Annotated in this window: 49 protein-coding genes (1 of these 49 only partly in view); 20 read left to right on the top strand and 29 right to left on the bottom strand. The window is 64.1% G+C overall.

Annotated features, from left to right (window positions below; genetic code table 11):
* The 3 genes from AC1D0O_RS13560 to AC1D0O_RS13550 all read left to right on the top strand — a co-directional run.
* Positions 1–592: the 3' portion of an MFS transporter gene (locus tag AC1D0O_RS13560; protein ID WP_477654037.1), read on the top strand. The gene continues 560 nt to the left of window position 1, outside the view; only the last 592 of its 1,152 coding nucleotides appear in the window; its start codon lies beyond the left edge, outside the window; it ends in the stop codon at positions 590–592.
* A gap of 187 nt (positions 593–779) precedes the next feature.
* Positions 780–1,694, top strand: coding sequence for a hypothetical protein (locus tag AC1D0O_RS13555; protein ID WP_477654036.1), 915 nt, complete (start codon positions 780–782; stop codon positions 1,692–1,694).
* 391 nt (positions 1,695–2,085) lie between these two features.
* Entirely contained in the window at positions 2,086–2,976 is an 891-nt protein-coding gene (locus AC1D0O_RS13550) for a hypothetical protein (protein ID WP_477654035.1), read from the top strand.
* Between the two features lie 159 nt (positions 2,977–3,135).
* On the opposite strand, the gene AC1D0O_RS13545 is transcribed toward AC1D0O_RS13550, so the two are convergent.
* From AC1D0O_RS13545 to AC1D0O_RS13535, 3 genes are all read right to left on the bottom strand, one after another.
* Positions 3,136–4,170 (bottom strand): Vgb family protein, encoded by a 1,035-nt coding sequence (locus AC1D0O_RS13545; RefSeq protein WP_477654034.1) that lies wholly within the window; start codon positions 4,168–4,170, stop codon positions 3,136–3,138.
* 92 nt (positions 4,171–4,262) lie between these two features.
* Positions 4,263–4,523 (bottom strand): DUF3606 domain-containing protein, encoded by a 261-nt coding sequence (locus AC1D0O_RS13540; protein ID WP_477654033.1) that lies wholly within the window; start codon positions 4,521–4,523, stop codon positions 4,263–4,265.
* A 20-nt stretch (positions 4,524–4,543) separates the two neighbouring features.
* Complete coding sequence (locus AC1D0O_RS13535) at positions 4,544–4,789, bottom strand: DUF3606 domain-containing protein (RefSeq protein WP_477654032.1); 246 nt, start codon at positions 4,787–4,789, stop codon at positions 4,544–4,546.
* A gap of 220 nt (positions 4,790–5,009) precedes the next feature.
* On the opposite strand from AC1D0O_RS13535, the gene AC1D0O_RS13530 reads away from it, so the two are divergent.
* On the top strand, positions 5,010–7,448 hold the full coding sequence (locus tag AC1D0O_RS13530) for a penicillin-binding protein 1A (RefSeq protein WP_477654031.1): 2,439 nt from the start codon (positions 5,010–5,012) through the stop codon (positions 7,446–7,448).
* 346 nt (positions 7,449–7,794) lie between these two features.
* Here AC1D0O_RS13530 and AC1D0O_RS13525 read toward each other — a convergent pair whose 3' ends face one another.
* Positions 7,795–8,922, bottom strand: a complete 1,128-nt coding sequence (locus AC1D0O_RS13525) for an ROK family protein (protein WP_477654030.1) — start codon at positions 8,920–8,922, stop codon at positions 7,795–7,797.
* 174 nt (positions 8,923–9,096) lie between these two features.
* Entirely contained in the window at positions 9,097–9,315 is a 219-nt protein-coding gene (locus AC1D0O_RS13520) for a CsbD family protein (RefSeq protein ID WP_477654029.1), read from the bottom strand.
* A 345-nt stretch (positions 9,316–9,660) separates the two neighbouring features.
* Between AC1D0O_RS13520 and AC1D0O_RS13515 the strand changes: the two genes are divergently transcribed.
* Both AC1D0O_RS13515 and AC1D0O_RS13510 read left to right on the top strand, forming a co-directional pair.
* On the top strand, positions 9,661–10,113 hold the full coding sequence (locus AC1D0O_RS13515) for a surface-adhesin E family protein (protein WP_477654028.1): 453 nt from the start codon (positions 9,661–9,663) through the stop codon (positions 10,111–10,113).
* A 92-nt stretch (positions 10,114–10,205) separates the two neighbouring features.
* Positions 10,206–10,847 carry an FHA domain-containing protein gene (locus tag AC1D0O_RS13510; protein WP_477654027.1) on the top strand — a complete coding sequence of 214 codons (642 nt, stop codon included), beginning with the start codon at positions 10,206–10,208 and terminating at the stop codon, positions 10,845–10,847.
* An 8-nt stretch (positions 10,848–10,855) separates the two neighbouring features.
* On the opposite strand, the gene AC1D0O_RS13505 is transcribed toward AC1D0O_RS13510, so the two are convergent.
* Entirely contained in the window at positions 10,856–11,605 is a 750-nt protein-coding gene (locus tag AC1D0O_RS13505) for a DUF2726 domain-containing protein (protein ID WP_477654026.1), read from the bottom strand.
* A gap of 200 nt (positions 11,606–11,805) precedes the next feature.
* Between AC1D0O_RS13505 and AC1D0O_RS13500 the strand changes: the two genes are divergently transcribed.
* The 3 genes from AC1D0O_RS13500 to AC1D0O_RS13490 all read left to right on the top strand — a co-directional run bounded on the left by AC1D0O_RS13500 (position 11,806) and on the right by AC1D0O_RS13490 (position 12,919).
* Complete coding sequence (locus AC1D0O_RS13500) at positions 11,806–12,159, top strand: translation initiation factor Sui1 (RefSeq protein ID WP_477654025.1); 354 nt, start codon at positions 11,806–11,808, stop codon at positions 12,157–12,159.
* 11 nt (positions 12,160–12,170) lie between these two features.
* Positions 12,171–12,383 carry a DUF3820 family protein gene (locus AC1D0O_RS13495; protein ID WP_436154996.1) on the top strand — a complete coding sequence of 71 codons (213 nt, stop codon included), beginning with the start codon at positions 12,171–12,173 and terminating at the stop codon, positions 12,381–12,383.
* 122 nt (positions 12,384–12,505) lie between these two features.
* Positions 12,506–12,919, top strand: a complete 414-nt coding sequence (locus tag AC1D0O_RS13490) for a hypothetical protein (protein ID WP_477654024.1) — start codon at positions 12,506–12,508, stop codon at positions 12,917–12,919.
* Between the two features lie 123 nt (positions 12,920–13,042).
* Here the strand turns inward: AC1D0O_RS13490 and AC1D0O_RS13485 are convergent, their stop codons facing one another.
* Positions 13,043–15,178 carry an oxidoreductase gene (locus AC1D0O_RS13485; protein ID WP_477654023.1) on the bottom strand — a complete coding sequence of 712 codons (2,136 nt, stop codon included), beginning with the start codon at positions 15,176–15,178 and terminating at the stop codon, positions 13,043–13,045.
* Positions 15,179–15,499: 321 nt separating this feature from the next.
* On the opposite strand from AC1D0O_RS13485, the gene AC1D0O_RS13480 reads away from it, so the two are divergent.
* The gene (locus tag AC1D0O_RS13480; RefSeq protein ID WP_477654022.1) at positions 15,500–15,757 is read left to right on the top strand and encodes a hypothetical protein; all 258 of its coding nucleotides are present in this window, start codon (positions 15,500–15,502) and stop codon (positions 15,755–15,757) included.
* 21 nt (positions 15,758–15,778) lie between these two features.
* The gene (gene xth / locus AC1D0O_RS13475) at positions 15,779–16,621 is read left to right on the top strand and encodes an exodeoxyribonuclease III (protein ID WP_477654021.1); all 843 of its coding nucleotides are present in this window, start codon (positions 15,779–15,781) and stop codon (positions 16,619–16,621) included.
* Here xth and AC1D0O_RS13470 read toward each other — a convergent pair.
* A complete protein-coding gene (locus AC1D0O_RS13470) occupies positions 16,618–17,670 on the bottom strand; it encodes a quinone-dependent dihydroorotate dehydrogenase (protein ID WP_477654020.1) in 1,053 nt (350 codons plus the stop codon). The two genes, xth and AC1D0O_RS13470, sit on opposite strands and share 4 nt — an antisense overlap.
* A gap of 87 nt (positions 17,671–17,757) precedes the next feature.
* Between AC1D0O_RS13470 and rpiA the strand changes: the two genes are divergently transcribed.
* The gene (gene rpiA / locus AC1D0O_RS13465) at positions 17,758–18,429 is read left to right on the top strand and encodes a ribose-5-phosphate isomerase RpiA (protein WP_477654019.1); all 672 of its coding nucleotides are present in this window, start codon (positions 17,758–17,760) and stop codon (positions 18,427–18,429) included.
* Positions 18,430–18,504: 75 nt separating this feature from the next.
* On the opposite strand, the gene AC1D0O_RS13460 is transcribed toward rpiA, so the two are convergent.
* The 3 genes from AC1D0O_RS13460 to AC1D0O_RS13450 all read right to left on the bottom strand — a co-directional run bounded on the left by AC1D0O_RS13460 (position 18,505) and on the right by AC1D0O_RS13450 (position 21,906).
* The gene (locus tag AC1D0O_RS13460; RefSeq protein WP_477654018.1) at positions 18,505–19,164 is read right to left on the bottom strand and encodes a glutaredoxin family protein; all 660 of its coding nucleotides are present in this window, start codon (positions 19,162–19,164) and stop codon (positions 18,505–18,507) included.
* A gap of 102 nt (positions 19,165–19,266) precedes the next feature.
* Entirely contained in the window at positions 19,267–21,327 is a 2,061-nt protein-coding gene (locus AC1D0O_RS13455; protein WP_477654017.1) for a M3 family metallopeptidase, read from the bottom strand.
* Positions 21,328–21,429: 102 nt separating this feature from the next.
* A complete protein-coding gene (locus tag AC1D0O_RS13450; protein WP_477654016.1) occupies positions 21,430–21,906 on the bottom strand; it encodes a YhbY family RNA-binding protein in 477 nt (158 codons plus the stop codon).
* A gap of 42 nt (positions 21,907–21,948) precedes the next feature.
* On the opposite strand from AC1D0O_RS13450, the gene AC1D0O_RS13445 reads away from it, so the two are divergent.
* The 5 genes from AC1D0O_RS13445 to AC1D0O_RS13425 all read left to right on the top strand — a co-directional run bounded on the left by AC1D0O_RS13445 (position 21,949) and on the right by AC1D0O_RS13425 (position 29,049).
* On the top strand, positions 21,949–22,701 hold the full coding sequence (locus AC1D0O_RS13445) for an RlmE family RNA methyltransferase (RefSeq protein WP_477654015.1): 753 nt from the start codon (positions 21,949–21,951) through the stop codon (positions 22,699–22,701).
* Between the two features lie 434 nt (positions 22,702–23,135).
* Positions 23,136–25,058 (top strand): ATP-dependent zinc metalloprotease FtsH, encoded by a 1,923-nt coding sequence (ftsH, locus tag AC1D0O_RS13440; protein ID WP_477654014.1) that lies wholly within the window; start codon positions 23,136–23,138, stop codon positions 25,056–25,058.
* A gap of 83 nt (positions 25,059–25,141) precedes the next feature.
* Positions 25,142–25,999 carry a dihydropteroate synthase gene (folP, locus tag AC1D0O_RS13435; protein WP_477654013.1) on the top strand — a complete coding sequence of 286 codons (858 nt, stop codon included), beginning with the start codon at positions 25,142–25,144 and terminating at the stop codon, positions 25,997–25,999.
* Between the two features lie 98 nt (positions 26,000–26,097).
* Complete coding sequence (gene glmM, locus AC1D0O_RS13430) at positions 26,098–27,429, top strand: phosphoglucosamine mutase (protein WP_477654012.1); 1,332 nt, start codon at positions 26,098–26,100, stop codon at positions 27,427–27,429.
* A gap of 318 nt (positions 27,430–27,747) precedes the next feature.
* On the top strand, positions 27,748–29,049 hold the full coding sequence (locus AC1D0O_RS13425) for a glycosyltransferase (RefSeq protein ID WP_477654011.1): 1,302 nt from the start codon (positions 27,748–27,750) through the stop codon (positions 29,047–29,049).
* Here the strand turns inward: AC1D0O_RS13425 and AC1D0O_RS13420 are convergent.
* The 14 genes from AC1D0O_RS13420 to AC1D0O_RS13355 form a co-directional block, all read right to left on the bottom strand.
* On the bottom strand, positions 29,046–29,642 hold the full coding sequence (locus AC1D0O_RS13420; RefSeq protein ID WP_477654010.1) for a DUF6151 family protein: 597 nt from the start codon (positions 29,640–29,642) through the stop codon (positions 29,046–29,048). The genes AC1D0O_RS13425 and AC1D0O_RS13420 overlap by 4 nt on opposite strands.
* A 672-nt stretch (positions 29,643–30,314) precedes the next feature.
* A complete protein-coding gene (locus tag AC1D0O_RS13415) occupies positions 30,315–30,779 on the bottom strand; it encodes an ankyrin repeat domain-containing protein (RefSeq protein WP_477654009.1) in 465 nt (154 codons plus the stop codon).
* Positions 30,780–30,813: 34 nt separating this feature from the next.
* Positions 30,814–31,302, bottom strand: a complete 489-nt coding sequence (locus tag AC1D0O_RS13410) for a hypothetical protein (RefSeq protein WP_477654008.1) — start codon at positions 31,300–31,302, stop codon at positions 30,814–30,816.
* Between the two features lie 28 nt (positions 31,303–31,330).
* Positions 31,331–31,630 (bottom strand): hydrolase, encoded by a 300-nt coding sequence (locus AC1D0O_RS13405; protein ID WP_477654007.1) that lies wholly within the window; start codon positions 31,628–31,630, stop codon positions 31,331–31,333.
* Positions 31,627–32,058, bottom strand: a complete 432-nt coding sequence (locus AC1D0O_RS13400; protein ID WP_477654006.1) for a hypothetical protein — start codon at positions 32,056–32,058, stop codon at positions 31,627–31,629. Before AC1D0O_RS13400 ends, AC1D0O_RS13405 begins: the two co-directional genes overlap by 4 nt.
* A gap of 3 nt (positions 32,059–32,061) precedes the next feature.
* Positions 32,062–32,733, bottom strand: a complete 672-nt coding sequence (locus AC1D0O_RS13395) for a hypothetical protein (RefSeq protein ID WP_477654005.1) — start codon at positions 32,731–32,733, stop codon at positions 32,062–32,064.
* 44 nt (positions 32,734–32,777) lie between these two features.
* On the bottom strand, positions 32,778–33,152 hold the full coding sequence (locus tag AC1D0O_RS13390) for a hypothetical protein (RefSeq protein WP_477654004.1): 375 nt from the start codon (positions 33,150–33,152) through the stop codon (positions 32,778–32,780).
* Positions 33,153–33,318: 166 nt separating this feature from the next.
* A complete protein-coding gene (locus tag AC1D0O_RS13385; protein ID WP_477654003.1) occupies positions 33,319–34,770 on the bottom strand; it encodes an aldehyde dehydrogenase family protein in 1,452 nt (483 codons plus the stop codon).
* A 67-nt stretch (positions 34,771–34,837) separates the two neighbouring features.
* The gene (locus AC1D0O_RS13380) at positions 34,838–35,761 is read right to left on the bottom strand and encodes an amidohydrolase family protein (protein WP_477654002.1); all 924 of its coding nucleotides are present in this window, start codon (positions 35,759–35,761) and stop codon (positions 34,838–34,840) included.
* Positions 35,762–35,765: 4 nt separating this feature from the next.
* On the bottom strand, positions 35,766–36,710 hold the full coding sequence (locus AC1D0O_RS13375) for a YncE family protein (RefSeq protein ID WP_477654001.1): 945 nt from the start codon (positions 36,708–36,710) through the stop codon (positions 35,766–35,768).
* A 74-nt stretch (positions 36,711–36,784) separates the two neighbouring features.
* Positions 36,785–37,702 carry a dihydrodipicolinate synthase family protein gene (locus AC1D0O_RS13370; protein ID WP_477654271.1) on the bottom strand — a complete coding sequence of 306 codons (918 nt, stop codon included), beginning with the start codon at positions 37,700–37,702 and terminating at the stop codon, positions 36,785–36,787.
* A 5-nt stretch (positions 37,703–37,707) separates the two neighbouring features.
* A complete protein-coding gene (locus AC1D0O_RS13365; RefSeq protein WP_477654000.1) occupies positions 37,708–38,880 on the bottom strand; it encodes an L-rhamnonate dehydratase in 1,173 nt (390 codons plus the stop codon).
* 72 nt (positions 38,881–38,952) lie between these two features.
* On the bottom strand, positions 38,953–39,993 hold the full coding sequence (locus AC1D0O_RS13360; RefSeq protein WP_477653999.1) for a 4-hydroxythreonine-4-phosphate dehydrogenase PdxA: 1,041 nt from the start codon (positions 39,991–39,993) through the stop codon (positions 38,953–38,955).
* 27 nt (positions 39,994–40,020) lie between these two features.
* Positions 40,021–41,001 (bottom strand): Bug family tripartite tricarboxylate transporter substrate binding protein, encoded by a 981-nt coding sequence (locus AC1D0O_RS13355; RefSeq protein WP_477653998.1) that lies wholly within the window; start codon positions 40,999–41,001, stop codon positions 40,021–40,023.
* A gap of 169 nt (positions 41,002–41,170) precedes the next feature.
* On the opposite strand from AC1D0O_RS13355, the gene AC1D0O_RS13350 reads away from it, so the two are divergent.
* Entirely contained in the window at positions 41,171–42,121 is a 951-nt protein-coding gene (locus tag AC1D0O_RS13350; RefSeq protein WP_477653997.1) for a LysR family transcriptional regulator, read from the top strand.
* A gap of 413 nt (positions 42,122–42,534) precedes the next feature.
* Here AC1D0O_RS13350 and AC1D0O_RS13345 read toward each other — a convergent pair whose 3' ends face one another.
* On the bottom strand, positions 42,535–42,777 hold the full coding sequence (locus AC1D0O_RS13345; RefSeq protein ID WP_477653996.1) for a hypothetical protein: 243 nt from the start codon (positions 42,775–42,777) through the stop codon (positions 42,535–42,537).
* A 48-nt stretch (positions 42,778–42,825) separates the two neighbouring features.
* Between AC1D0O_RS13345 and AC1D0O_RS13340 the strand changes: the two genes are divergently transcribed.
* A complete protein-coding gene (locus AC1D0O_RS13340; protein ID WP_477653995.1) occupies positions 42,826–46,158 on the top strand; it encodes a hypothetical protein in 3,333 nt (1,110 codons plus the stop codon).
* 456 nt (positions 46,159–46,614) lie between these two features.
* On the top strand, positions 46,615–50,109 hold the full coding sequence (locus AC1D0O_RS13335) for a hypothetical protein (RefSeq protein ID WP_477653994.1): 3,495 nt from the start codon (positions 46,615–46,617) through the stop codon (positions 50,107–50,109).
* 69 nt (positions 50,110–50,178) lie between these two features.
* Here AC1D0O_RS13335 and AC1D0O_RS13330 read toward each other — a convergent pair whose 3' ends face one another.
* The 3 genes from AC1D0O_RS13330 to AC1D0O_RS13320 form a co-directional block, all read right to left on the bottom strand.
* Positions 50,179–51,597 carry an efflux transporter outer membrane subunit gene (locus AC1D0O_RS13330; RefSeq protein ID WP_477653993.1) on the bottom strand — a complete coding sequence of 473 codons (1,419 nt, stop codon included), beginning with the start codon at positions 51,595–51,597 and terminating at the stop codon, positions 50,179–50,181.
* Between the two features lie 349 nt (positions 51,598–51,946).
* Positions 51,947–52,354 (bottom strand): endonuclease domain-containing protein, encoded by a 408-nt coding sequence (locus AC1D0O_RS13325; protein WP_477653992.1) that lies wholly within the window; start codon positions 52,352–52,354, stop codon positions 51,947–51,949.
* Positions 52,355–52,521: 167 nt separating this feature from the next.
* Positions 52,522–55,851 (bottom strand): efflux RND transporter permease subunit, encoded by a 3,330-nt coding sequence (locus AC1D0O_RS13320; RefSeq protein WP_477653991.1) that lies wholly within the window; start codon positions 55,849–55,851, stop codon positions 52,522–52,524.
* Positions 55,852–56,289: the final 438 nt, after the last annotated feature.

The raw sequence follows: 56,289 nt of genomic DNA, 5'->3' as shown, positions 1-56,289 counted from the left end.
GCTGCTGTTTGGCACCGTGGGCTCGCTGCTGTGGGGCGATTTGCGCCGGCAGCAAAAAGCGCAGCCCGTTGTAGAGACCGCGCCAACACCGCAAGCCGCCATGGCACGCCCGCATTTCATCAAGCAGGCCTTGCTGATCGCCAGCCGCCCGTGGTCGCGCACCATCCTGCTGCTGGCCGTGATCGAAGGCGCCATGGGTTTTGGGGTGCTGGCCATGTGGGCTTCGCACCTGCACCATGCCTTGGGTTTGTCGCTCTCGGTTTCAGGTGCCATCGTCGCGCTCTTCGGCCTGGGCGGCGTCGGCTACATGGCCGCGGGCCGCGCGCTGATCCCCCGCCTGGGCCAGCACGGCCTGGTGTTATTGGGCGGTGCGCTGCTCGGCATCAGCGCGCTGGCGATTGCCTACATCCCGCACTGGGCCCCGCCATCCCCGCCAGCCTGGTCGGCGGTTTTGGTTTTTTTATGTTCCACAACGTCATGCAGGCCAACGCCACCCAGATGGCGCCCGAGGCGCGCGGCACGGCCGTTTCGCTGTTCGCGTCTTTCCTGTTCCTGGGCCAGTCTTTGGGCGTGGTGCTGGCCGCGGCCTTGATTGACCGTATAGGCACCAGCGACGTGGTGGCTCTGGGGGGTGGGGTGATGGCGGTGGAGGGGGCTTATTTTGCTTGGGCGTTGAGGCGGCGTTCGCCCAGCCCGCTCTAAAATGCCTGGGCCCTGCCACGAGGCAAGCCTTGCAGTAGTTCATTGCCTGCAAAACTTCAACCAGGAAAGCATCTTAGATGAGCGTACTCGGCAAACTCTTTGGCAAAAAGAAACTACCGCATTCATCGCCACAGGCGAGAAGCCCCAGGCGTATCAGCGGGCATCAAATCGTCTACGACGACAGCACGCGCGGGGAAAGGGATCCGGGATTTTCTCCGCTGGAGAACGCCAATAGCGAAGAGCCCGATTGGTATGAGTATTGGCCGATCCGTACTTACCTGCACAGCACGCCGCTGGATGAATCCACCTGGTACGGCTTTGTCTCGCCCCGCTTTTATGAAAAAACCGGGCTGTCGGCCGCCGAGGTCTACCGCTTTATCAATCAGTCGCCGGAAGATGCCGACGTGTATGCGTTTTCTCCCTTCCCTTGCCACGGCACTTCATTTTTGAATGTCTTCGAGCACATGGACTTTTTTTTCCAGGGTTTTGCGGAACATGCGGAAAACTTTTTCGCCCAATTTGATCCCGCCCTTGATACGCGCACATTGGTGAATCATTCGGACAGCGCCATCTTCAGCAATTTTTTCTTCGCCAAATCCAAATTCTGGAGCGAATGGCTGCGGATTTGCGATCAGCTTTATGAAGATACCCGGGACGGTCGGCATGTCCTGAATTCGAAGTGCAGCTATGCGAAAGCGGACGGCTCCCAAAAAATCCTTCCAGCCAAGGTCTTCGCCATGGAGTGTGTCGCCTCCTACCTGCTGGCGAGTTCGAGCCGGTTTTCCTGCATCAGTTATCCGCTGGGGCTTATGCCGCTGTCGCGTGCGCATGAAAACTTGCGATCTGAGGGCGTGCGATTGGATGAACTGAAACGCCAATGGCTTGCCACGGGACAGCCGAAATTCCTGGAGCAATACCGGATCGAACAAAAGCATGTCATCGCCGCAGCCTGGCCGGGCCAGGAATTGTTAAACCTCAGTCCGTCCTCGTAAGCGCGCGTGGCGCCGCGCCGACTGCGGGCTGAAGTTCACAGGGCGGATGATTGCCCGGCCAGTTTGGCGGGCAAGCTGTTTTGATTTTTATTTTCAGCAATGCCATGTAGGCCAACGCCACCCAGATAGCGCCCGAGGCGCGCGGCACCGCCGTCTCGTTGTTCGCGTCTTTCCTGTTCCTGGGCCAATCCCTGGGCGTGGTGCTGGCCGCGGCCTTGATTGACCGCATAGGGACCAGCGCCGCGGTGGCGCTGGGGGGCGGGGTGATGGCGGTGGAGGGGGCTTATTTTGCTTGGCTGTTGAGGCGGTGTTCGCGGGCCGCACCCTAAAATGCCTGAGACACTGGCCAAGGCCAATCCCAGCCGCGAAATTTCCACAAAAAGGGGTCCATGTGAGCGTACTAGGCAAACTCTTCAGCAAAAAGACAGCACTGGACCAGGCGCCGCCGGCGCAAAGCCTCCGGCGTATCAGCGCGCATCAAATCGTCTATGACGACGCCACACGCGCAAGCAGAGACCCAGGATTCGAACCACTGGAAAACGCCAACAGCAAACAGCCCGGCTGGTTTGAGTATTGGCCTATCCGCACGTACCTGCACACCACACCGCTGGATGAATCCACCCTGTACGGGTTTGTCTCGCCCGGATTCTTCGAGAAGACTAGGCTGTCGGCGGCCGAGGTGCATCGGTTCATCCGGTCATCCGAAGATGTCGACGTGTACTCGTTTTCTCCGTACCCCTGTAACCGCGCGACATTCCTGAATATCTTCGAGCACATGGAGTTCTATTTCGGTGGCATTCGGGGTCATGCGGCAGATTTTTTTGCCCAGTTCGACCCGCCCGTTGATTTGGTCCGGATGGTGAACCATTCGGGAAATCTCATCTTCTGTAACTACTTCTTCGCGAAGCCAAAATTCTGGCGCGAATGGCTTCGAATCTGCGACCAGCTTCATGAGGACACCAAGGATGGTCAGCATTACCTGAATTCGGAATGCACCTACGGCAGGGGGGACGGGCTTGTCAAAATTGTTGAGGCCAAAGTTTTTGTCATGGAGTGCGTCGCATCCTATTTGCTGGGAAGTTCAAGCCGGTTTTCCAGTACCAGTTATCCCCCCCGTCTCTTGCCGGTGGGGCGTGGATTCCCCCCGCTGCGCTTTGAAATTGGTTTGCTGGACGAGCTGAAATGCCAATACCTGCAAACCGGCGATCCGAAGTTTCTGGAGCAATACCGGCTTGAGCAGCGGCGTGTCATCGCCACGGTCTGGCCGGGCCATGAATTCTGAAATCTGCCGCCCCCCAGTTTCTCCTCTGCTTTCAAAACAAGCAGGGTCGCGATTGCGCTGGTCAGATTTGAAGGGAATGACTGCGGTAAGTGGGTTGGATTTCGACGGAACTCAACAACGAGTTGTCCTCGAATCTTCTCCCGTCGAAGCCTCAGCCCCTCACGCCGTCCGGATCACTGTCACAGACTCCGTCCCGCTCTCCGGCAACCAGACTTCCCCAGGCCGGCCCAGAATCTGCCGCACCGCGGCATTGGCGCGGGGCAGGGGGGTGGCTTCAAACTTCTCGCTGCCCGGGTCAAAGCGCAGCATCGCGTTGTTGCTCCACTCCGAAGCCCAGACCATGTCTTTGTGGTCAACGTAGACCGCGTACACATGCGGGTCGGCGCCTGGGGCTTTGTACGTCTTCCAGCTGTTGGCGCCTGTGCCGAGTGCCGGGTCGTGCATCGACAGGTTGCGGCTGCTCCATTCCGAGACCCAGATGCGGCCCTTGCTGTCTGACCAGACCCTGCGTGCGCCCTGGCGCGGTGTCGGTGGTTCGACGATGCGGGACTCGCCGGTCTTGTGGTCCAGGTGAGCGATGAAGGAGCCGGCCAATGAACACCACCAGATCTCGCCCTTGGGTGTGGCGCAGATGCCGTAGGGGCCGCGGCCGCGGGGGGAGTCTTTGACCGTCACGGTGCCGCTGCGCACATCGACCTTGCCGACGTAACCACTCTGGCCGGTGAACCATAAATTTCCGTCGCCGTCGAAGGCGCAGGTGTTGAGGTTTGCATAGGGCGTGCCGGCGGGCAGGGGGAAGACTTTCACCTGGCGTGAGGGCCAGGCCACGCGGGCAATCGCGTTTTGCCCGCCGTCGGTGAGCCAGGCCGCGCCGTCGGGGCCGGCGATCACGCCGTGAGGGGATGAGCCACCGCCCAAAGCAATGAGTTCAGTTTTGCCGCTGCGTGGGTCGAACCAGCCGAGGTGGCCGCTGCGCTGGGCGGAGAACCAGACGCCGCCGTCAGGTGCGGGTGCAATGTCATGGATGCCGGTGGCGGCGCGGGTGTTGAGCGGCCAGGATTGCAGGCGCGCTGCGGCAGCGGTGGATGTTGGTGTTTGTGCGCGCGCCAGGCCGGGAAGCAGCAGGGCGGCGGTGGCGGGCAGGGCCGCGAGGGCGGTGCGGCGGGTGGGGTGGTGGTCTTGCTGCACAAGCATGGGAATGCCTCCTGCGCATAGCTTTCTTGTGCATGCGCCGCACCCGGCGAGGGGTCACCGCCCAGGCATTGTGGCGTTTATGGCCAGTGCCATCAACGGGGCTTTTCCCCGTTCATCCCGCTCTCCCCGCCCACTTTCTTGACGCGGTCGGCGTTGGTGGTGCTGCGGCTGCCTTTGAGGTGCATCTCGACGTCGGCCGCCCTGTCGCCGACGGCTTCAATCGCTTCGCGCAACTGCTCGGGGCTGACGTTGAATTTTTTGGCCCAGACCTGGGCGGCGAAGGGGTCTTTGAGTTCGATGAGCTCGGGCTCTGTGCCGGGCATAGGGCGGGGTGCTGCAAAGCGGGGTGCCATGGCGCTCTCCTGGGCTGGGCTCAGCGAGGCCTGTCTGACGCCGTGCCCGATGCCGAGGGCCTTGCGCGGCCTGGCGCGCTGTCAGCGCGGCTGCTGCCCCTGAGGTAGCGTTCGACATTGCTGGCGGTGTCGCCGACGGCGGCGATGGCGCGGCGTAGCTGTTCGGGGCTGACGCCCAGGCGCTCGGTCCAGGTGCCGGTGTCGGAGCGGTCGTTGAGGTTGATGCGGTCCGGCTGGACATGGGGGTAATAGGGGATGAAGCTCATGCGGTCGTCTCCTGTCTTCTTTTATCAAATCCAGCTTAGGGCGGCGCCGGCGCGGCTGTTGTAGGCGTTTGCCGTGTTTTGGGATGGGCGGCGGCCTGGGCCGGGGCGGCGAATTTGGGCTTCCGGTGGGCGGTTTTGGCTGCGCCGCCGTCCTACAAAAGGGGTTTACAGCGCCGAATTAGACTTGCGGGTAATGAAGAACCCCTTCCAGACCCCATTCATGAGCTCTTTAGCCACCCGCTTCCGCGCATTCGCGGCCACCATTCCCGGCCGGCTGGCCGCCTTGCGCCACCCCACCTGGCGCGGTGTGGGCCTGGGGCTGGCGGCGATTCCGGTCACCTTGCTGCTGTACATCGTGATCCTGATCCCTTTCACGCCCAGCATCAGCGACCTGCTCAAGGCCAAGACGGCCAAGCCCTCGGTGCTGATGTCGGTGGACGGCAAGGAGCTGGCGAGCTTCCAGCGCGCCAACCGCGACTGGGTCAAGCTGGACGCGATTTCACCGAACGTGGTGGCGGCGCTGATCGCGACGGAGGACCACCGCTTTTACGACCACCACGGCATGGACTTCCGGCGCACGGTGTCTTCGGTGCTGCTGACGCTCACCGGCCGCAAGCAGGGCGGCTCGACGCTCACGCAGCAGCTGGCGCGCAATATGTACCCCGAAGAGATTGGCCGTTCGGCCACGCTGACGCGCAAGCTCAAGGAGGCGATCACGGCCTTCAAGATCGAGGCGGTCTACAGCAAGGACGAGATCCTCGAGAGCTACCTCAACACCGTGCCATTCCTGTACAACGCCTACGGCATCGAGATGGCGGCGCGCACCTATTTCGACAAGTCGGCGAGCGAGCTGGACGTGCTGCAAAGCGCCACGCTGGTGGGCATGCTCAAGGGCGCGAGTTATTACAACCCGGTATCCAGCCCGGAGCGCGCGCTGCAGCGCCGCAACACCGTGCTGATGCAGATGGTCAAGCACCACAAGCTGCCGGAGGACAAGGTCGCGGCGCTCAAGAAGAAGCCGCTGAAGATCGACTTCGAGCGGCTGGACCCGGAGTTCGGCGAGATGCCGCACCTGGCGCAGCAGCTGCGGCGCTGGCTGATCGAGTGGGCGGATCGTAACGACTACAACATCTATGCCGACGGCCTGGTGGTGCACACCACCATCGACTCTCGCCTGCAGGCCATGGCCAACAAGGCGCTGGTGGCACAGGGCGACCGGCTGCAGAAAATCGTCGCGGGCGACTGGCGCTTCAATTCAGGCTGGAAGGCCAAAAGCGGCGCGCAGCGCGAGCTGGCCCTGGCCTTTGTGCGTGACACGCAAGAGTACAAGGCCGCGCGCGCGGCGGGGCAGACGGACGAACTGGCGATCAAGGTTTTGCTGGCGAATGCCGACTTCATGCAGGCGCTGAAGGACGACAAGACGCGGCTGCAGGCCGGCTTCATGGCGATGGACCCGAGCAACGGCCAGGTGCGGGCCTGGGTCGGGAGCCGGGATTTTGCGGACGACCAGTTCGACCACGTGCAGCAGGCGCGCCGCCAGCCGGGCTCGACCTTCAAGCCCTTTGTGTACGGCGCGGCCTTTGAGGACGGCGCCCGGCAGACCGACGGGTTTATCGACGGCGTGGTGGAAATCCCGCTGGGCAACGGCGCCTTCTGGCGGCCCACCGACGGCGGCGGGCCCAGCGGCGAGTTCATGAGCCTGCGCCAGGGTTTGATGTTCTCCAAGAACACCATCACCGCGCAGGTGATGCAGGTGGTGGGCCCGGCCCACGTGGCCAAGCTGGCGAAGGCCATGGGCGTGCGGCAAAGCAAGCTCGAAGAAGTGCCGTCGCTGGCGCTGGGCACCAGCCCGGTGACGCTGAAGGAAATGGTCTCGGCCTACGGCACGCTGGCCAATGACGGCCGCTACATCGAGCCCATCATCGTCATGCGCGTGGAAGACCGCAACGGCAAGGTGCTGGAAGAGTTCCAGCCCAAGCTGCCGGAGACGGTGATGGCGGCCACGGTGGCGCAGACGCTGCTGGACGTGATGCGCGGCGTGATCGACCAGGGCACGGGCGCGGCGATACGCAGCCGCTACGGCCTGCGCGCCGATTTCGCCGGCAAGACCGGCACGACGCAGGGCAACACCGACGGCTGGTTCGTGATGATGCACCCGCAGCTGGTGGCCGGCGCCTGGGTGGGCTTTAACGACAACCGCGTGACCATGGGCGACAGCTGGGGGCAGGGGGCGCGCAGCGCGCTGCCCATCGTGGGCGAGTTTTTCCAGCAGGCGATCAAGGCCAAGGTGGTGGATGCGGAGATGCGCTTTCCCGCACCGCAGGGCGGCGGCGTGACGGACGTGGAGCAGCAGCGCATCGAAGCCCTGCTCAACGGCGCCGAGCCGCCGCAGGAAGGCCAGCCGGGCGTACTGCCGGCGGGTGTGGGCATGGCGGGTGCGGCCCCAACCGCGGAAGGCGGTGCGCCGCGCTGGCAGCCGGCGCCGGTGATCAAGTACGTGACGATTCAGGTGCCGGCTGAAAGCACGCCGCCGGCCGTGCAGGGAGGGGATTCGGGTGGCACGCCGGGTGTGGTGCTGCAGCCGCCTACGCCTGTGCCTGTGGAGAAGCTGCAGGTGTTTCCGGGTGTGGTGGTGGGCGCGCCCATCGCGCCACGTTAAGCCATTCTTTTCCCCACTCCCAGACTCTGCGGCTGCTTCTTGCGCCCTCTCCCCCTGGGAGAGGGCGGGGGTGAGGGCCAGGGGCCTAAGCATGAAGCGGGGGCTATTGATCCGCCGCCGGCCCTCACCCCAACCCWCTCCCAGGGGGAGAGGGGGTAATACCGGCCTCGGGCTCCTTCTTTCTCCCTCTCCCTCTGGGAGAGGGCAGGGGTGAGGGCTCGCGGCCTGTGCATAAAGCCGTAGGCTATTGATCCGCCGCTGGCCCTCACCCCAACCCTCTCCCAGGGGGAAAGGGGGTAATACCGACCGCGGCCTATGCACACAGCGGCAGACTGTTTAGCCAGCCTCAGCGCTTTCTGGTTACGCGCCGCTTCCCACTCACAGCCGGTGCTCCCACATTCACAAAACTCGCATTCCCCAGCCCCGTGCCCACGGTCAGCACGGCCCAGCGTTTGACGCCCTGCATAAACGGCAGCTCCGACAAACCCTGCACCACCGCGTCGTTGTGCAGCCGCACCTGCATGTCGTGGCCGCCGAGTTTCGGCAGGCTTTCGCAGAGGTGCTGCGCGAGGTTGAAGCGTGGGCTTTCCCAGTTGCCGGGGAGGTTTTGCGCGCCGGAGGAGATGGAGCCGTCTTCGGCGATCATGCCGGGGCAGGCCACGCCGACAAAGGGCGCGAGCTTCAGGCCCTTGCTCTCGGCCTGCTTGATGAGTTTTTTGAGCATGGCGGCGATGCCCTGCACCAGGTCCTCGCGGCGGGTCGCGTCGGCATCGCCGGCGTGGCCCCATTTGCGCAGGCCGCTGACCCTGACGTCGGTGAGGTCGGGCGTCTTGTTTGCGCGGGGCCGCACGATGCCGCAACGCACGTTGGTGCCGCCGATGTCGACAGCCAGGAAGCCGTCGTAACCTGACAGCACCTCGGGCGGCGCCAGGTGGACCCAGCCCATGAGGCCGCCCTCGTCGGGGTGGTGGCGCAAGGTCATCAGGTGCACACGGCTGCCGCGCTGGTAGAGCAGCTCGGCCGTGCGGTCTATGGCGAGCTCGCCGACCAGGCTTTGCCGGAAACCGCCGCCGACCACGATGCGCCGCACGCCCTGCCATGAAGCATGGGTGAGGAAGCGCCGCACCACGCGGGCCAGTTGCCAGGCGTAGTCTTCCGAGGCGGCGGAGATGATGGCCGCGGCCTTGCCGTTGCGCCTGAGCAGCTCGTCGAGCCGTTTCTTGCCGATCCCCGCCGTGGGTTTGCGGCCCAGCGGGTCCAGCCCGCTGATGCGGCGGTAAAGCTTGCGCCAGGCGTCAAGCATCTCGCTATAGGCGGTGCGGCTGACGCTGTCGCCAAGAAAGCCTTCGCCGTCGTGCAACTGCAGGCTGTAGCCCTGGATGGTGACGGCGGGCCGGCGCAGGCCGCCATGCGTGAGTTCGTCGGGCAGGGATGCCGTGGACCTTGCGGTTTTGCGGATGGGTTTGCGGGCCATGGCTTCATGATGGGCGCCGGCCTGAAGGCGTGCCAGCGGCGAAGGCGCTACGGCCCCGTCAGCCAACGCCTTGCGGCGCGCACGGCAAATCGGCCGGTGGAAACCGGCCGATCTGGGATTGCGCGAAGGCGCGTAAGTCGCGAAAGTTGAAGGTCCCTGGAGGACCTGTCTTCATCAAGGCTTCAGAGGATCGCGCTCCAGGTCTTTTTTCACTTCCTTGTTCAGGTCCTTGATGTTTTCCTTCACGTCGCCAGCGGCTTTCTGGGCCTTGCCTTCGAATTCACGGGCATGGCCCTTGGCCTGCTGCTCGGTGCTGCCGACCATCTTGCCGGTGTGCTCCTGCACTTCACCGGCGACTTCCTTGATCTTGCCTTTGACCTGGTCCTTGTTCATGGGAATACCTTTCAGGGGTTGGAGGGATATGGACTTTCCATGGGACTTTCCATGCCTTCACTGGTGATGAAAGGGTCATGAAAAATTCCATGGCTTCACCTTAGGCCCCACCCAAATCGGTGYGCGCAGGGAGGGGGCGCGCATGGATGTGGGTTGCCGCCTACAACTTGCCGCCGCAGCTTCAATTTGGTGTGTAGGAAGATGTCTTTTGATGTGACAAGCCGTGCCGCCGAGGGGTAGACTGGTCTGAATGCGACATTGTGCAAGTGCTGCAAGCGGCGGAAACAACCGTGCGCTGTTCATCGCTATTGCGCTCGGAGTGAACAACATCGAAGACTTGTCATCATGAAACAGAACCTTTTTTTCTGGGGCTTGCTGGGAGGCGCCTCCCTGCTGCACGCGCAGTCCGCGTGGTTTACGGTGCTGGGCGACCCGCAGGACCCCCTGGTCAACACCATCGAGGTGGATCCCATCCCGGTGTCGGTGCAGGGCGAGGTGCGCACGATGAAGATACGCGTGAGCCGCTCCAAGCCGCGCACCAGCTGGGACGGCGTGCCCTACCGCTCCTACACCTCGACCGTGCAGTTCGACTGCGCGCAAAAAAACGCGCGCTACCTCTCGCTGGATTTTTACCAGCAGCCGCTGTGGCAGGGCGAGTCGCACAAGACCTCGACCTATCCAGAGGGCGTGGTCAGGTACATGGCGTTTCGCGACGTGACACCCAACCCGACGCAGCGGCTGGTCCGTGCAGCCTGCCGGAACACGGATACACCCAAGGCGGATACGCCCAGGACATAGCGGCCCTTGTGCCTTCGCGGGGGCGGCGCTACGATGAAGAGACCCGCCGCGTTGGGAGTGGCGGCAACCCTCAAGAAGAAAGGCTTCTCCTCATGCCGCAACTCATCGCATCGGTCGAAGGCGTCGAAATCAAGCATGTCTACCTGAAGAGCGACCGCACGACGCTGGGCCGCAGGCCGTACAACGACATCGTGTTCGACAACCTGGTGGTCAGCGGCGAGCACTGCGTGTTTGAGCTCAAGGGCATCGCCGACGTCTACCTGCGCGACCTGGGCAGCACCAACGGCACCTACCTGAACGGGCATATGGTCAAGGCGCGCGAGCTGCTGCACGACAACGACATCATCAACATCGGCAACTTCAGGATCCAGTACCTGGCGACCTCCGAGCATGAGGCGCAGGCCGAAAGCCAGGAAACCACCGCGATGTCGCTCGATGCGATAGGGCTGCCGGGCACCACAGGCGCGCTGCAGGCCAGCCTCAAGGTGCTGTCGGGCTCATCGGCGGGCCTGGAAATGGCGGTGGTCAAGGCGGTCACCACCTTCGGCCAGCCGGGCGTGGCGGTGGTGTCGATCTCGCACCGGCGCGACGGCTACTACGTGGCCCACATGGACGGCGAGACGCCGTCGACGCTCAATGGCAAGCCTATAAGTGCCAAGGCGACGCCGCTGGCGCACAACGACGTGCTGAACCTGGCGGGGACCGAGATGGAGTTCCTGCTTAAAGGGGCTTAGCCGAAGCCCTAAACAATCGAACTGCTGGGATTGGTGCTCGAGTAGCGGATGCGGTCGCGCCGCGGCTCTTCACCGGCCAGGCGCAGGGCGAAGGCGCGGGCCAGTGACTGCAGCTTGAGGGTGGACTTCAGGTGCAGCGGCGTCATGCCGGTTTTGGTGAGGTCCGAGGCATTGCTGGACACGCGCGAGAGCTGGGGCTGCTCGAGCCTGGCGGGGGCGGCGCGGCGGGCGCGTTCGGCGGTCGCCAGCTTGCCGGCTTCACTGATGGCGGCGCCCAGGAATTTCTCGCGCAGCAGCGCGGCGCTGGGCCGGCGCTGGCTTTCGATGATCCAGTAGGGGATGCCGGCGCGGGCCAGCAACTCGCGCTTGAAGGAATGGTTGCGGCCGGTCACCTCGCCGCGGCCCAGCACGTCGATGCAGCCCAGCACCGTGCCTTTCTGGTCGGCCAGCGCGCAGGAAAAATTCACGGTGCCCAGCAGCGCCTGCCAGTGGGCGTCGCCGCCGCGCTGGTTGGGTTCGATAAAACCGGTGAAGGGGATTTTGGGCAGGATGCGGTGCTCGGGAAAGACTTCTTCGAGCCAGCGCCAGACCTGGAGTTCGTCGCGGCTGGTCAGGGGTTTGGCGCGCAGGGCATGGTTGCGCGCGACCTTTTTGCGGTTGGCCACCACATGGGACAGCCAGCGTTCATAACCGAGGGCGCCTAGGGCCACACTGCCGACAAAGATGAAAAATCCGATCAGAAAACTGCTGCCTGTCATTGTTCGCGTCCCGAGTCGCCCGAAGTTGTTATCGTCCTGAGAGGGGGCGTAGCTGCTGATCCCTGCCCGTGTTTATAAGGTACATTCTGCGGTTTTCGTGAACTAGTTCACAAATTTTTGCGAACGGTCGTTCTAAAACTACAGCGATGCCGGCCGGCCGGATACGTCCTTGGTTCTCATTTCCTGGTTCTCCCTTCCCAATGAAACAAACTCCCACAGGCGGCCTGGTCTATTCCACCGAGGCCGGAAGAATGTGCCCCGGCTGCCGCCGGCCGTTGGCGGCCTGCGCCTGCAAGCAGGCGGTGGCCGCGGCGGGCGGCCCGGTGCGCGTAAGCCGCGAAAGCAAGGGCCGGGGCGGCAAGACCGTGACGGTGGTCAAGGGCCTGCCGCTGGACGCCATGGCGCTGGCGCTGTTGGGCAAGCAGCTGCGCGCCGCCTGCGGCTCGGGCGGCACGGCCAAGGACGGCGTGATCGAAGTGCAAGGCGACCATTGCGAGCGCGTGATGGCGGAACTGCAGAAACAGGGCTACGCGCCCAAACGGGCCGGCGGCTAGGCTCCATATATATGAACCCCGACGACCTGCTCCTGCTGGTGACCCGCGAAATGCCTTTCGGCAAACACAAGGGCACGCTGATCGCCGACCTGCCGGGCAATTACCTGAACTGGTTTGCCCGCGAGGGTTTCCCCAAAGGTGAAATCGGCCGCCTGCTGGCGCTGATGCAGGAAATCGACCACAACGGGCTCAAGCCCTTGCTGGACCCGCTGCGCCGTAAATAAAACCACCGTTCTCCTGCATTTGCAGTATTGCCGCGGCGGGTGTTCCTGCGCAGAATCCTTGCACCCGCGTTGGCCGGCATAGGGCTGCACACCGGGCGTACTGTTCGCACGAGGTGATCCGCATGGCTTACGAACTGCCCCTGGAGACCAGGGCCAGGAAAATGATGGCGAAGTTCCGCACCCAGGAATGGCTGGGCTTCGCCGCGGGTTTCCTGATTTTTGCCGCCGCCGACCTGCTGCGCGCCTGGCTGGCGCCGCAGCTTCCGGCATGGATGGTGCGCGGCTGGTTTTTCCCCATCATCGCGCTGGCCTCGGTGGCCGCGATCTATCTGTCGGTGTCCATGCACAAGGCGCTCAAGAAGCACAGCGCGGTCGACCCGCAGCGGCGCCGCGAGATGTGCCTGCTGTTCCTGCTGGGCTCGCAGGACCAGCAGGGCCTGAGGCTCATGAATCGCTTTGCCATGGCGGCGAATATGCATGCGCTGAGTTTTGGGATGGCGCTGGGGTTACTGCTGTTTAGCCTCGCGCGCGTCTAGAGCCACTCAAAAACCCTCCTGGCGTTGTTGCGCCGCCTTGCCGTACTGGTGTACTGTCTGCGGCGACGCGCCTAGCCAGGACCGCTTCGCTGGGTTTTGTGAGCAGCTCTCTTACTTCCTCCCTTAAAGGGTCGCAGCCAGACGCGTCCCCTGATCGATCGCCCGCTTGGCGTCAAGTTCACCCGCCTCGTGCGCGCCACCTATCAAATGCGTCTTCACGCCGGCCGCGCGCAGCGGCTCCAACAGTTCGCGCAGCGGCTCCTGGCCGGCGCACAGCACGATGTTGTCGACGGCGAGCACGGTGCCGTCCAGGCGCTTTTCGCCGAAGGTGATGAACAGGCCCAGGTCCGGGCCCTGCTCGCCTATACGCTCGTAGTTGACGCCCGAGAGCATCTCGACGTTCTTCATTTTCAGCGCGGTGCGGTGTATCCAGCCGGTGGTCTTGCCCAGGCCGGCGCCCAGCTTCCCGGGCTTGCGCTGCAGCAGCGTGACCTGGCGCGCGGGCGGTGTGGCCTGCGGGCGCACCACGCCGCCGCGCACCTCGCCCGGGTCGGCCACGCCCCATTCGGCCAGCCAGGCGGGGAGGTCGAGCGCGGTGGAATGGCCGGTGGGCGTGACCAGGAATTCGGCGACGTCAAAGCCTATGCCGCCCGCACCTATGAGGGCCACGCGCTCGCCCACGGGCTGGCGGCCCAGCAGCACGTCGATGTAGCTGAGCACCTTGGGATGGTCCTGTCCGGGAATGCGAGGGTTGCGCGGCGTGACGCCGGTGGCGAGTATGACCTCGTCGAACTTGCCCGCGATGAGGTCTTGCGCGCTGACGCGGGTGTTCAGGTGCAGGCGCACGCCGGTGCCGCTGATGCGCTGGCCGAAGTAGCGCAGGGTTTCCTCAAACTCTTCCTTGCCGGGCACGCGCTTGGCCAGGTTGAACTGGCCGCCTATCTTGTCAGCCGCATCGTAAAGGTCGACGCTGTGGCCGCGCAGTGCCAGCGTGGTGGCGGCGGCCAGGCCGGCGGGGCCGGCGCCTATGACGGCGACGCGTTTTTTGGCGCGGGCGATGTTGATGACGAGTTCGGTCTCATGCACGGCGCGGGGGTTGACGAGGCAGCTGGCCAGCTTGGCCTGGAAGGCGTGGTCCAGACAGGCCTGGTTGCAGGCGATGCAGGTGTTGATCTCATCGCGCCGGCCCTGGGCCGCCTTGTTGACGAAGTCCGGGTCGGCCAGGAAGGGGCGGGCCATGCTGACCATGTCGGCGCAGCCGTCGGCCAGCACCTGCTCGGCGACTTCGGGCATGTTCAGGCGGTTGCTGGTGACGACGGGAATCGTGAGGCCGGCGGCGCGCAGATCGGCGCGCAGCTTTTTGGTGACCCAGGTGAAGGCGCCGCGCGGCACCGAGGTGGCAATCGTCGGCACGCGGGCCTCGTGCCAGCCTATGCCGCTGTTGATCAGGGTGGCGCCGGCGGCCTCGACGGCCTTGGCCAGCAGCACGACTTCCTCCCAGCTGCTGCCGCCGGGGATCAGGTCGATCATCGAGAGGCGGTAGATGATGATGAAGTCGGGGCCCACGGCCTCGCGCGTGCGGCGCACGATCTCGACGGCCAGGCGCATGCGGTTGGCGTAGCTGCCGCCCCAGTCGTCGCTGCGCTGGTTGGTGTGGGTGACCAGGAACTGGTTGATGAAATAGCCTTCGCTGCCCATGATCTCGACGCCGTCGTAGCCGGCGTCGCGCGCCAGCATGGCGCAGCGTATGAAGGCGCGGATCTGCCGCTCTATGCCGCCCACGCTGAGTTCGCGCGGCGTGAAGGGCGAGATCGGGCTCTGGATGCGCGAGGGCGCGACGCACAGCGGGTGGTAGCCGTAGCGGCCGGTGTGCAGGATCTGCAGCGCGATCTTGCCGCCTTCGGCATGCACGGCATCCGTGACCTGCTTGTGGCGGCGGGCGGCACCGGAGCTGGCCAGCATGCCGGCAAAGGGTTTGGTCCAGCCCGCGATGTTGGGCGCGAAACCGCCGGTGACCATCAGGCCGACGCCGCCGCGCGCGCGTTCGGCGAAGTAGGCGGCCATGGCGGGAAAGTGCTTGCGCCCGTCTTCCAGGCCGGTGTGCATGCTGCCCATGAGCACGCGGTTCTTGAGGGTGGTGAAGCCCAGGTCCAGCGGGGCCAGCAGGTGGGGATAGGGGGAAGGACCGGAGGGGCCCGACGCAGGGTTGGAAGATGGGGTCGCGGCCAAAAGCGGGTCTCCTGTCAAAACTGCCTGCATGGTAGTCGCAACAGGGGGCCGTAAAAAGCCCGGCCGGTGCTCTAGGGGACAGTCTCTATAGAGCGCGCCCCCACGGTCGCTCACTTCGTGTAGCTCCCTGCCCCCCGAGGGGGCCGCCCGCCTGTGGCCCGGCAAAGCCGGTTCCACGGCTCATGCTGGGTTGAAGAGTGCCAGCGGGCAGCCGCGGGACTGGCTTTGCCAGACCGCAGGCGCCGCCCCCTTGAGGGGGGAACGAGCTACACGCAGTGAGCTTGGACGGGGGTGGGTTTAAAGGGGTGTTGTCCGACACGCGTGGCCAGGCGGGGCTGCTACCTTGGAAACATGGTCAAAAACACCACCAGCCTCACACGCGCCAAAACCGGCGAAGGCGCGCCCGTGCCGCATCCGCGCCACAGCGAACCCGACGATGCCGCCGACGGCAACGACGCCAGCACCCTGATCGAAAAACCGATGAAGCCCGCGGACCCCGGCGTGGCCGGCAAGCTTAGGCAGCACAGCTTTCCCGACGGCGGCGGCAGCGGCGGCGCAGAGGCCTTCCGGCGCACGCCGGGCCGGGGAAAACCTTCACCTGGGGTTTGACCAGCGTTTGACCGGCGCCTGATGAAGATCGCGACCTTCAACGTCAACGGCATCAAGACGCGGCTGCCGCAATTGCTCGCATGGCTGGAGAAGGACGCGCCCGACGTGGCCTGCCTGCAGGAACTCAAGGCGCTGGACGGCGTGTTTCCGCAGCAGGCCTTGCGCGAGTTGGGTTATGAAGCCTTGTGGAAAGGCCAGCGATCCTGGAACGGCGTGGCGATTCTGGCCAAAGGCCAGGCGCCGCTGGAGATACGCCGCGAGCTGCCCGGCGACCCGGCCGACGACCAGAGCCGCTACTTGGAAGCGGCGGTGGACGGCATTGTGGTGGCCTGTCTCTACCTGCCCAACGGCAACCCGCAGCCCGGCCCGAAGTTTGATTACAAGCTGGCCTGGTTCAGCCGCCTGCAGGCGCACGCCAAGGCGCTGTATGCCTCGGAGCATCCGGTGGTGCTGGCCGGCGACTTCAATGTGGTGCCGACCGACTTCGACATCTACAACCCCAAGTCATGGCGCAAGGATGCGCTGCTGCAGCCCGAAAGCCGCGCGGCCTATGAAAAGCTGCTGGCCCAAGGCTGGGTGGACAGCCTGCGCGCGCTGCACCCGGACGAGCGCATCTACACCTTCTGGGATTACTTCCGCCAGCACTGGCAGCGCGATGCGGGCCTGCGCATAGACCACGTCCTGCTGAACGCCGCGCTCGCGCCGCGCCTGAAAGCCGCGGGCGTGGACCGCTGGGTGCGCGGGCAGGAGCACGCTAGCGACCATGCGCCGGTGTGGGTAGAGCTGGGGGCCAAGGCGCGAGTGCCGCGCAAGGCCGTCGCCAAAAAAGCCGCGCCGAAAAAGCGCGCGGCGGCCAAGGCTTAACGGCTCTTTTTGATGGCCTGCGCGGCCTGCGTGACCAGGTCCGGGCCTTTGTAGATCAGCCCGGTGTAGATCTGCACCACGTCGGCGCCGGCTTTGATCTTGGAAACGGCGTCGGCGCCGCTCAAAATGCCGCCCACGCCGATGATGGGGAAGCCCTTGCCGAGCGCCGCGCGCAGCTGGGTGATGACGCGGTTGCTGGCTTCGAGCACGGGCGCGCCGCTCAGGCCGCCGGCTTCTTCGGCATGGCGCATGCCTTTGACGGCCTCGCGGCTGAGCGTGGTGTTGGTGGCGACCACGCCGTCCATGGCGTGGCGCTGCAGCGTGGCGGCGATGACGGCCACCTGGGCTTCGTCGAGGTCGGGCGCGATCTTCACGAAGATGGGCACGCGCTTGCCATGCTGCGCGGCCAGGGCTTCGCGGCGCTCGGCGATGCGGCCCAGCAGGGCGTCGAGCGCCTCGTCGCTTTGCAGCGCGCGCAGGTTTTTGGTGTTGGGGCTGGAGATGTTGACGGTCACGTAGTCGGCATGCGGGTAGACGCCGTCCAGGCAGATCAGGTAGTCGTCGACCGCGTTTTCAATCGGGGTGGCGGCGTTCTTGCCGATGTTCAGGCCCAGCAGCAGGCCGCCCTGCGCGCCGGGCTTGCGCACGCTGGAGCGCCGCACATTGGCCAGGAAGGCGTCCAGGCCTTCGTTGTTGAAGCCCAGGCGGTTGATCAGCGCGTTGGCCTCGGGCAGGCGGAACATGCGCGGCTTGGGATTGCCGGGCTGGCCCTTGGGGGTGACGGTGCCGACCTCGACAAAGCCGAAACCCATGGCGGCCAGGCCGTCGATGCAGCGCGCGTTTTTGTCCAGCCCGGCGGCCAGGCCGACGCGGTTCGGGAACTTGAGGCCGGCCAGCTCTATCGGGTCGCTGACGCGGCTGGACAGGTAGGCCAGGGCCAGCGGCGTGCCCTGGGTGCGCGCCAGCGAGGCCATGGTCAGCTCGTGGGCAGTTTCGGCGTCCAGGCCAAATAAAAAGGGACGGGCCAGGGCGTAGGGGAGCAGGGACATTGGATAATTCGGTGGAGGTGGCTTGTACTGGCCCCGATTGTCGCAAAACCCATTTCACCTTCCGATTTCACCCCCTCCCACACTCCCATGACCCAAGACGAACTCAAAACCCTGGTCGGCCAGGCGGCCCTGCACTACGTCGAAGAAGGCAGCATTGTCGGCGTCGGCACCGGCTCCACCGTCAACAAATTCATAGACGCGCTGGCCACCATGAAGGACCGCATCAAGGGCGCGGTGTCCAGCTCGGTGGCTTCCACCGAACGCCTGCAGGCGCTGGGCATCAAGGTCTTCGACGCGACGGAGGTCGACGAACTGGGCGTCTACATCGACGGGGCCGACGAAATCGACAACGCGGGCCATATGGTCAAGGGCGGCGGCGCGGCGCTCACGCGCGAAAAAATCGTGGCCGCGCAGTCCCGCAAGTTCGTCTGCATTGCCGACGAATCCAAGCTGGTGCCGGTGCTGGGCAACTTCCCGCTGCCGGTGGAAGTGATCCCGATGGCCACCCAGCGCATCGCGCGCCAGTTTGCGGCGCTGGGCGGCACGGCCGTGCTGCGCCTGAAGGACGGCAAGCCGCTGGTGACCGACAACGGCCAGCACATCCTGGACGTGACCGGCCTGAAGATCACCGACCCGCTGGCCTTTGAGACCCAGGTCAGCCAATGGCCGGGCGTGGTGACGGTGGGGGTGTTTGCCTTCCAGAAAGCCCACGTGTGCCTGCTGGGCGCACCGGGCGGCGTCAAGACGCTGGTGTTCTAAGTTAGGGCTCTGTTCAGAAAGCAAAACGCCGGGTGGGAACCCGGCGTTTGCATTTGAGCGTTTAAAACAGCTTGCTTAGAACTTGATGCCGGCGGGGTTGCTGGCCTCGGGCGGTGGCGGAGCTAACGGTGCGGGCGCCGCGGCGGCGCGGGCTGGGCCGTTGCCCGTGGCCGATGGCGCGGTGACGGCCACCAGGGGCGTGGCAGCCGGTGGGCGGTAACTGGACGGCAGCACCGAGGCGGCGGGGTAGCCGGCGGCGTTCAGGAACTGGGTCCATTCGACGTCGGAAAAGCCCTTGAGCTGCTGGCTGCCGATGGTGGCGAAGGGCAGGGAGGTGTCGCCGCTGAGCCGCTGCAAGGCCTTGAAGTCCTCGTTGGTGATGACGGTGCGCTCGGAAAACGGGATGCCGCGATTGGTCAGCATGGACTTGGCGGTGCCGCAGGGGCCGCAGTCGTTGCCGGAATACAGGGTGACCGGGTATTTGTTGGCGATTTGCCGCAATTCGAAAGGCAGGCCGGTGGGCGCCGCGCCGCCGGGGCCGCCGGTATTGGCAGCGCTGACCTTGGCATTGGTGGCCGCGGGCGGCGGCTGGTCGGAGAAGGTCACCTTGCCGTCGGCCCCGACGATGCGGTAGACCGGCTGGGCTTGGGCCAGGGGTGAAAAAAGACCGCCCGCGAGCACTGCCAGGGCCAGCAGGGCATGGGGCGCGAGGGATTTCACGGCATTTGTCTTCATGGTGTTCCAGTCGGTCTCAGGTACGGGGTGGGGGAAACAGGGATAGGACAAGCTTAACGCAGGCCCTGCAAGTCTCACAACGTTTTAGGCGTTTCGAGGGTGTCAGGCCATACCCTGATGACGCAGCAAAGCATCAATCGAGGGTTCGCGGCCGCGGAAAGCCTTGAAAGACTCCATGGCGGGGCGGCTTCCGCCGGCTTCCAGGATGGCTTTGCGGTATTTCCGGCCGGTTTCCACCGTGACTGTGGTCTTGCCGCCATCGTCGCCGGCCGGCGAGGGTGCGGCTGTAGCCGTTTCCTCGAAGGCGGCGTAGGCGTCGGCCGACAGCACCTCGGCCCATTTGTAGCTGTAGTAGCCGGCGGCGTAGCCACCCGAGAAAATATGGCTGAAGGTGTGCGCGGTGCGGCTGTAGGGCGGCGAGGGGATCACGGCGACTTCGCGGCGCACCTCGTTCAAGAGGCCCATCAGGTCGTCGGCCGGCTTGTGCGAGGTGTGCAGCAGCATGTCGAACAGCGAGAACTCCACCTGGCGCAGTGTCTGCATGCCGCTCTGGAAGTTCTTGGCGGCCAGCATCTTGTCGAACAGCGCGCGCGGCAGCGGCGCGCCGGTGTCGACGTGGGCCGTCATGTGCTTGAGCACGTCCCATTCCCAACAGAAGTTCTCCATGAACTGGCTGGGCAGCTCGACCGCGTCCCACTCGACGCCGCTGATGCCGGAGACGTCGCGCTCGTTGACCTGCGTGAGCATGTGGTGCAGGCCGTGGCCGAATTCGTGGAACAGCGTGGTCACGTCGTCGTGCGTGAGCAGCGCCGGCTTGCCGCCGACGCCGTCGGCGAAGTTGCAGACCAGGTGGGCCACCGGGGTTTGCAGCTTGCCGGTGTCGGGGCGCAACCAGCGGGCGCGCACGTCGTCCATCCAGGCGCCGCCGCGCTTGCCGGTGCGGGCCGGCTGGTCGAGGTAGAACTGGCCGACGAGTTCGCCGCCGCGTTCAATGCGGTAGAACTCCACGCCGGGCTTCCACACCGGGGCCGAATCCTTGCGGATGGCGACTTCAAACAGGGTTTCGACGATCTTGAAAAGGCCGGCCAGCACCTTGGGCGCGGTGAAGTACTGTTTGACTTCCTGCTCGCTGAAGGCGTAGCGCGCTTCCTTGAGCTTTTCGCCGACGTAGGCGTAGTCCCAGGGCTGGAGTTCGGCCAGGTTCAGCTGGCTGGCGGCGAAGGCGCGAAGGTCGGCGACGTCTTTTTCGGCATAGGGGCGGGCGCGGCGGGCGAGATCGCGCAAAAAGGTGATGACTTCGTCGGGCGACTGGGCCATCTTGGCCACCACCGACACCTCGCCGAAATTGCGGTAGCCCAGCAGCTGCGCTTCCTCGAGGCGCAGCGCGAGGATCTCCTGCATGATCGCGCCGTTGTCGAATTTGCTGAACTCGGGCGCGGCCTGGTCGCTGGCGCGGGTGGTGTAAGCCTTGTACAGGGTTTCGCGCAGCTTGCCGCTGACGGCGAACTGCATGACGGGCAGGTAGCTGGGCATCTTGAGGCTCAGGCGGTAGCCGGCCTTGCCTTCGGCCTCGGCCTGGGCGCGCGCGGTCTGCAGCACGTCGGCCGGGATGCCGGCGATTTCAGCCTCGGTCGCGTAATAAGCGAAGGCGTCGGTCGCGTCCAGCGCGTTCTCGCTGAATTTCTGGCTCAGCTCGGCCTGGCGTTCCTGGATTTTCGCGAAGCGCTCGCGGTCGGCACCTTTCAGCTCGGCGCCGGAGAGCACAAAGTTGCGGATGGCGTTTTTGTGGGCCTGGCGCTGCTCGGTGTTCAGGGTGGCCACATCGATGGCTTTGTATTTGGCGTACAGGCGCTCGTCGGCGCCCAGGCGGGTCCAGAACTCGGTCACGCGCGGCAGGGCGGCGTTGTAGGCGGCACGCAGCTCGGGCGTGTCGGCCACGCTGTTGAGGTGGCTCACGGCGCCCCAGGCGCGGCCCAGGTTCTCGGTGGCGACGTCCAGCACGCGGGCGATGCCGGCCCAGGTGGCCGGGAAGTCCGCGGCGGTGACGGTTTCGAGCGCCGCGTCGGCCTTGGCCATGAGCTCGTCGACGGCGGGGCCCACATGTTCGGGCTGGATACGGTCGAACAGCGGGAGGTCGGAGAAATCGAGGAGGGGATTGGTCATGGCGGATAGCTGTGGGCGGAAGTCTCGAATCTAAAGGCTTGAGGCCGCGCGGTGAAGAAGAATGCGCCTATCGGGGCGATTGCCCCGGGGCGGGAAAGCGGCTCAGCCCTGGGCGCTTTTCTTGGCGCTTTTGAGCTGGGGCTTCTTGGCGCGCTTGACGGTGCCGCCCGGCGTGAGGCGCTGGTTGCCCAGCACGCGCAGGGTTTTGACCTCGGGCCGCTGGCCGTGGCGCGAGCTGTTCTTGAGCACCTTGACGTCGCGCGGGCCGGGCATGCGGTCTTCATTGACCTTTTTTTCCTTGGGCGGCATCGGCCGCCACAGCACCAGCAGCTTGCCGATGTGCTGGATGGGCGCGGCGTTGAGCTGGTCGGCCAGGGTCTGGAAGATCTCCTCGCGGCCGGCGCGGTCGTCCGACAGCACCCGCACCTTGATGAGCCCGTGGGCGTTGAGCGCGGCGTCGGTTTCCTTCTTGACGGCGGGGGTCAGGCCGTCGGAGCCGATCATCACGACCGCGTTCAGGTGGTGGGCATCGGCGCGGTGGTCCTTGCGCTGGGCGGGGGTAAGTTGTATTTGAGCCATGGCCCAATTATCGGGCGAGTCGGGGAGAGGACAATAGGCCCCATGAAAGTAAATGCCAAGACCGGTTTCAAACCCGGCGTCCAGACCGACTCGAAGGCCGCCGCCAAGGCGGCCGGTAAAACCGCCGTAAAGGCCGGCGGCAAGGGAAAGGTCAACAAAGCGTGGCTGCACGACCACATCAACGACCCCTACGTGAAGCTCGCCCAGAAAGAGGGCTACCGGGCCCGCGCCGCTTACAAATTGAAGGAAATCGATGAAACCTTCGGCCTGGTGAAGCCGGGCGACTGCGTGGTCGACCTGGGCAGTACGCCGGGCGCCTGGAGCCAGTACGTGCGGCGCCGGCTCTCACCCACCGGCGCGGCGGCGGGCACGCTCAACGGCCGCATCATCGGCCTCGATTTGCTGCCCATGGAGCCCATCGAAGGCGTGACCTTTATCCAGGGCGATTTCCGCGAAGCCGAAGTGCTGCAAAAGCTCGAGGACGCCCTGGCCACCCCCGAGGGCCAGGTCCGGGTGGACCTGGTGGTCTCCGACATGGCGCCCAACCTCTCGGGCATAGAGTCGGCCGACGCGGCCCGCATCGCCCACCTGATCGAGCTGGCCGTCGAATTCGCCCAGAACCGCATGAAACCCGAGGGCACGCTGGTGGTCAAGCTGTTCCACGGCAGTGGCTACGACCAACTGGTCAAGCTGTTCCGGGACACCTTCAAGCTCGTCAAGCCGCTCAAGCCCAAGGCTTCGCGCCCGGGCTCATCGGAAACCTTTCTGATTGGCCGGGGGCTGAAAAAGCCCTGAACCTGCTCACGGCCTAAACGGGGCCGCGTTGGGGTGCAATCGGGATGAGTGGGTCGACCGGGCACGCCGCATGGGCTAATGCCCATGCAAGGGCCTGGGTGGCTCAATCGCCCGATTTCACCCCAACCCGGAGGGCAAGTACCTTTTCGGGCGGTCTGCGGCGTTGCGGCGCTAGCCCATAGAGGTACTATGGGCGTCACACCGCGCCTTGCATCCCATCCCGAGAAGGTGCTTGCGCGGCCCCGTCTAGGCCGTGAGCAGGTTCTTGGCGTCACAATAAGTGCATCCTGAGCACATCGCGGTGGCAAATGACACAGTGCCGGTGCCCCTAAACCCGCTTTAAACCAAGGGCCGGGACCGGAATACGCGGTTTTTGCCCTTGAAACGCCTAAAATCAGGCGCATGTGACTTTTGTTCTTACACCGGAGTAGTCCTTGAACAATCAGTGGTTTTCCAAAATTGCAATCTGGCTGGTGATCGCCATGGTGCTGTTCACCGTATTCAAGCAATTTGATACACGCGGCGGCGCCGGTTCCAACTACCTGGGTTACTCCGAGTTCCTGGAAGAGGTGCGCGGCAAGCGCATCAAGACGGCGACCATCGCCGAAGGCCAGGGCGGCACCGAAATCTCGGCCACCACCGTGGACGACCGCAAGGTCCGCACCACCGCCACCTACCTGGACCGCGGCCTGGTCGGCGACCTGATCGCCAACGACGTCAAGTTCGACGTCAAGCCCCGCGAAGAAACTTCCTTGCTCACCTCGCTGCTGATCAGCTGGGGCCCCATGCTGCTGCTGATAGGCGTGTGGATCTACTTCATGCGGCAAATGCAGGGCGGCGGCAAAGGCGGCGCCTTCAGCTTCGGCAAGTCCAAGGCGCGCATGCTGGACGAGTCCACCAATCCCGTCACCTTCGCCGACGTCGCGGGCTGCGACGAGGCCAAGGAAGAAGTCAAGGAAGTCGTCGACTTCCTCAAGGACCCGCAGAAATTCCAGAAACTCGGCGGCCGCATCCCGCGCGGCCTGTTGCTGGTCGGCCCCCCGGGCACCGGCAAGACCCTGCTCGCCAAAGGCATCGCCGGCGAGGCCAAAGTGCCTTTCTTCTCGATTTCCGGCTCCGATTTCGTCGAAATGTTCGTCGGCGTGGGCGCTGCCCGCGTGCGCGACATGTTCGAGAATGCCAAGAAAAACGCCCCCTGCATCATCTTCATCGATGAAATCGACGCGGTCGGCCGCCAGCGCGGCGCCGGCCTGGGCGGCGGCAACGACGAACGCGAGCAGACCCTGAACCAGATGCTGGTCGAGATGGACGGTTTTGAAACCAACGTCGGCGTGATCGTGGTGGCCGCCACCAACCGCCCCGACATCCTGGACGCCGCCTTGCTGCGCCCCGGCCGCTTCGACCGCCAAGTCTACGTCACGCTGCCCGACATCCGCGGCCGCGAGCAGATCCTCAACGTGCACATGCGCAAGGTGCCGCTGGGCCAGGACGTGAACCCGAGCGTGATCGCCCGCGGCACGCCCGGCATGTCCGGCGCCGACCTGGCCAACCTCTGCAACGAAGCCGCCCTGATGGCCGCGCGCCGCAACGCCCGCACCGTCGAGATGCAGGACTTCGAAAAAGCCAAGGACAAGATCCTCATGGGCCCCGAGCGCAAGAGCATGGTCATGCCCGAGGAAGAGCGCCGCAACACGGCCTACCACGAGTCCGGCCACGCGCTGATCGGCAAGCTGCTGCCAAAGTGCGACCCGGTCCACAAGGTCACCATCATCCCGCGCGGCCGCGCGCTGGGCGTGACCATGAGCCTGCCGGCGCAGGATCGCTACAGCTATGACCGTGAATTCATGCTGAGCCAGATCAGCATGCTGTTCGGCGGCCGCATCGCCGAGGAAGTCTTCATGAACCAGATGACGACCGGCGCCAGCAACGACTTTGAGCGCGCCACCGCCCTGGCCCGCGACATGGTCACGCGCTACGGCATGACCGAAGCCCTGGGCCCCATGGTCTACGCTGAAAACGAAGGCGAAGTCTTCCTGGGCCGCTCGGTCACCAAGACCAACAACATGAGCGAGTCGACCCTGCAAAAGGTCGACGGCGAGGTGCGCCGCATCATCGACCAGCAATACGCCCTGGCGCGCAAGCTGATCGAAGAGAACCAGGACAAGATGCACGCCATGGCCAAGGCCCTGCTCGAATGGGAAACCATCGACATGGACCAGCTCGACGACATCATGGCCGGCAAGGAGCCGCGCCCGCCCAAGGACTGGACGCCGCGCAACTCCTCCGTCGGCGGCGGTGGCGGCCCCACGGGCGGCACGCCGGCCGTCAGCACAGACCCGGCGCCTACGGTGGCATGAGGCCGGTGACGAACAAAACGTGACTGCCAGTCAGTCGCCATAACCGGGGCCAGTCCCCGGTTTTTTATTTCCGAGGACAAACCATGATCTGGCAAACCTCCCGCTTTCAGATTGACCTGTCGAAGCCCCGCGTCATGGGCATCGTCAACGTCACGCCCGACTCCTTCTCGGACGGCGGCAAATACTTCAGCGAGGGCGGCGGCTTTGCCGGCGTCTTCGCCCACTGCGACAAGCTGCTCAAGGACGGCGCCGACCTGCTGGACATAGGCGGTGAGTCCACCCGCCCCGGCGCGCCGCCTGTGCCGCTGGAAGAAGAACTCGCGCGCGTGCTGCCCGTGGTGCGCCATGCGGCCAGGCTGGGCGTGCCGCTATCGATAGACACCTACAAACCCGAGGTCATGCAGGCCGTGCTGGACCTGGGCGCCGACGTCATCAACGACATCTGGGCCCTGCGCAAGCCCGGTGCGGCCGAGGTTGTGGCCGGGCACCCGAGCTGCGGTGTCTGCCTCATGCACATGCACCGCGAGCCGCAAACCATGCAGGTCGCGCCCATGGAGGGCGACGTGGTGCCGCAGGTGCGCGACTTCCTGGAAGCCGCCGCGGCCGGCCTGCGGGCCGCCGGCGTCGACAAGTCCCGCATCGTGCTCGACGTGGGTATAGGCTTCGGCAAAACCGTCGCGCAAAACTTCGCCTTGCTGGCGCGCCAGCAGGAGTTCCTCACGGCCGGCTACCCATTGCTGGCCGCCTGGTCGCGCAAGTCCTCGCTCGCCGCCGTCACCAGCACCTCGCTGGCGGCAGTGGCCCAGCTCAACGTGGCCGACCGCATGGTGCCCAGCGTCGCGGCGGCCCTGCTGGCCGTGGACCGTGGCGCGCGCATCGTGCGCGTGCATGATGTCCGCGAGACAGTCCAGGCCCTGAAGGTATGGGCCGCAGCGCGTTGAGGCTTTTGCTGACAGGCGGGCAGGGCGGGGCACCCTAAAATAGCCCCACATTTTTCAGAACAACATCCAGAACAACAAGCTCCACAGGGACAAAACCAATGACCAGAAAATACTTCGGCACCGACGGCATACGCGGCACGGTGGGCCAGCCGCCCATCACACCCGACTTCGTGCTGCGCCTGGCGCACGCCGTGGGCCGCGTGCTGCGCCGCACCGAGACCCGCCCCACGGTGCTGATCGGCAAGGACACCCGCATCTCCGGCTACATGCTGGAAAGCGCGCTCGAGTCGGGCTTCAACTCCGCCGGCGTCGACGTCGTGCTGCTGGGGCCGCTGCCCACACCCGGCGTGGCCTACCTCACGCGCGCCCAGCGTGCCAGCCTGGGCGTGGTCATCAGCGCCAGCCACAACGCCTACCCCGACAACGGCATCAAGTTCTTCAGCGCCCAGGGCACCAAGCTCGACGACGCCTGGGAGCTCGCCGTCGAAGCCGCCCTCGATGAGGACCCCGTCTGGGCCGACTCGGCCACCCTGGGCAAGGCGCGCCGCCTCGACGACGCGGCCGGCCGCTACATCGAATTCTGCAAAAGCACCTTCGCCAACGACCTCACGCTCAAGGGCCTGAAGATCGTGGTCGACGGCGCGCACGGCGCGGCGTACCAGATCGCGCCCATGGTCTTCCATGAACTGGGCGCCGAGGTCATCGCCATCGGCTGCGCGCCCGACGGCCTCAACATCAACCACGAAGTCGGCGCCACGCATCCCGATGCGCTGATCAAGGCCGTCAAGGCCAACAAGGCCCACTACGGCATCGCGCTCGACGGCGACGCCGACCGCCTGCAGATGGTGGACGCCGACGGCCGCCTCTTCAACGGCGACGAAGTGCTCTTCCTCATGGTCAACGAGCGCCTGGCGCGCGGCGAAAAAGTCCCCGGCACCGTCGGCACCTTGATGACCAATATGGCCGTGGAAGTCGCGCTCAAAAAGAAGGGCGTCGAGTTCGTGCGCGCCAAGGTCGGCGACCGTTATGTGCTCGAAGAGCTCGACAAGCGCGGCTGGCTGCTGGGCGGTGAGGGCTCCGGCCACCTGCTGGCGCTCGACAAGCACACGACCGGCGACGGCCTCATCAGCGCCCTGCAGGTGCTGCAGGCCTGCGTGCGCAGCGGCAAGACCATTGCCCAGCTGCTTGGCGAGGTCGTGCTGTTCCCGCAGACTTTGATCAACGTGCGCCTCAAACCCGGCCAGGACTGGCAAAGCAGCAAGCGCCTTGCCGACATGAGCAAAACCGTGGAAGCCGAGCTCGGCGACACCGGCCGCTTGCTGATACGCGCCAGCGGCACCGAGCCGCTGCTGCGCGTGATGGTCGAGGCACGCGACGCGGCCCAGGCGAAAAGCTGCGCCGAGCGGGTGGCGGATACGGTGCGCAGCTAAGGCCCGTACCTGGCCCGGCGCCAAGCCGACTGGCCAGAGGCGTTGCCGTTAACACCTCTTCGCGCGGCATTCAGTCATCGCGGAGGTGTTTTCCTTTTTACCTCCATCACATCTGCCGATTGACAGGGCATGCTTTTTCGACGGCTGGCCCCGGATGATGTATCCGCAAAAATCCTGCAAAGATTGTCTACGGCAAGACAGTTTGCGGACGGCTTCCCGGGTGGCGCTGATAGCCTGATTTCTCGCCGCCCGCCGTACGTTCGCATCCGCCACATCGAAGGCCGGGCCCGTTGAAAGCCGTTCAGCGCCATTCACGCCATGAAGCCCAGGGTTCCCGCTCTTCTTGATGCCGGCCAAAGGCCGTCCGAACCATCTGGGCCGCCGCGGCGGCGTTACCTGTTTATCCACCAGAACTTTCCCGGGCAGTTCGTCCACCTGGCCAGGGCCCTGGCGGCGCAGGGGCACCATGTCCTTGCCCTCGGGATCACTCCCCGGCCGGTTGACGGCGTCGAAGTCGTGCGCTACCAGCCTGAAAGCCTGAAGGCCGCCAGCCAGGTGGCCATAGGCCGTGATTTCGAGCGCAAGCTTTCGCGCGGTGCGGCGTGTGCGCAAGCCATGCAGCAACTGGCCGGCGAAGGGTTCAGTCCCCAACTCATCATCGCGCACCCCGGCTGGGGCGAAGCCCTTTTCTGCAAGGACGTCTGGCCGGATGCCAGGCTCATGATTTTTTCCGAGTTCTACTACTCCCCCAAGGGGGCCGACTATGGTTTTGACCCGGAGTTCCATAGTGAAAGCATGGCCGGACGGTCCGCTTTGCGCCTGAAAAACACCGCCCTGATGCATGCGCTAGTCGCCGCGGATTCTGCCTATGCGCCCACCGAGTGGCAGCGCCGCCAGGTGCCTGAAGAATACCGCGGCAAAGTGCGGGTGGTCCACGACGGCATTGCCACAGACCTGGCCAGGCCTGATGCCCAGGCCCGGTTTTCGCTGGTGGATAAAGGCCTGCAATTCAAGCCCGGCGATGAGGTCCTGACCTTCATCAACCGCAACCTGGAGCCTTACCGGGGGTTTCATATTTTCATGCGGGCTCTGCCGGCCATCCTGAAAGCCCGGCCCGACGCGCATTGCGTGCTGGTCGGAGGGGACGACGTGAGCTACGGCAGCAAACCAGCGGGCGGCGGCACCTGGCGCGAGGCACTGCTCAAGGAAGTCGGCGACCAGCTGCCGGCGGACCGCGTTCATTTTGTCGGGACACTGCCTTATGCCCGCTATCTCGAGCTGCTGCAGGTGTCACGCTGCCATGTGTACCTGACCTATCCCTTTGTCCTCTCATGGAGCTGTCTGGAGGCCATGAGCACGGGCTGCGTGGTGGTCGCCAGCCGCACCGCGCCCGTCGAGGAAGTCGTAACGCACGGCGTCAACGGCCTGTTGTTCGATTTTTTTGACGCGCGGGCGCTGGCAGACACCGTCGTCGGCGTCCTTGCCGACCCGGCCGCCCATGCGCACTTGGGACTTGCGGCGCGCCAGGCCATGCTGGATCGATTTGACCTCGCCACACGCTGCCTGCCTGAGCTGCTGGCGCTGGTAGAGCAGGCCGTGGGCCCAAGGACAGAGGCCTAAACGGCTTCCATCAAACGGGCCCGCTCATCCGGCGTAAGCACCTTGGGCGAGGCATGCGGCGTTCCCGTCTCCGGATCAAAGAAGGCCGTCTTCCTGTAGCTGCCATCCAGCCTTGCGCGTATCAGCCTGGCCATGAACCGGAGGATGGATACGGTGGTGCTGGCCGCCATGGCCTTGGGGCTGCCTTTGGCGCTCTTCATGCCAACCCGCATGCGCACCGGACCGAAGGCGCTGTCCAGGCTGGTCGATGAATCTTGCAGGCAGTTGTGCAGCAGGCCGACATGCGAGACCTTGAAGTCGCGCCCGGTATTGCCAATCGGCGTGTTGCAGCAACTCGCATACCAGCGCAGCATGCCTCTGTCGCTGAGGGACATGCAGGTGAGTTTTTCCAGGCCCTGCGTGAAAGTGACATGCTGCGGAAGCGTGGCGACAACGTCCGACCCGCCCATCTCGTCGAGGATCTCACCGGCCTTGCCCAGGAAGTGCGCATAGGCCTGGCAGTCCTTGCAGTAGCAGACGCCGCGGCATACGGATTCGGTGTGGCTGACGTGGCCTCGTAGAGTGCCGCATTGGCAGCGCAATGGGTGATTCATGCGCGGAGCTTACCGCACGCCGTATGGTTTTGTTATACCTGTACATTCAGACAATGTGATCGCGTCATCCAGGGCCGATCACATCGCCGCTGGTCGATCACCTCAAACCTTCAATCTATGTATACAAGTTTTTTTGGCTGGCTTGCATTTGCTGCGTTTATTGCGCTTCTCTGCACTCACCCGATTCGAGGCAAGCCATTTGGCCCCAGATTGATTGCATTTTTTGCGTTTTTGATAGCCACCAGCATTGGCTTTTGTTTCGTTTTTTATACCTATGACCTCTATTCCATAGGCCAAGTACCCCGTTTGAGCCGTAGCGGAGGCAGCATACCCATTGCAGGACATGGAACGTATGCCTTCTTCGCAATATCCATGTGTATTTAGTTCGGCCTGACCAGTTTTTGCTCAGGCATCTACATGCTCACGATCGCATGTATGCGGAAAAAAGATGCACCAACCCGTCGCCCAACGCCGACACGCCGGCGAGTCGGTTAGCCCGGCGTCAGGTGGTTCGATACCGGGGATTTCCAGCTTCTCGTTCTTGCACGGCTAACGAGGGTTAGCGATCGACGGGCGCAACTTCTTCCGTCTTGAAATCGCCCGGAAGCACGATCTCCAGCATTGCAATGTCCGCTGTGGCCCACTTCGCGGTGGCGGATCGCTTTGTCAGGATTAACTCACCTCAGTGAAGTCGCCGCGCCAGCCTCCTTCGCGCTTTCGACGGTAGCGTTCAACAAGCTCACAGATTTTCTTTCCCTCTTCATCTTTGCGATCATGTGCGCGCATGGTTGCGGTCAGGCCCATCCATCCGCTGATGTCCGGATTGGCGCCATGCTGAAGCAGCAGTTCCACGATTTCAGGGTAGTTGCCTCTTACGCCGACACAAAGCGCTGTTTCGCCAATGCGATCCTCTTCATGCACATTGACTTCAGCGCCATGTTTGAGAAGCCAGAGAGCCGCTTTGTATTGCTCCTTCTCGATGGCATAGTGCAAAGGGGTGTAGCTGAGGTCATCAAATCTGCCGATCCCGTATTCGGCTTCGATCAGTCGTTCCATCTCGGCAATGTCACCGTCCGCCGCTGCTCGATGCAAGCGCTCTGCCTCGAACCAATCGTCGCCATGGTCCATAAACGTCATTCTGGACTTGTGTTGGTGGGCCGAGACATACCCGTCACTGATATTCGCATTCCGGCGGCTGCGGAGCCCCGAGGCCATATTTGGCGACTGCATCTTGCAGTGCGCGTGTGCAGCCTGGCGCCAGCGATTCGAGCAAAATGAATCTGGATGCCGGGCATGTGTCGGAACGCCCCTGAACCAGCTTGCCTTGCTTGAAGCGGCAAGCCGAGACCTCAGCATCTGTTTCATAGTCGGACCAAACCCGAACCGGATCACCGGCTATCACTTCGGTCAACGAAAGCACGATCCATTTTTCGCCCTCCGGCGCGAACAGCACCTGGCATCCGCTATAGCGTGTGTCGATGTTCCTGTTGCGAGGGTAGACGCGCAGGATGATGCCATGATTTACCGTTTCACCTGCGGTGGCTGGCGGCGATGTCAGATCGCAATTTTTACCTATCGGTTTATCCGCGCCCGCCGCGTGTACAAATAAGGCGAAAAACAGCAAGCACATCAGCAAAGAGATGACGCGCACCGCAGGCATGGAGCGCGCGGCTAGTTCGTAGCGTCCCTTAAGCATCCTCAGCCTGCGACGGATAAAGGTGTTTGCAAAACCGCCACTCCTGCATGGGCTGGTCGTCAATATAGGCCGTGGGCTTGGGCAGATAGCCCTCAAAGCACTCGCTGATCCCGAGTTCCAGCGCCGTGGCCCTGCAGTACTCGGCGCCTCCGGAACTCCAGAGAAACAAGGTCGCGCCTTCGGATTTGAGCCGCTTGACCTGGGCAATCACGGCGGGCATGGGGATACATTTGGCGCCTACGGACCTGACCATGGTGTCATCGACATCTACAAAAATAATCTGGGGTGTCATGGCTGTTGGATCTGCGCCTTGCTGCGGAGCACATGCAAGGTTAGTAGCCACAGCGCCACCGGCAGCAACAACGCGGCAGCCGCCACTTCCGAAAGAATCGTGACATTGGCCATCAAGGGATGCAGTTCCAAAGGTGCCACTGCATAGTGGCCCAGGCCGTCAAAACCCAGCGCCGCGTACACGGTCACCAGCAGTAGGCCCGTGGCCATGTATTTTTTGCGCATGAGCAGCAAACCCATAGCCCCCACCGAGGTGATGGCGGCCCACACGGCATAGACCTGCGCGCGTGTCAACCAAGCGGGCAGGTTGGGGTATTCGCAAATGAACTCGGCGTTGTGGCTGAAGTGGCCGAGACTGGTGAGGAAGTAGGCCGCCGTCAGGGCGAGGAGAACTTTAAGGGAACTGACGCGGTGATGCATGAGGTTCATTTTTTACTCTCGCCACTGAAACGGCAAGTCCTTGACCGAGCCGCTTTTCCAGGCCGTTACGACACCCGAAACGGACTCTCCTTTGCTGGAAGAGCTGTAGCTCAGAGAGGAAACGTGGTAGCGGTAGCCATCTCCGAGTTTCTCGCGCGCTTCCCGGACCGCACGGATCCCGGATTCTGAATGCTGCACCAGGGTACCGCCAGTCGCGAGGACGGCGGCCAGCCCAATGCCCAGTGCCAGGGGGATGCCTGAGCTTCGAGCGGGGAGACCGGCTTTCTTCTGGGCGAGCCGTACGGGCGCCGATCCTAATTCGCGGATCAGCCACGAAAAAAGTATCAAAGCAAGAACAAAGAATACAAGGATGCCCAGAAATGCCATCGGGTTGAGTTGAACTCGCGTAACGATGAGGTCGATCGGTTGCAGCAATGGAAGAACAAGACTCACCGAGATGCTGGCGGCGAGCAGGAACAAGGCGAACCGGCGCACGAGCGAGGCTGCACGCAGGCTGCCGCGCAGCAGAAAAATTCCTGCAATGACGGCGAAGATATTGAGGCTGGATGCGTAGGCGATCTGATTGAAGATGGCGTACGCCATCAGTCCGATATCCAGGACTCCCACGACCAGAAGAACCAGCCCTGTTCGCTTGAGGACCGGGTAGTGGTCAGCGGCGTTCATTGAAATCGCCTGAAGTTACCCGGTAGGGCCCCTGACCCTGGTCCTTATTGCGCCGAGTCATGGAATATTTTTGAACGAGTCAGCGTTTCCCCGCACTGCGGGCAAAACTTTGCCGCCGAAACCAGGTTGCCCGGCTGCGCTACATGCCCGCAAGACTTGCAAACACGGACCACGGCAACGGTGACGTAGGCAATGAACGCCAGGGCCAGAAGTACGAGCAAGACATACTCGAATTGGCCGGAAACCCCTGGAGAAAGGACAAAAAACGGGCCGAGTATTCCGATACTGACAAGGCTCACCCTGGCGTACCAGTGATGCTTTCGCTCGGGGCTGAGGCCGCGCATAAACAGCCAGTTGCCCAGGACCAACAGCCCAAAGACAACAAAATAAACGATGCCGAATTCATCTTCAAACTTCATAAGGCCTGATGTGTGAGTTGCGCGACCAGATCGCGTCTATCCCCGCACTATAGCCTCGGCATTGAATACGCCAGCCTGTCCTGGTTCGTAATTTCCTGATTACTGGGCGAAACCCCGGCTATGAGACCGCCAGGGCTTCTTGCCCAGTTTCACCATCGCATGAGGTTCAAGCCAGCGTATACGCCGTCTTCACCGTCGTGAAAAACTCCTGTGCGTACTTGCCCTGCTCGCGCGGGCCGTAGCTTGATCCCTTGCGGCCGCCGAAGGGGACGTGGTAATCCACGCCTGCCGTGGGCAGGTTGACCATGACCATGCCGGCCTGGCTGTGGCGCTTGAAGTGGGTGGCGTACTTGAGGCTGGTGGTGGCGATGCCGGCTGACAGGCCGAAAGGCGTGTCGTTGGCGGTGGCGAGAGCCGCTTCGTAGTCCTTGACGCGGATGATGCTGGCGACCGGGCCGAAGATTTCTTCGCGGTTGATGCGCATGCCGGCCGTGCTTTCGCTGAAGAGGGCCGGCTGCATGTAATAACCTTCAGCGCCGCTGCCGGTGTGGCAGGGGATGCGCGCGCCGCCGAAGGCCAGGGTTGCGCCTTCGGCCTTGCCGATTTCGATGTAGCTCAAGTCCTGCTCGAGCTGCGCCTGCGAGGACACCGGGCCCACGTCGGTGCCGGCCGTGAGGGCGTCGCCGACCTTGATGCGTGCCATGCGCTCCTGCAGGGCTTTGACAAAAGCCGGGTAGATGCCGTCGGTCACGATCAGGCGGCTCGACGCCGTGCAGCGCTGGCCGGTGGAGTAGAAGGCGCTTTGCGCGCTGAGCTCAACGGCTTGCGTGAGGTCGGCGTCGTCGAGGATGACTTGTGGGTTCTTGCCGCCCATTTCGAGCTGCACCTTCTTGAGGTTCTTGGCGCAGGCTTCGGCGATGCGGCTGCCCACACCGACCGAACCGGTGAAGCTGATGGCGTTGACGCCGGGGTGGTTGACCAGTGCATCGCCGATCACGCGGCCCGGGCCCATGACCAGGTTGAAGACGCCGGCCGGGATGCCGGAGCGCGAGATGATTTCGGCCAGCGCCCAGGCGCTGCCGGGCACCAGGTCGGCGGGTTTCAGGACCACGCAGTTGCCGAAGGCCAGCGCGGGCGCCACCTTCCAGGCCGGGATCGCGATCGGGAAGTTCCAGGGGGTGATCAGGCCGACCACGCCGACGGGCTCACGTGTGATCTCCACGCCTATGCCGGGACGCACCGAGGGAATCGTTTCGCCCGACAGGCGCAGGCATTCACCCGCGAAGAACTTGAAGATGTGGCCGGCGCGGGTGGCTTCGCCTATGCCTTCGGGTTTGGTCTTGCCTTCTTCGCGCGAGAGCAGGATGCCCAGCTCTTCGCGGCGTGCGAGGATTTCGGTGCCGATTTTGTCCAGCGCATCCGAGCGCGCCTGGATACCCGAGGTCGACCAGGCGGGGAAGGCCGCCTGCGCGGCCTGCACGGCGGCGTCCAGGCCGGCCGCATCGGCCTGCGTGTACTCGCCGATCACGTCGCTCAGGTTGCTGGGGTTCAGGTTGGGGCTGTAGCTGTTACCGGCCAGCCATTGGCCGGCGATGAGGTTGTCGTGTTTTGTGGTCATGGGTGTGCTTCCAGGGGTTGAGCTTGATTCACAGGGAGGGCACGCGGGTGTGCGGGCCGGGGGTGTTCTACAGAGGCGGTGTCACGTCAATTTTATAAAAATGCAGGGCGTTGGCGCACATCATCGCATGTTGCTGGTGGGGCGGCAGATGGGCCAGCATGCCGGCCACATTGCCCACCAGGTCCGGGTAGCTGATACGCAGGCCTGCCACCGGAAAGTTGCTGGCAAACATGCAGCGCTGCCATCCAAAAATTGCAATCGTTTCATACACAATTCGCGTGTTCTCCTGGAGGTCCCAGGGCCGGTCGCGCAGGCCGAATTCGGAAAGCTTGACGTGCACATTCTCCTGCCGGGCCAGCGTTTCCATCCAGCCGCGCCAGCGTTGCAGGCCTTCTTCGCTGCGGTCCCAGGCGAAGCCGTGGTGGTTGAGGACCATGGGCACCTTGGGAAACAGGGCCGCCACCTCGGCCGCTTCGGGCAGGTGCCAGGTCGGCACGCGCAGGTCCCAGCGCAAGCCGTATTTTTCCAATAGCGAGAAGCCGCGCAGCCAGGCCTCGTCCTGCATGGTGCCGGCTTGCCCCTTCACGCTATGCGCCGGCGAGGCGGAGGTCACTGGCTTGCTGCGTATGCCGCGCACCATCGGGAAGCGCGACTGCGCGAGCAGGGTTTCCTCGCTGTCCGGCTGGTCAAACCAGGCATGGGCGACCACGGCATTCGGGAAGCCGTGCGCGGCATGCACCTCATGCAGCCAGGCGGTTTCGGCCAGCTGTTCATCGCGGCTGCGCTCCGCCTCCACGTGCACTGTCGCGATAACTTCGCAGGGCCCCGAGGCGGCGCGGTAGTCGGCCGCCAGGAAGTCGCGGCAGAGAGCACGGTAGTCGCCCAGGAAAAAAGCCTCGGGGTCATAGGCTTCCTGCAGCCAGGGATAGCGGCCGCGTGACAGGTCCCACAGGTGGTGGTGGGCATCGACGATGGGCATCGCCGGCATCATGGCCTCAATGCCGCCAGACGTAAGACGAATCGGGTTCGCGCAGGGTTTTGATCTGCTGCCCGAATTCAAAGCTGTCGAGGTCCAGGCGGCGCACCGTGTCGTCCTGGAAGGAGATGTAGACCGCGCGGTCCACCGGGTGGAAGGACAGGGCCAGCGGGTTGCTGGGCAGGACGAAGCAGCGCTGCTCCTGCAGGTCGGTGCCGAAGACCGAGAGCGAATGCTCGCCCGAGTTGGTGGTGAGCAGCAGGTCCTGGCCCTGCGCGCCCCGGAAGCGGTAGACGCGGTTGGGGTCGCGCCGCGTCTTGCCGGTGGCGACGATTTTCATGGTGGCTGTGTCGACGGCCACGATGCTGTCGTCGCCGCGGTTGGCCACGTAGAGCAGCGACTCGTCGGCCGACAGCACATTGCCCTCGGGCACGGGGCCGGGCACCATGGCCACGGGCGCGAAGGTCGGGTCATTGGGCTTGATCTTGGTCACGGTGTTGGACAGCAGGTTCAGCGCGTAGGCCGTCTGCGCGTCTTTCGTCAACGCGAACAAATGCGTCTTGTAGCCGCCCGAGGGCACGGCGAGATCCGGCACGTGCACCCTGGCCGGGTCTGAAAACCGCAGCAGCACGTTGTGCGCCTCCGACATCACGAACAGCCGGCCTTGTGCGTCCACCGTCAGGCCATGCGGCCGGTAATAGGGCCAGAGGTTTAGCGTGGCCACATGTTTTTGCTGCGCGAGGTCAATGACAAACACCGAATGCCCGCCCATGTCGCCCAGGTGGCTGGCGGTCTCTATGCCGTAGTGGCCGACATAGGCCAGGCCGCGCGCCGCATCCACCGTGAATTCATGCGGGAAATTCGGCAGCACGATGTGTTTTTCCGCGAGGCCGGTGGCGAGGTCGTAAAAGCTGAAGGTGTGGGCGCATTTCTGCACCAGCAAGAGTGTTTCCCGGAGGGGCATGGAAATCCTGAAGAGAGGGGGAGCCTGGAAGGAAACAGGGGTAAGCGATCAAGATGGCTGGATGGCCGAAGCGCCTATTTGCCCCAGCGTAACACCAGCGGGTCCAGCCGGCGCGCGGTGGCGAGCAGGCCTTTGCGCACCTCGGGGTGCATGGCGGGGAAGGGGTGGCGCGGCGCCTCGCAGGCGATCACGCCGCCTTCCTTCATGAGCGCCTTGGCTGTGAGGATGCCGCCCTGGCGGTTCTCGTAGTTGATCAGCGGCAGCCAGCGCGCGTATTCGGCGGCGGCCTCTTCACGCTTGCCGGCCGCCCAGGCGTCCATGATGCGGCGTATGCCGTCAGGGTAACCGCCGCCCGTCATCGCGCCGGTCGCGCCGGCTTCCAGGTCGGGCAGCAGGGTGATGGCTTCCTCGCCGTCCCAGGGGCCTTCGATCGCGTCGCCACCCAGGCGTATCAGCTCGCGCAGCTTGGAGGCAGCGCCCGGCGTCTCGATCTTGAAGTAGGCGACGTTGCGTATCTCCTTGGCCATGCGTGCCAGGAAAGTGGCAGACAGCGGCGTGCCGCTGACGGGCGCGTCCTGGATCATGATGGGGATGTCGATGGCGTCCGACAGCGTGGCGAAGAATTCGTAAATCTTTTCTTCCGTCACGCGTATCGTCGCGCCGTGGTAGGGCGGCATCACCATGACCATGGCCGCGCCCAGGTCCTGCGCGCGGCGGCTGCGCTCGGCGCAGATGCGGGTACCGAAGTGGGTGGTCGTCACGATCACCGGCACGCGGCCCGCCACGTGTTTCAGGATGGCCGCGGTCAGGACTTCGCGCTCCTCGTCCGACAGCACAAACTGCTCGGAGAAGTTCGCGAGTATGCACAGGCCGGTTGAGCCGGCGGCTATCATGAAATCGACGCAGCGCTTCTGGCTCTCGAGGTCCAGCTCGCCCGCGTCGGTGAAGGTGGTCGGGACGACGGGAAATACGCCGGTATACCTTGCTTGCATGCTGCTCATTCGACGATGTTGAAATCTTTGAGGAACTCGGTCTTCAGGGTCAGGCCCAGGCCGGGCTTGTTGTCGTCGAGCTGCAGGAAGCCGTTCTCGGCCACGGGCTCGCCGTCGAAGATGTAATAGAACAGCTCGTTGCCGACTTCGACGTCGAACATCGGGAAGTATTCGCTCATGGGCGAGGCCAGGGTGCTCATGGTCAGGTGGTAGTTGTGCATCTGTCCGGCGTGCGGCACCACCGGCACGCTGTAGGCCTCGCACAGCGCGTTGATCTTGTGCGCGGCCGTGATGCCGCCGACGCGGTTGGTGTCGTACTGCACGACGGACACGGCTTTTTTGTCGAGCAGCTGCTTGAAGCCGTAAAGGCTGAACTCGTGCTCGCCGCCCGAGATCGGGATGCTGGTGAGCTGGTTCAGCTCGGCATAGCCGTCGATGTCGTCGGCGATCACCGGTTCCTCGACCCAGCGCGGCTGGAATTTCTCGAGCTTGGGCAGCATGCGTTTGGCGTATTCGAGGTTCCAGCCCATGTAGCACTCGAGCATCAAGTCGTTGTCGTAGCCGATCACTTCACGCAGTGCTTCGACGGCCTTGAGGTTTTCCGCCACGCCCTTGGTGCCGTGCGCCGGGCCGTAGCCGAAGCGCGACTTGAACATGGTGAAGCCCTGGTCCAGGTAGGTCTGCGCCTCGTCCTGCATGGCCTTGATGTCGGTGCGGTAGAGCTTGGAGTAGTAGCAGGGGATTTTTTCCTTGGTGCGGCCGCCCAGCAGCTTGAACACCGGCTTGTTGACCGACTTGCCCAGGATGTCCCAGATGGCGATGTCCACCGCCGAGATCGCTGCCATGGCCACGCCCTTGCGGCCCCAGGCGTGGGTGCCGCGGTACATGCGCTGCCACAGGTATTCATAGTCCCACGGGTCCTGGCCCAGCACCAGCGGCGTCAGGTACTGGTCGATGATGGCTTTGGCGATGTGCGGCGCCAGCGCCACGTTGCCCAGGCCGACGATGCCGTCGTCGGTCTCGATCTCGACCACCGTCCACGAGTGGAAACGGAAGGTACTCATGGATTCGGTGTTGGAGTAGACCAGGTCCATGGCGTTGGAGCAGAAATTGCCCTGGGGTGGAACGGTCTTGCCCTTCCATTCGAACACGCGTGCGCGCACTGATTTGATTTTCATGGTGGTTCCCTGTCGATGAAGAAAAAGAAGGAGGAAAAAGAAGAAGGAAAAAGAAAAGAAGAAAGAAGAGCTTCAGGCGGCCGGCTTCAGCCGCGCCGCACCCATGCGCTGGGCAATTTTGAAAGCGTTAAGCGTGGCGTTGACGTCGGCCACACCTTTGCCGGCAATGTCATAGGCCGTGCCGTGCGCCGGCGTGGTGATGGGCACCGGCAGGCCGCCCTGCACCGTCACGCCCTTGCTGAAGCCCATGAGCTTGATCGCGATCTGGCCCTGGTCGTGGTACATGGTGACGATGGCCTGATAGAGGCCGTCGCGCGCCTTCAAGAAGATGGTGTCGGCGGGGAAGGGGCCGTCCACCGGCACGCCGCTGGCGCGCAGTTCGGCCACGGCCGGTTCGATGATGTCGATCTCCTCGCGTCCGCAGACGCCGCCGTCGCCGCCGTGCGGGTTGAAGGCTGCCACAGCGACTTTCGGTTGTGCCGTGCCGCTGGCCTGCAGCGAGGCATAAATCAGCCGCGCGGCATCGACGATGCGTTGCTTGCTCAGCATGGCCGCCGCGTCTTTCAGCGGAATATGCGACGACACGCGCGAGGTCCACAAGTCGCCCAGGGTGTTGAACTCACAGAAGTAGCCCGTCACGCCCAGGTATTCGGCGAAGTGGTGCAGCTCGTCTTCATGCTTGAGGCCACCCAGCTTCATGGCCTGCTTGTTGAGCGGGGCGAAACAGATCGCGTCGACCTCGCCGCGTTTGGCACCGTCCATGCAGAGGTTGAGCACCTGCAGCACGGCCGCGCCGCAAGCGGCCTGCGCCTGGCCGCGTTGCACCTGAACAGATTGAATCGTGTGGGTCGCCAGGAAGGCCGGCAGGCGGGTGTCGGCGCGGCCGCGTACCTGGTCCAGGCTGGTGACACCTTGTGTCGCCACGGTCTGCCCGGCCGTGAGCTGGCCCTGCTGCCAGAGCCAGGCGTCACCCACCAGCACGATGTTGACGCCGTCCGTGATGCCGGGCTGGGCCAGCAGCCTGGCGACCAGCTCCGGGCCTATGCCGGCCGCGTCGCCCAGCGTGAGGGCGACCACGGGCAGGGAGGCGGGCGGATTCTGTGTGTTGCGCATGGCGTTGTCCAATCCGGGATTCCTGGTTCAGTCGAGTTTGATGTTTTTCTTGGCGATCAGGTCACCATAGCGCTTGTTCTCATCGGCGTGGAACTGCGCGAACTGGGCCTGCGTCATCGGCGTCAGGTCCGCGCCTATGGCGCTCAGCCGGGTCTGCGTTTCGGGCATGGCCAGCACCTTGGTCACTTCGGTGTAAACGCGCTCCTGCACCGCCTTGGGCGTGGACGCCGGCATGTAGATGCCGTACCAGGCGCTCATCTCCACGCCCTTGAGGCCGGCTTCGGCCATGGTCGGCACATTGGGCAGCTGCGGGTTGCGCTTGGCGCTGGCCACGGCCAGGGGCTTGATGCGGCCGTTCTTGATCTGGCCGATGACGGAGGGCATGGTGTCAAAGCTCAGCTGCACCTGGCCGCCGACCAGGTCTATCAGCGCCGGGCCGCTGCCGCGGTAAGGGATGTGGGTGATGAAGACGCCGGCCTGGTCCTTGAACAGCTCGGCCGCGATGTGCTGGGTGCTGCCCGAGCCGCTGGTCGCGTAATTGAGCTGGCCGGGCTTGCTTTTGGCCAGCTTGATCAGCGACTGGACCGAGTCGACCGGCAGCGCGTTGTTGACCACCAGCACATTGGGCACCGCGCCCACAAAGACCACCGGTACCAGGTCCTTGTTGTTGTCATAGCCCAGCTTGAGCAGGTGCGGCGCGATGGCGTGCGCGGTCGAGACGCCCATCAGCAGGGTGTGGCCGTCGGTGGTCTTGGCCGTCAGGTCGGCGGCCAGGGTGTTGGAAGCGCCGGGGCGGTTTTCAACCACCACGGGTTGCTTGAGCAGCGGGCCGAGCCGATCGGCCACGGCGCGCGCCATGGCATCGGTGCCGCCGCCGGGGGCCGAGCCGACGAGGATGCGCACCGGTTTGCTCGGCCAGTCTTGCGCCAGGGCGGACGGGACGGCACTGAAGGCGCAGGCGGCAGCCAGCAGGGCGGGGAGGATCTTGAGGGATTTCAGCGAGGGCATTGTCTTTGTCTCCGGGTCATTGTTATGGGGGAAAGGCGCTGAAAACAGCGCGGAAAAGCTTGAACCAATGCCCAGATGGTAGGGACGGAAATACTTAACGTAAATTGAAAATCCCTGATTATTTGATAACCTGGGGTGATCAATTGAATTCAGCGCCTGAAAGGCAGCCATGGCCACCCCATCCCGGACCTCCAGCATTCCCCAACTGCTCAACCGCCTGCGCATGCGCCAGGTCGCGCTCATCCTGGCTGTCGGTGAGCACGGCACCTTGCGCAAGGCTTCCGCCGAACTCGGCATGACGCAGCCGGCCGCCACCAAGATGATCCAGGAGCTTGAATCCGCGCTGGGCCAGCGCCTGTTCGAGCGCGTGGGCCGCGGGCAGCAGCTCACGCCGGCCGGCGCCAGCGTGCTGCGCTATTTCCGCGGCATGCGCGGCTCGGTCGAATCGATGACACGCGAGCTGGCCGAACTGGAGCTGGGCGGCTCGGGCCGCGTGTCTGTCGGCAGCATCATGGCGCCGTCGCCCAATCTGCTCACGCAGGCCATCATCGCGCTCAAGAAGGCCTACCCGCTGCTCTCGGTCGACGTCACCATGGACACCAGCGACCGGCTGTTCGAACTGCTGCGCGAAGGCGTGCTCGACGTCGCCATAGGCCGCATACGCGACGAGCACCGCGCCGACTACACCTTCACCCCGCTGGAGAACGAGGCCCTGGCCCTGGTCGTGGGCGTGCGCCATCCGCTGGCGCAAAAGAAAACCGTCAAGTTCGCCAGCCTGCTGGACTACCCGTGGATACTGCAGCCCACCGGCAGCCCCATGCGCGAGGTGCTGGAGCAGGAGTTCCGCATGCTGCAGGCGCCTTCACCCAAGGGCCTGATAGAAACCGCCTCCATCCTCACCACCACCAACCTGATCGCCGAGACCGAGATGGTCGGCGTCATGCCGCAGTCGATTGCGGACACCTATGCGCGGCACGGCCTGCTGGCCGTACTGCCGTGTTTCATCCGCCACAAGATGGAAGCTTTCGGCAGCATCACACGCAAGGACAGGCCGCTGAGCGAAGCGGCGCGGTTTTTTCTGGCGGCGCTGCATGGGCGCGGGCTTTCGGGCGAGGCTTGAACGGCGCGTCGGCTGCTGCCGATGGTTTTTTTTGACGGGGAATGCCGCCAGGGTTTGATTTGCCGGCTATTGCACAAGGGCGGCGTGAATGCCATGGCGGTGGCGCTGGCCTGGCGATGAGCCCGCAAGCATTAAGTATTCATTCTTCCAAGCGCTTCCGGGGAGGGCAAGGCTTGCATCCTTCGCCTGTCAGCAGCTCTCGCCCCTTGCATGGCGCTTATCGGCTTATGCAAACACCGCATACCAAAGACGTATAGACATTGTCCGCTTGCGGGCAATGCTGCGGTTTTTTGAGGCATGGGCTGTTTAGGCTCTGCACACGGTCTTTTTAGAGAGGCCGTTTTGCCTTTTCCCTTTTTCTTTTCACACGTATCAAGGCCGGGCGTCAGTTCTGGCATTGGTGTCAATCCAATTTAGGAGAATCCATGATTTACGGTACCAGGGATGCTGACAACCTCGTAGGCGATGCCGGAGACAATGAGTTCCAATGGAGCAAGGGTTACGATACCCTGGATGGCGGAGGAGGCAGCGACACTGTTAACTACCACCACGACTTTAACTACGGTGACCTGCTTGATTACTGGCGGCCTGGCTTTCTTGATGTCAATTTGGCCACTGGTTGGTTGCACACGCAATTTATCAGTAGCACCAATCATGTCAGTGGGGAAAACTACTTCGTCAGGTTGATAAGTATCGAGAACGCGGTGGGCTCCGACGATAGTGATAGTTTTACGGGCAATGGCGCAGACAACCGTCTATACGGTATGGGGCGCGACGACACGTTTTACGGCTCAGCCGGCAACGACCTGCTGGATGGAGGCGATGGCAACGACACCGCCGACTACAGCACCAGCGGCATGGCCGGGGGCATCATCGCCAATCTGTCCACCGGCTATGTGTACAAATTTCCTGTGGCTGGCGGCCCTTACAGCTCCATCGACACGCTGGTGAGCATTGAAAACGTGGTGGGCACGGATGGGCTTGATTCCTTGCGGGGCAACGGCGCTAACAACGGCCTGTATGGGCGCGCGGGTTGGGACTTCCTGCTGGGGGACGCAGGAGACGATTTTCTGGATGGCGGGGACGGCGATGATGTTCTGTACGGCCAGGCGGACAATGACACACTGATGGGCCAAGCCGGCAAGGACTTTCTGGACGGAGGCACGGGCAATGATCGCCTGTGGGGCGGCACGGACGACGACACGCTCATGGGTGGTGACGGCGGCAACGACGAGCTGTATGGTGAAGCCGGCAACGACCTGCTGTATGGGGGCACCGGCAAGGACACGCTGGACGGCGGAGCCGGCATCGACACGGTGAACTACACTTTCATCCCCACCATTACCGGCGGCGTCACCGCCGACCTGGGCCGCGGGACGGCCCGGAAGATGCAGACCGGCACCAGCATCATTGCGACAGGCACGACCGGGCGCTACATCCGCATCTACCACAACGACAGCTATGTTGAGGGGCCACAAGGCCATGAATTGGGGCTGACCGGGATCAAGGTGTACGACGCCTCGGGCCGTGAACTGGCCTTTGGATTACGCAGTTCGATAGGCGCCGACGGCAATGCCAACGGCGCAGCCAACCCGAACAACAGCAACACGGCCCTGACCGATGCCATCGTGGGCGGCGGATGGAACGGCCAGGCGGGAGACGCAGGCACGGTGGCCTATGCCAACACGGGCTTCGGGGGCGCAAAGGCCTACATCCAGCTGGACCTGGTCAGCGCGCAGGCGATTGACTCGATCAGCCTGTGGGGCGACGCGGGTTATGCCATCGACAGCAGAAACTTGCGGGTCTATGTATCGAACACCCCGTTCAACGCCTCCACGACTTATGCCAGCCTCGCGGCCACCCAGAACGTGGTGCGCTTTGATCTGGCGGGGGCCGAGATCAGCGCCGCGATGTCCTACATCGACCCAAACGCCGGTATCAGTACAGGCGCCGGCGTCGATACATTGGTTGGCATCGAGAACCTGACAGGCACGGCGACGAACGACAGACTCAGGGGCGATGCGAATGCCAACGTGTTGTCGGGCGACGCTGGCAACGACACCCTGGTGGGCAGCAGGGGGAACGACCGTCTGGATGGCGGAGCCGGCATCGACACGGCGAGCTACGACGATGACCCCATGGCCAGCAGCGTCATCGCCAATCTGGGCAAGGGAATAGCCTACAAGATCTTCGCCGGCACCAATGTCAGCATGGCCATGACGGGAAAGACCGGGCGCTATATCCGCATCTACCACAACGATAACTATGTTGAAGGGACACAGGGCCATGAACTGGGGCTGACCGGGATGAAGGTGTATGACACCTTGGGCCGAGACGTGGCCTTCGGGCTGCTCAGTTCGATAGGCGCCGACGGCAACGCCAACGGCGCAGCCAACCCGAACAACAGCACCGTGGCCCTGACCGATGCCATCGTGGGAGGCGGATGGAACGGCCTGGCGGGCGACGCAGGCACGGTGGCCTACGCGAACACGGGCGTCAACGGCGCCAAGGCCTACATCCAGCTGGACCTGGGCAGCGCGCAGGCGATTGACACGATCAGCCTGTGGGGCGATGCAGGCTGGTCCATCGACAGCAAAAACCTGCGGGTCTATGTGTCGAACACCACGTTTTACGGCTCCACGACTTACGCCAGCCTGGCGGCCGACCAGAACGTGGCTCGCGTTGACCTGGCGAGTGTCGAGACCAGCGCCTCGACGGCCTGCCCCGACACGCTGCTTGGCATCGAGAACCTGACAGGCACGGCGATGAACGACACGCTCACAGGCGATGCCAATGCCAACGTCCTGTCGGGCGGCGCGGGCAACGACGTGCTATGGGGCGGAGCCGGCAACGACACGCTGGACGGCGGAGCCGGCATTGATACCTATAGCGTCGGTTTTATGGCCGACAGCGTCAATACCGACCTGAGCCAAGGGATTGCCACCAAGGTGCTTGCCGGTAGCAACGTCAGCATACCGGCAACAACCGGGCGCTACATCCGCATCTACCATAACGACAGCTATGTTGAGGGGCCGCAGGGCCACGAACTGGGGCTGACGGGGATGAAGGTGTACGACGCGGGGGGCAATGATCTGGCCTTCGGCCTGCGCAGCTCGATCGGCACCGACGGCAACGCCAGCCAACTGCTCACAGTGAACAACAGCAACACGGCCCTGACCGATGCCACTGTGGGAGGATATTGGAACGGCCAGACGGGAGACGCAGGCACTGTGGCCTATGCAAACACCGGCGTCGGGGGCGCAAAGGCCTACATCCAGCTGGACCTGGGCTACGCGCAGGCGATTGATTCGATCAGCCTGTGGGGGGATGCAGGCTGGTCCATGGACAGCAAAAACCTGCGGGTCTATGTGTGGAACGTCGCGTTCAACACCTCCACGACATATGCCAGCCTGGCGGTCGACCCGCACGTGGCGCACTTTGACCTGGCGGGGGTGCAGACCAGCGCCACGACGTCCTATACCGACACGCTGGTCAACATCGAGAACGTGACAGGCACGGCGATGAACGACACGCTCATGGGCGATGCCAATGCCAACGTGCTTTCGGGCGGCGCGGGCAACGACACGCCGGTGGGCGCAGACGGCAACGATACGCTGAACGGCGGAACCGGCAACGACCTGCTACTCGGTGGCGTAGGCTCGGACACCTACACCTTCCAGCGCGGCGGCGGGGTGGACGCCATCCACGAAAACGACAGCACGGCGGGCAATACCGATTTGCTGCAGTTCCAGGGCGATATCGCTTCCAGTCAGCTGTGGTTCCGCCAGGCCGGCAATGGCCTGGAGATCAGCGTTATCGGTACGGCCGATATGACCGTGGTGCAGAACTGGTATTCGGGAATTGAGGCTCACGTCGAGCAGATCAAATCCGGCGACGGCAAGCTGCTGCTGGACACGCAGGTGCAGAACCTGGTGCAGGCCATGGCGGGTTTCGCGCCGCCGGCCATGGGGCAGACGACGTTGACGAGCCAGCAGCAAACGGCGCTGGCGCCTGTGCTGGCCGCGAACTGGCATTAAACCGGGTTTAACTGCTTCAAGACCGCCCGCCGCGCTTGATTGCACGGCGGGCTTTTTTCTTTCTTCTCTTTATTTCGCCGCCTGCCAGCCGCCGCCCAGCGACTGGATCGGCGCCAGGGTGGTGGCCTGGCGATCGGCCGGCAAAGCATTCAGTATTCAGCTGTCCAAGCGTTTCCGGGGCGGGTGGCTGGGGACTGCATCTTTCGCCTGCAAGCAGGCCTCGTCCCCTTCCGTGGCGCTTATCTGCTCATGCAAATACCGCATACCAAGACGTGCAGACATTGTCCGCCTGCAGGCAATGCTGTCGTTTTTTGAGGGATGGCCTGCGTAGGCTTCGTGCACGGTTTTTTTAAGAGAAGCCGTTGGCGGTTTTTTCCCTTTTCTTCCCACACATCAAGTCCGGGCATCGCCATTGCATTGACTTGATGTCGATTTCAACCCACTTCAGGAGACTCCATGAGCACCACGATTTACGGCACCCCATACGACGACTACCTCACGGGCGACGCCGGCGACAACTGGTTCATGGGCAGCCGCGGTAACGACACGCTGGATGGCGGAGCGGGCAACGACACGGTTGACTTCACCAACATATCCGGGAGCTACCTGGGCGCCGGGTATGACTCCATGTGGCCGAGCTACATCCATGTCAACCTGACCACGGGCCGGCTGGACACGTTCTTTACTTTCACCAGTGGCGGCATCTTGCCCCTTTACTGCACCACTGAACTGAGAAGTATCGAGAACGTGGTGGGTACCCTGTTTGATGACGTTTTTACGGGCAACGCCCAAGACAACCATTTGTACGGCGGGTCGGGTAACGACAGGTTTTACAGTTCGGGTGGCAACGATCTGCTGGACGGGGGCAGCGGCATGGATATTGCGGACTACAGCGCCCTTGGCACAGGCTTCGGGATATTCGCCAATCTGCAAGCAGGCAGGATAAGCAAGTCTTACTTCCTGGCGCAGTTCGTCGACACGGTGGTGAACATCGAAAACGTGGTGGGTACTGGCGAAAATGATATGTTCTTCGGCAATGGTGCAGACAATTGCCTGTATGGCGGGTTGGGCAATGACGGGTTTTACGGTTCGGGTGGCAACGATCTGCTGGATGGGGGCGCTGGCACGGACGCCGCGGACTACAGCGACGGCGGCTTGGCCGGCGGCATCATCGCCGACCTTTCCACGGGCTATGTGGACAAGTTCCTTGTGGCTGGCGGCCCTTCCAGTTCTCGCGACACGCTGGTGGGCATCGAGGACGTAGCGGGCACGGCGGCGGCCGACTTCTTCTTCGGCAGTACCGGCAACAACAACCTGTCCGGCAGCGGGGGCAACGACAGGCTGTATGGCAGCGGGGGCAACGACCGTCTGGCCGGCGGAGCCGGTATCGATACGGCGGACTACAGGTTCATCCCCATTGGCGGCAGCGTCAACGCCGACCTGGCCCGGGGGACGGCCATCAAGGTGTTCGCCGGTACCAATGTCAGCATGGCGGGAACGGCCGGGCGCTACATCCGCATCTACCACAACGACAGTTATGCCGAAGGGTCGCAGGGCCACGAACTGGGGCTGACAGGGATGAAGGTGTACGACGCGTGGGGCCAGGATGTGGCCCGCGGATTGCGCAGTTCCATCGGCGCCGACGGCTACGCCAACGGTTTGTCCAACACGAATAACAGCGCCGTGGCCCTGACCGATGCCATCGTGGGCGGAGGATGGAACGGCCAGGCAGGCGACGCAGGCACGGTGGCCTACGCGAACACGGGCGCCGGTGGCGCCAAGGCCTATATCCAGCTGGACCTGGGAAGCGCGCAGGCGATCGACTCGATCAGCCTGTGGGGGGACGCGGGCTGGACCATCGACAGCAAAAACCTGCGGATGTATGTATCGAACACCCCGTTCAGCACCTCCACGAATTACACCGGCCTGGCCGCCGACCAGAACGTGAAGCACTTCGACCTGGAGGGGGTGGAGACCAGTGCCACGACGACCTGCATCGACACGCTGGCCGGCATCGAAAACTTGGCAGGCTCGGCCATGAACGACACGCTCACGGGCGATGCCAATGCCAACGTGCTGTATGGCAGCGGGGGCAACGATCGCCTGGACGGCGGAGCCGGTATCGACACGGCAAGCTATATCTCCACCCCCATGGCCGGTGGCGTCGATGCCGACCTGGGCCGGGGGACGGCCATCAAGGGGCCCGCCGGTACCCATGTCAGTGTGGCAAGGACCGGGCGCTACATCCGCATTTATCACAACGACAGCTATGTTGAAGGGCCGCAGGGCCACGAGCTGGGACTGACCGGGATGAAGGTGTACGGCGCCTTGGGCCAGGATGTGGCTTTCGGGCTGAGCAGCTCGATAGGCGCCGACGGCGGCCTCGCTGCCGGCACTGCCGGTTTCAACAGCAACGCGGCCCTGACCGATGCCACTGTGGGAGGCGGGTGGAACCAGCAACTGGGCGAAGCAGGCAATGTGGCTTACGTGAGGGGCGTCAAGGCTTACATCGAACTGGACCTGGGCAGCGTGCAGTCCATTGGCGCGATCCGCCTGTGGGGGGACGCCAACTGGGCCATTGACAGCAAAAACCTGCGGATATATGTGTCGAACACCGCGTTCAGCATCTCCACGAATTACACCAACCTGGCCGCCGACCAGAACGTCGCGCGCTTCGACCTTGCGGGGGTTGAGATCCCCGCCATGACGTCCAGCACCGACACGCTGCTTGGCATCGAGAACCTGATCGGCACGGCGATGAACGACGTGCTCACGGGCGATGCCAACGACAACGTGCTCTCGGGCGGCGCGGGCCATGATGTATTGGACGGCAGGGCCGGCATCGACACGGCGGACTATAGCGCCAGCACCATGAACGGCGGCATCAATGCCAACCTGGCGACGGGCAGGGTCGACGAGCGGATGGCGGGCACGTTTGTGGGCATGGCTTCGACCGGGCGCTATATCCGCATTTACCACACCGATGTCCATTACGGAAGCGACCTGGGGTTGACCGGGATGAAGGTGCACGCTGGAGGACGGGACGTGGCTGCCGGGCTGCGCAGCTCGGTTGGTGCCGACGGCTTTGTCAATGGAGGGGGCAACCCATACAACAGCAGCGTGGCCCTGACCGATGCCGCCGTGGGAGGAGGGTGGAACCAGCAGATGGGCGAAGCCGGCAATGTGGCCTACGTCAACGCGGCGGGCTGGGGGCGCGAAAAGGGCTACATCGAACTCGCGCTTGACAGCGCGCAGGCCATTGAATCGATCAGCCTGTGGGGAGATGCGAACTGCGCCAGTGACAGCCGGGACCTGCGGGTCTATGTGTCGAACACCGCGTTTAACGCCTCCACGACCTACGCCAGCCTGGCGGCCGACGAGGGCGTGGCGCGCTTTGACCTGGCGGAGTTAGAAACCAGCGCCAACGCCACCACGACGGTCTGGACCGACACACTGCTTGGCATCGAGAACCTGACTGGCACGGCGATGAACGACACGCTCACGGGCGACGTCAATGCCAACGTGCTGACTGGCGGCGCGGGCAACGACTTGCTGGCCGGTGGCGCAGGCTCGGACACCTACAAATTCCAGCGCGGCGATGGTGTGGACACCATCGTGGACATGGACTATATGGCCGGCTACAGCCCCGACCTGCTGCAGTTCCAGGGCGATATCAGTTCCGGCCAGCTGTGGTTCCGGCAGGCCGGCTACGACCTGGAAGTCAGCGTCATCGGCACGGCCGACAAGACCGTGGTGCAGGACTGGTACACGGGCACTGCGTCTCACGTCGAGCAGATCAAGGCCGGCGACGGCAAGCTGCTGCTGGACGCGCAGGTGCACAACCTGGTGCAGGCCATGGCCGGTTTCGCGCCGCCGGCCATGGGGCAGACGACTTTGACGGCCGCGCAGCAAACGGCGCTGGCGCCTGTGCTGGCCGCGAACTGGCACTAAGCCGGGTTTAGCTGCTTCAAGACCGCCCGCCGCGCTTGATTGCACGGCGGGCTTTTTTCTTTCTTCTCTTTATTTAGCCACCTGCCAGCCGCCGCCAAGCGACTGGATCAGCGCCACGGCGGTGGTCTGGCGGTCGGCCATGGCCTGCACCAGGGCGCGGCGCGCGCTCAGGGCGGTGGCCTGGGCGGTGATGACTTCGGTGTAGCCGACCTGGCCGCTGCGGTAGCGGTTCAGGACCTGCTGCTCGACCTGGTCCGCCGCTGCCGAGGCCTGGCGGCGAAGCTCCTGCTGGGTTTGCAGCACGCGGGTGGCGGCGAGCTGGTCTTCCACGTCCTGGAAGGCGACCAGCACGGTCTGCCGGTAGCGCGCCACGGCCTGCTCGTGCGCGGCGCGTGCGCCGTCCACACGGGCGCCGGTGGCGCCGGCATCAAAAATCAGCTGCGCGGCGGAGAGGCCCAGCGACCAGACGCTGCTCGAGGCCTTGAACAAATCGGCCACGCGGCTGGCGCCGGTGCCGGCCGAGGCGTTGAGCGACAGGCTGGGGTAATAGGCGCTTTTGGCGATGCCGATCTGTTCATTCGCGGAGGCCACGCGGCGTTCAGCCGCGGCGATGTCGGGCCGGCGCTGCAGCAGGGCGGATGGCACACCAACCGGCACTTCGGGCACCAGCGGGTTCCAGGTCGCGGGCGGTAATGTGAAATTGCCGGGCGCCTCGCCGACCAGCACGGCGATCGCGTGTTCAAGCTGGGCGCGCTGGCGCTGCAGGCCAGCGTTGTCGGCCTGGGCATTGGCGAGCTGGGTCTGCGCCTGCAGCACGTCGGTTTTGGCGGCGATGCCGGCGGTGTAGCGGTTCTGCGTGATTTCGAGCGCGCGTTGGTAGCCGGTGAGCGTGCTTTCGAGCAGCGCCTTTTGCGCATCGGTCTGGCGCAGCGAAAAGTAATTGGCGGCGAGCTCGCCCTGCGCCGACAGCTTGGCCGAGGCCAGGTCGGCGGCGCTGGCCTGTTCGCCGGCGGTGGCGCTGTCGACCGCGCGGCCCAGCCGGCCCCAGACGTCGGGCTCCCAGCTGCCGCCTATGCTGAGCTGGTAGTTGTTGCCGACGCGACCTGTGGTGCCGGTGCTCACGTTGCCGCTGGAACGCGAACGCGTGGCGCCGCCGTCCAGCGAGACTGAGGGAAACAGCGAGGCGCGCTGCTCGCGCACCAGCGCGCGCGCCTGCGCATAGGCGGCCACGGCCAGCGCGACGTTCTGGTTGGAGACGTCGACGCGGGCCTGGAGCTGGTCCAGCACCGGATCGTTGAAGAGGCGCCACCAGGGTCCGCGCTCCAGCGCATCGGCCGGCGCGGCGGGCACCCAGCCTTCGGCTTCCTTGAAGTTGCTGACTTCTGCGGTGGTGGGGAGCTTGTAGTCGGGGCCGACGGCGCAGCCTGTGGCGAGCAGTGTGAGCACGGCCGCGGCGATGTAGCGATTGGATTTCAATGTGTGGTTCATAACTTTTCGACCTTCTCAGTCATCATTCTTGCTCCTTCCCCCGCTGGGGGAAGGTTGGATGGGGGCTCGCAGCGCTTGATGGAACGGCCGGGTTTGAATTGCGGACCGGGTGGCCCCCATCCCCGCCTTCCCCCAGAGGGGGAAGGAGTAAGAGGCGACGTAGCGGGGGCGCGGCTTGTTCGTCATGGCTGTTCCTGCTCCTTCCTCCTCTGGGGGAAGGTTGGGATGGGGGCCCGCAGCGCTTGATGGAACGGCCGGGTTTGAATTGCGGACCGGGCGGCCCCCATCCCTGCCTTCCCCCAGAGGGGGAAGGAGTAAGAGGCGGCGTAGCGGGGGCGCGGCTTGTTCGTCATGGCTGTTCCTGCTCCTTCCCCCGTTGGGGGAAGGTTGGGATGGGGGCCGCTGCGGCCAGCTCAGTCACACAGTTGTATATCGCCTGCACCATCGATGGCAAATCGGCAAACGGCAAGTTGGCAGGAAAGCGCAGCACCTCAAATCCGCGTGACCTGAAATAAGCATCGCGCTTCGCGTCGTAGGCCTGCTGGCCGGCATGCTGCGAGCCATCCACTTCCACAATCAGTTGGGGATCCAGGCAAGCAAAGTCAGCTACATACGATCCCACCGGATGCTGCCGCCTGAACTTGACGTCCAGTTGCTCTCCACGCAAGCGCTGCCATAGCAGGCGCTCGCCGTCGGTCATTTCCCGGCGAAGGGATTTGGCGAAGGTCCTGGCTTTAGAGGTGGCTTGGTCTTGCATGTCGGGGCGAGGGATTCACTCCTTCCCCTTTTGGGGGAAGGTTGGGATGGGGGCCTGCGGCGCTTGATGGTTCAGCCGGGGTTGGATTGTGGGCCGGGCGGCCCCCATCCCTGCCTTCCCCCAGAGGGGGAAGGAGAAAGAGTAAGAGCGAGGGCGGAGCTTGTCCATCATTGCGCTTGCGGCACCGCATCAGCCTCGCCGGGATGGCGGCTGAGCTGGCGCTCAAGAGGGCTGCGGCGGCGCAGCTTGTCCATCAGCACGTAGACCACGGGTGTGGTCAGCAGCGTGAGCAGCTGGCTGGCGATCAGCCCGCCGATGATGGCGATGCCCAGCGGCCGGCGCAACTCTGCCCCTTCACCGAAGCCTATCGCCAGTGGCAGCGCGCCCAGGATAGCGGCCAGCGTGGTCATGAGGATGGGACGGAAGCGCAGCAGGCAGGCTTCACGCACGGCCTCGATGGCCGAGATGCCGCGCGCGCGCTCAGCCTCGAGCGCGAAGTCGATGATCAGGATGGCGTTTTTCTTGACGATGCCTATCAGCAGGAAAACGCCGATCAGCGCGATGATGGAAAAATCGAGCTTGAACATCAGCAGCGCCAGCACGGCGCCCACACCGGCCGAGGGCAGGGTGGAGAGCACGGTGATCGGGTGGATCAGGCTTTCATACAGGATGCCCAGCACGATGTAGATCACCACCAGCGCCGCCAGAATCAGCAGCGGCTGCTGGCCCTGCGATTCCTGGGCGCTGCGCGCCGTGCCGGAAAAACTGCCGCGCACATTGGTGGGCATGCGGATGTCGGCCTCGGACTGGCGCACGGCCGCTTCGCCGTCGCTCAGGGTGGAGCCGTCGGCCAGGTTGTAAGAGATGGTGGTCGAGAGCTCGCCGTCGTCATGGCTGATGGAGGCGGCCGTCGGGTTCTCGCTGAAACGCGCGATTGCCGACAGCGGCACCATGGTGGTGGGTGCGGTGCTCAGCACATTGCCGCTTGAGGAATCGCGCAGGCCGGGGTTGGCGCTGATGGTGGGGGTGCTGCTGCCCGTGGTTCCGGTGCTGGTCGTTGCCGATGTGCTTGATGTGCTTGTGGCGCCGGTGGCCGAAGAGGATGTGGTGGAGGTTGTCGTGGTGGTCGTGGTGCTGGTAGTACTGGTGCTGCCGCCGCCGGCATTCTTGGCCGGCACATAGATGTCCTTGAGCGATTCGGGGCTGCGCGTGTAGCGCGGCGCGACCTCCATGATCACGTGGTACTGGTTGAGCTCGGCGTAAATCGTGGCGACCTGGCGCTGGCCGAAGCCGTTGTAGAGCGCGTTGTCCACGTCGCGCGAGCTGATACCCAGGCGCGCGGCGCTTTCCTTGTCGACGGTGACCATGGTCTCCACGCCGTTTTCCTGCTGGTCGGTGTCCACGTCGGTCAGCGCCTCCTGGCGTTTCATCTGCTCGGCCAGTCGCGTGGCCCAGCGGCTCAGGTCGGCCGCGTTGTCGCTCTTGAGCGTGTACTGGTAGGTCGAGTTGGTCTGGCGCCCGCCGCCGCGCAGGTCCTGCACGGTGTTGAGGAAGAGGCTCACGCCCGTGACCTGCGCGAGCTGCGGCCGCAGGCGCGCGATCACGGCCTGGCCACCGTCCTTGCGCTGGCCCACGGGCTTGAGGTTGATGAACATGAAGCCGCCGCCGGCGCGCGAGCCGCCGGTAAAGCCGACCACGGTGTCCACCGCCGGGTCGGCGCGGATGATGTCGACCAGCTGCTTGAGCTTGGCCTGCAGCGCCTGGAAGGAAATGCTGCGGTCGGCGCGCAGGCCGCCGTTGATCTGGCCGGTGTCCTGCTGCGGGAAAAAGCCTTTCGGCGCTTTCACATAGAGGTAGACATTCAGGCCCACCACGGCCGCCAGGATCAGCATGACCAGCAGCTTGCTGTGCAGCGCCCAGTCCAGGCTGGTTTCATAGCTCCGATGCACGCGCTGGAAGGCCGCGTCAAACCAGCGCGCGATGCGGCCTGGCGGCTTGCTGTGCGCATCGGGCTTGAGCAGCCAGGCGCACATCATGGGCGTGGTGGTCAGCGAGATCAGCAAGGAAATCAACACCGCCGCCGAGAGCGTGACGGCGAATTCGCGGAACAGCCGGCCGACCTGCCCGCCCATGAAGAGCAGCGGGATGAACACCGCCACCAGCGACAGGCTGATGGACAGCACGGTAAAACCAACTTCGCGTGCGCCCAGCAGCGCGGCCTTGAAGCGGTCCATGCCGGCCTCGATGTGGCGGCTGGTGTTCTCCAGCACCACGATGGCGTCGTCGACGACAAAGCCGGTGGCCACCGTGAGCGCCATCAGGCTCAGGTTGTTGAGCGAAAAGCCCAGCAGGTACATCACGCCAAAGGTGCCCAGCAGCGACACCACCGTGGCCACCGCCGGGATGATGGTGGCGCGCGCGCTGCGCAAAAAGGCGCTGACGACCAGCACCACCAGCACGATGGAGATGACCAGCGTGATCTCGATCTCATGCAGCGAAGAGCGTATCGAGTTGGTGCTATCGGAGGCGACCTGCAGGCGCACGTCCTGCGGCAGCTGGGCCTGCAGCTCGGGCAGCAGGTCGCGCACGCCGTCCACGGTTTCGATCACGTTGGCGGCCGGCTGGCGCGTGACCAGCACGATCACCGCCGGCTCGCCGTTGAACAAGCCCAGGGTGTTGATGTTCTCCACGCCGTCCTGCACGTCGGCCACGTCGCGCAGGCGGATCGACGCGTTGTTGCGCCAGGCCACGATCAGGTCCTGGTAGTCGGCGGCGCGGCGCCCGCCGCTGGCGGTGCTGGCGCCGGTGTAGATCTGGAAGCGCTGGCCGTTGCCTTCGATGGCGCCGCGCGGCCGGTTGGCGTTGGAGGCCTGCAAGGCGGCGCGCACGTCTTCCGAACTCACGCCGTAGCGGTTCAGCGAGAAGGGATTGAGCTCCACCCGCACCGCGGGCAGCGAGCCGCCGCCCAGCTCGACGTCGCCCACGCCCGGCACCTGGGCGATTTTCTGCTGCACGAGGTTGGAGACCTCGTCGTAAATCTGGCCCGGCGAACGTGTCTTGGACGTGAGCGCCAGGATGATGACCGGCGCCGAGGCCGGGTTGGCCTTGCGGTAGGTCGGGTTGCTGCGCAGGGTGGCCGGCAGGTCGGCCCGCGAGGCGTTGATGGCGGCCTGCACCTCGCGTGCGGCCGAGTCGATCTTGCGGTTGAGGTCGAACTGCAGGCTGATGCGCGTGGAGCCGCTGCCGCTGTTGGACGTCATCTCATTGACACCCGCGATCACCCCGAGACGCCGTTCCAGCGGCGTGGCCACGCTGCTGGCCATGGTCGAAGGGCTGGCGCCCGGCAGCGAGGCGCTGACCGAGATCACCGGGAAGTCGACTTGTGGAAGTGGCGACACCGGTAGGACGAAGAAGGCGCCTATGCCGGCGAGGGCCAGGCCTATGGTTAACAGGACGGTGGCTACCGGGCGGCGGACGAAGGGCTCGGATAGGTTCATGGGGTGGTTCCTCCCCCGCCCGTGCCGAACCTGCTTTCTATGGCCGTTCTTGTTTCGGCTGGCGCTCTCTCTGCTGAGTTCTGCTGGCCGGGGGTTGCCCGGCGGCAAGTAACTTTCTTTTGCTTCGCCAAAAGAAAGTCACCAAAGAAAAGGCGACCCGCAGTCTGGGTCCCTACGCTTCGCTTCGGGCAACCTGCGGTGCTCGAGCCAAGCGGGGTCCGGCTAAACTCGCTTCGCTCAGACAACGCCGGCCCTGATCCGCTTGTCTCTGCGCTCCTCGGCCCAGCCAGGACGGGGCAATCGGGAGCGGGGAAAAAGACAAACAAGGACACGCCTTGGCGTGTCCTTGTGGTTTTATGTATTCGGAGTCTTATCTTCGGCTGTTGGGATTTCGGCTGCTTGGTATTCCTGTCTCCACCCCTTGTGGATGCGCCGAGG

This window comes from Polaromonas sp. P1_F2 (assembly GCF_056405735.1).
This window is presented reverse-complemented; position numbering and strand designations above follow the sequence as displayed.

Bases quoted from the DNA above. Each gene is read 5' to 3' on its own strand.
- rpiA (WP_477654019.1), top strand. From the start codon at position 17,758: ATGACCCAAGACGAACTCAAAACCCTGGTCGGCCAGGCGGCCCTGCAC.
- AC1D0O_RS13490 (WP_477654024.1), top strand. From the start codon at position 12,506: ATGGCTTACGAACTGCCCCTGGAGACCAGGGCCAGGAAAATGATGGCG.
- AC1D0O_RS13360 (WP_477653999.1), bottom strand. From the start codon at position 39,993: ATGCGCAACACACAGAATCCGCCCGCCTCCCTGCCCGTGGTCGCCCTC.
- AC1D0O_RS13555 (WP_477654036.1), top strand. From the start codon at position 780: ATGAGCGTACTCGGCAAACTCTTTGGCAAAAAGAAACTACCGCATTCA.
- AC1D0O_RS13335 (WP_477653994.1), top strand. From the start codon at position 46,615: ATGAGCACCACGATTTACGGCACCCCATACGACGACTACCTCACGGGC.
- AC1D0O_RS13405 (WP_477654007.1), bottom strand. From the start codon at position 31,630: ATGACACCCCAGATTATTTTTGTAGATGTCGATGACACCATGGTCAGG.
- AC1D0O_RS13535 (WP_477654032.1), bottom strand. From the start codon at position 4,789: ATGAGCTTCATCCCCTATTACCCCCATGTCCAGCCGGACCGCATCAAC.
- AC1D0O_RS13530 (WP_477654031.1), top strand. From the start codon at position 5,010: ATGAGCTCTTTAGCCACCCGCTTCCGCGCATTCGCGGCCACCATTCCC.
- AC1D0O_RS13365 (WP_477654000.1), bottom strand. From the start codon at position 38,880: ATGAAAATCAAATCAGTGCGCGCACGCGTGTTCGAATGGAAGGGCAAG.
- glmM (WP_477654012.1), top strand. From the start codon at position 26,098: ATGACCAGAAAATACTTCGGCACCGACGGCATACGCGGCACGGTGGGC.
- AC1D0O_RS13380 (WP_477654002.1), bottom strand. From the start codon at position 35,761: ATGATGCCGGCGATGCCCATCGTCGATGCCCACCACCACCTGTGGGAC.
- AC1D0O_RS13495 (WP_436154996.1), top strand. From the start codon at position 12,171: ATGAACCCCGACGACCTGCTCCTGCTGGTGACCCGCGAAATGCCTTTC.
- AC1D0O_RS13470 (WP_477654020.1), bottom strand. From the start codon at position 17,670: ATGTCCCTGCTCCCCTACGCCCTGGCCCGTCCCTTTTTATTTGGCCTG.
- AC1D0O_RS13485 (WP_477654023.1), bottom strand. From the start codon at position 15,178: ATGCAGGCAGTTTTGACAGGAGACCCGCTTTTGGCCGCGACCCCATCT.
- AC1D0O_RS13385 (WP_477654003.1), bottom strand. From the start codon at position 34,770: ATGACCACAAAACACGACAACCTCATCGCCGGCCAATGGCTGGCCGGT.
- AC1D0O_RS13505 (WP_477654026.1), bottom strand. From the start codon at position 11,605: ATGACAGGCAGCAGTTTTCTGATCGGATTTTTCATCTTTGTCGGCAGT.
- AC1D0O_RS13525 (WP_477654030.1), bottom strand. From the start codon at position 8,922: ATGGCCCGCAAACCCATCCGCAAAACCGCAAGGTCCACGGCATCCCTG.
- AC1D0O_RS13500 (WP_477654025.1), top strand. From the start codon at position 11,806: ATGAAACAAACTCCCACAGGCGGCCTGGTCTATTCCACCGAGGCCGGA.
- AC1D0O_RS13480 (WP_477654022.1), top strand. From the start codon at position 15,500: ATGGTCAAAAACACCACCAGCCTCACACGCGCCAAAACCGGCGAAGGC.
- AC1D0O_RS13325 (WP_477653992.1), bottom strand. From the start codon at position 52,354: ATGCAAGACCAAGCCACCTCTAAAGCCAGGACCTTCGCCAAATCCCTT.
- AC1D0O_RS13350 (WP_477653997.1), top strand. From the start codon at position 41,171: ATGGCCACCCCATCCCGGACCTCCAGCATTCCCCAACTGCTCAACCGC.
- AC1D0O_RS13370 (WP_477654271.1), bottom strand. From the start codon at position 37,702: ATGCAAGCAAGGTATACCGGCGTATTTCCCGTCGTCCCGACCACCTTC.
- AC1D0O_RS13540 (WP_477654033.1), bottom strand. From the start codon at position 4,523: ATGGCACCCCGCTTTGCAGCACCCCGCCCTATGCCCGGCACAGAGCCC.
- AC1D0O_RS13520 (WP_477654029.1), bottom strand. From the start codon at position 9,315: ATGAACAAGGACCAGGTCAAAGGCAAGATCAAGGAAGTCGCCGGTGAA.
- AC1D0O_RS13320 (WP_477653991.1), bottom strand. From the start codon at position 55,851: ATGAACCTATCCGAGCCCTTCGTCCGCCGCCCGGTAGCCACCGTCCTG.
- AC1D0O_RS13515 (WP_477654028.1), top strand. From the start codon at position 9,661: ATGAAACAGAACCTTTTTTTCTGGGGCTTGCTGGGAGGCGCCTCCCTG.
- AC1D0O_RS13445 (WP_477654015.1), top strand. From the start codon at position 21,949: ATGAAAGTAAATGCCAAGACCGGTTTCAAACCCGGCGTCCAGACCGAC.
- AC1D0O_RS13410 (WP_477654008.1), bottom strand. From the start codon at position 31,302: ATGCCTGCGGTGCGCGTCATCTCTTTGCTGATGTGCTTGCTGTTTTTC.
- AC1D0O_RS13355 (WP_477653998.1), bottom strand. From the start codon at position 41,001: ATGCCCTCGCTGAAATCCCTCAAGATCCTCCCCGCCCTGCTGGCTGCC.
- AC1D0O_RS13460 (WP_477654018.1), bottom strand. From the start codon at position 19,164: ATGAAGACAAATGCCGTGAAATCCCTCGCGCCCCATGCCCTGCTGGCC.
- AC1D0O_RS13545 (WP_477654034.1), bottom strand. From the start codon at position 4,170: ATGCTTGTGCAGCAAGACCACCACCCCACCCGCCGCACCGCCCTCGCG.
- AC1D0O_RS13375 (WP_477654001.1), bottom strand. From the start codon at position 36,710: ATGCCCCTCCGGGAAACACTCTTGCTGGTGCAGAAATGCGCCCACACC.
- AC1D0O_RS13390 (WP_477654004.1), bottom strand. From the start codon at position 33,152: ATGAAGTTTGAAGATGAATTCGGCATCGTTTATTTTGTTGTCTTTGGG.
- AC1D0O_RS13395 (WP_477654005.1), bottom strand. From the start codon at position 32,733: ATGAACGCCGCTGACCACTACCCGGTCCTCAAGCGAACAGGGCTGGTT.
- AC1D0O_RS13425 (WP_477654011.1), top strand. From the start codon at position 27,748: ATGAAGCCCAGGGTTCCCGCTCTTCTTGATGCCGGCCAAAGGCCGTCC.
- xth (WP_477654021.1), top strand. From the start codon at position 15,779: ATGAAGATCGCGACCTTCAACGTCAACGGCATCAAGACGCGGCTGCCG.
- folP (WP_477654013.1), top strand. From the start codon at position 25,142: ATGATCTGGCAAACCTCCCGCTTTCAGATTGACCTGTCGAAGCCCCGC.
- AC1D0O_RS13510 (WP_477654027.1), top strand. From the start codon at position 10,206: ATGCCGCAACTCATCGCATCGGTCGAAGGCGTCGAAATCAAGCATGTC.
- AC1D0O_RS13345 (WP_477653996.1), bottom strand. From the start codon at position 42,777: ATGATTGGTGCTACTGATAAATTGCGTGTGCAACCAACCAGTGGCCAA.
- AC1D0O_RS13450 (WP_477654016.1), bottom strand. From the start codon at position 21,906: ATGGCTCAAATACAACTTACCCCCGCCCAGCGCAAGGACCACCGCGCC.
- AC1D0O_RS13415 (WP_477654009.1), bottom strand. From the start codon at position 30,779: ATGACGTTTATGGACCATGGCGACGATTGGTTCGAGGCAGAGCGCTTG.
- AC1D0O_RS13400 (WP_477654006.1), bottom strand. From the start codon at position 32,058: ATGAACCTCATGCATCACCGCGTCAGTTCCCTTAAAGTTCTCCTCGCC.
- AC1D0O_RS13330 (WP_477653993.1), bottom strand. From the start codon at position 51,597: ATGAACCACACATTGAAATCCAATCGCTACATCGCCGCGGCCGTGCTC.
- AC1D0O_RS13455 (WP_477654017.1), bottom strand. From the start codon at position 21,327: ATGACCAATCCCCTCCTCGATTTCTCCGACCTCCCGCTGTTCGACCGT.
- AC1D0O_RS13420 (WP_477654010.1), bottom strand. From the start codon at position 29,642: ATGAATCACCCATTGCGCTGCCAATGCGGCACTCTACGAGGCCACGTC.